General features: G+C 61.1%; 48 protein-coding genes (1 of these 48 only partly in view). 16 read left to right on the top strand and 32 right to left on the bottom strand.

All coding sequences use genetic code 11. The features are described from left to right. On the bottom strand, nucleotides 1-235 hold a 235-nt coding region (locus VK804_RS31250), incomplete at its 3' end, for an ACT domain-containing protein (RefSeq protein ID WP_325752146.1). Between the two features lie 154 nt (nucleotides 236-389). Between VK804_RS31250 and VK804_RS31245 the strand changes: the two genes are divergently transcribed. After that, the gene (locus VK804_RS31245) at nucleotides 390-1232 is read left to right on the top strand and encodes a uroporphyrinogen-III synthase (RefSeq protein ID WP_325752145.1); all 843 of its coding nucleotides are present in this window, start codon (nucleotides 390-392) and stop codon (nucleotides 1230-1232) included. 13 nt (nucleotides 1233-1245) lie between these two features. Continuing rightward, nucleotides 1246-1680 (top strand): hypothetical protein, encoded by a 435-nt coding sequence (locus tag VK804_RS31240; RefSeq protein WP_325752144.1) that lies wholly within the window; start codon nucleotides 1246-1248, stop codon nucleotides 1678-1680. A 178-nt stretch (nucleotides 1681-1858) separates the two neighbouring features. Here the strand turns inward: VK804_RS31240 and fcl are convergent, their stop codons facing one another. Next, a complete protein-coding gene (gene fcl, locus VK804_RS31235; protein WP_325752143.1) occupies nucleotides 1859-2815 on the bottom strand; it encodes a GDP-L-fucose synthase in 957 nt (318 codons plus the stop codon). Next, nucleotides 2796-3881 carry a GDP-mannose 4,6-dehydratase gene (gene gmd, locus VK804_RS31230; RefSeq protein ID WP_325752142.1) on the bottom strand — a complete coding sequence of 362 codons (1086 nt, stop codon included), beginning with the start codon at nucleotides 3879-3881 and terminating at the stop codon, nucleotides 2796-2798. Before gmd ends, fcl begins: the two co-directional genes overlap by 20 nt. Nucleotides 3882-4121: 240 nt before the next feature. Here gmd and VK804_RS31225 point away from each other — a divergent pair, with 240 nt between their 5' ends. The 7 genes from VK804_RS31225 to VK804_RS31195 all read left to right on the top strand — a co-directional run bounded on the left by VK804_RS31225 (nucleotide 4122) and on the right by VK804_RS31195 (nucleotide 12789). Beyond that, complete coding sequence (locus tag VK804_RS31225) at nucleotides 4122-4943, top strand: ABC transporter ATP-binding protein (RefSeq protein WP_325752141.1); 822 nt, start codon at nucleotides 4122-4124, stop codon at nucleotides 4941-4943. Then, the gene (locus VK804_RS31220) at nucleotides 4940-6871 is read left to right on the top strand and encodes a long-chain fatty acid--CoA ligase (protein ID WP_325752140.1); all 1932 of its coding nucleotides are present in this window, start codon (nucleotides 4940-4942) and stop codon (nucleotides 6869-6871) included. Before VK804_RS31225 ends, VK804_RS31220 begins: the two co-directional genes overlap by 4 nt. Before the next feature lie 232 nt (nucleotides 6872-7103). Beyond that, a complete protein-coding gene (locus VK804_RS31215) occupies nucleotides 7104-7997 on the top strand; it encodes a branched-chain amino acid ABC transporter permease (RefSeq protein WP_325752139.1) in 894 nt (297 codons plus the stop codon). Nucleotides 7998-7999: 2 nt separating this feature from the next. Continuing rightward, complete coding sequence (locus tag VK804_RS31210; RefSeq protein WP_325752138.1) at nucleotides 8000-9073, top strand: branched-chain amino acid ABC transporter permease; 1074 nt, start codon at nucleotides 8000-8002, stop codon at nucleotides 9071-9073. Nucleotides 9074-9128: 55 nt separating this feature from the next. Further along, nucleotides 9129-10412: an ABC transporter substrate-binding protein gene (locus tag VK804_RS31205; protein WP_325752137.1), complete on the top strand. Its 1284-nt coding sequence runs from the start codon at nucleotides 9129-9131 to the stop codon at nucleotides 10410-10412. A gap of 154 nt (nucleotides 10413-10566) precedes the next feature. Then, complete coding sequence (locus tag VK804_RS31200) at nucleotides 10567-11403, top strand: ABC transporter ATP-binding protein (protein WP_325752136.1); 837 nt, start codon at nucleotides 10567-10569, stop codon at nucleotides 11401-11403. Nucleotides 11404-11562: 159 nt separating this feature from the next. Then, complete coding sequence (locus VK804_RS31195) at nucleotides 11563-12789, top strand: phenylacetate--CoA ligase family protein (RefSeq protein WP_325752135.1); 1227 nt, start codon at nucleotides 11563-11565, stop codon at nucleotides 12787-12789. A 2-nt stretch (nucleotides 12790-12791) separates the two neighbouring features. Here the strand turns inward: VK804_RS31195 and VK804_RS31190 are convergent, their stop codons facing one another. Further along, the gene (locus VK804_RS31190) at nucleotides 12792-13160 is read right to left on the bottom strand and encodes a 2Fe-2S iron-sulfur cluster binding domain-containing protein (RefSeq protein ID WP_325752134.1); all 369 of its coding nucleotides are present in this window, start codon (nucleotides 13158-13160) and stop codon (nucleotides 12792-12794) included. A 181-nt stretch (nucleotides 13161-13341) separates the two neighbouring features. Between VK804_RS31190 and VK804_RS31185 the strand changes: the two genes are divergently transcribed. From VK804_RS31185 to VK804_RS31175, 3 genes are all read left to right on the top strand, one after another. Further along, entirely contained in the window at nucleotides 13342-13491 is a 150-nt protein-coding gene (locus tag VK804_RS31185) for a DUF5989 family protein (protein ID WP_325752133.1), read from the top strand. Between the two features lie 80 nt (nucleotides 13492-13571). Next, nucleotides 13572-14852 (top strand): hypothetical protein, encoded by a 1281-nt coding sequence (locus VK804_RS31180; RefSeq protein ID WP_325752132.1) that lies wholly within the window; start codon nucleotides 13572-13574, stop codon nucleotides 14850-14852. Nucleotides 14853-14914: 62 nt separating this feature from the next. Then, nucleotides 14915-16957 (top strand): acyltransferase family protein, encoded by a 2043-nt coding sequence (locus VK804_RS31175; RefSeq protein WP_325752131.1) that lies wholly within the window; start codon nucleotides 14915-14917, stop codon nucleotides 16955-16957. Nucleotides 16958-17000: 43 nt separating this feature from the next. On the opposite strand, the gene VK804_RS31170 is transcribed toward VK804_RS31175, so the two are convergent. The 15 genes from VK804_RS31170 to VK804_RS31100 form a co-directional block, all read right to left on the bottom strand. Then, nucleotides 17001-18413, bottom strand: a complete 1413-nt coding sequence (locus VK804_RS31170; protein WP_325752130.1) for an MBOAT family O-acyltransferase — start codon at nucleotides 18411-18413, stop codon at nucleotides 17001-17003. A gap of 12 nt (nucleotides 18414-18425) precedes the next feature. Next, nucleotides 18426-19403 (bottom strand): hypothetical protein, encoded by a 978-nt coding sequence (locus VK804_RS31165; RefSeq protein WP_325752129.1) that lies wholly within the window; start codon nucleotides 19401-19403, stop codon nucleotides 18426-18428. Between the two features lie 150 nt (nucleotides 19404-19553). After that, complete coding sequence (locus VK804_RS31160; RefSeq protein ID WP_325752128.1) at nucleotides 19554-20369, bottom strand: YdcF family protein; 816 nt, start codon at nucleotides 20367-20369, stop codon at nucleotides 19554-19556. A 97-nt stretch (nucleotides 20370-20466) separates the two neighbouring features. Then, nucleotides 20467-21291, bottom strand: a complete 825-nt coding sequence (locus tag VK804_RS31155) for an outer membrane protein (protein ID WP_325752127.1) — start codon at nucleotides 21289-21291, stop codon at nucleotides 20467-20469. A gap of 122 nt (nucleotides 21292-21413) precedes the next feature. Next, nucleotides 21414-22502: a nucleotidyltransferase family protein gene (locus VK804_RS31150; protein WP_325752126.1), complete on the bottom strand. Its 1089-nt coding sequence runs from the start codon at nucleotides 22500-22502 to the stop codon at nucleotides 21414-21416. Beyond that, nucleotides 22499-23410, bottom strand: a complete 912-nt coding sequence (locus tag VK804_RS31145; RefSeq protein WP_325752125.1) for a sterol desaturase family protein — start codon at nucleotides 23408-23410, stop codon at nucleotides 22499-22501. Before VK804_RS31145 ends, VK804_RS31150 begins: the two co-directional genes overlap by 4 nt. Further along, a complete protein-coding gene (locus VK804_RS31140) occupies nucleotides 23407-24480 on the bottom strand; it encodes a hypothetical protein (protein WP_325752124.1) in 1074 nt (357 codons plus the stop codon). Before VK804_RS31140 ends, VK804_RS31145 begins: the two co-directional genes overlap by 4 nt. Before the next feature lie 11 nt (nucleotides 24481-24491). Next, nucleotides 24492-25010, bottom strand: a complete 519-nt coding sequence (locus VK804_RS31135) for a S26 family signal peptidase (RefSeq protein WP_325752123.1) — start codon at nucleotides 25008-25010, stop codon at nucleotides 24492-24494. After that, complete coding sequence (locus tag VK804_RS31130; protein WP_325752122.1) at nucleotides 25007-25741, bottom strand: DUF455 family protein; 735 nt, start codon at nucleotides 25739-25741, stop codon at nucleotides 25007-25009. Before VK804_RS31130 ends, VK804_RS31135 begins: the two co-directional genes overlap by 4 nt. Further along, on the bottom strand, nucleotides 25738-26547 hold the full coding sequence (locus VK804_RS31125; RefSeq protein WP_325752121.1) for a DUF455 family protein: 810 nt from the start codon (nucleotides 26545-26547) through the stop codon (nucleotides 25738-25740). Before VK804_RS31125 ends, VK804_RS31130 begins: the two co-directional genes overlap by 4 nt. After that, nucleotides 26544-27011: a hypothetical protein gene (locus tag VK804_RS31120; protein ID WP_325752120.1), complete on the bottom strand. Its 468-nt coding sequence runs from the start codon at nucleotides 27009-27011 to the stop codon at nucleotides 26544-26546. The genes VK804_RS31125 and VK804_RS31120 overlap by 4 nt, the downstream gene beginning before the upstream one ends. A gap of 62 nt (nucleotides 27012-27073) precedes the next feature. Further along, nucleotides 27074-28189 carry a hypothetical protein gene (locus tag VK804_RS31115; RefSeq protein ID WP_325752119.1) on the bottom strand — a complete coding sequence of 372 codons (1116 nt, stop codon included), beginning with the start codon at nucleotides 28187-28189 and terminating at the stop codon, nucleotides 27074-27076. 122 nt (nucleotides 28190-28311) lie between these two features. Continuing rightward, on the bottom strand, nucleotides 28312-28470 hold the full coding sequence (locus VK804_RS31110) for a hypothetical protein (RefSeq protein WP_325752118.1): 159 nt from the start codon (nucleotides 28468-28470) through the stop codon (nucleotides 28312-28314). A 44-nt stretch (nucleotides 28471-28514) separates the two neighbouring features. Next, entirely contained in the window at nucleotides 28515-28784 is a 270-nt protein-coding gene (locus VK804_RS31105; RefSeq protein ID WP_325752117.1) for a PqqD family protein, read from the bottom strand. 351 nt (nucleotides 28785-29135) lie between these two features. Continuing rightward, nucleotides 29136-30101, bottom strand: a complete 966-nt coding sequence (locus VK804_RS31100) for a sterol desaturase family protein (RefSeq protein WP_325752116.1) — start codon at nucleotides 30099-30101, stop codon at nucleotides 29136-29138. A gap of 308 nt (nucleotides 30102-30409) precedes the next feature. On the opposite strand from VK804_RS31100, the gene VK804_RS31095 reads away from it, so the two are divergent. Beyond that, nucleotides 30410-30949 (top strand): hypothetical protein, encoded by a 540-nt coding sequence (locus VK804_RS31095; protein WP_325752115.1) that lies wholly within the window; start codon nucleotides 30410-30412, stop codon nucleotides 30947-30949. Nucleotides 30950-30990: 41 nt separating this feature from the next. On the opposite strand, the gene VK804_RS31090 is transcribed toward VK804_RS31095, so the two are convergent. Genes VK804_RS31090 through VK804_RS31080 form a run of 3 tightly spaced genes read right to left on the bottom strand, consistent with a single transcriptional unit; the run spans nucleotide 30991 to nucleotide 32506 of the window. After that, nucleotides 30991-31617 carry a flavoprotein gene (locus VK804_RS31090; RefSeq protein ID WP_325752114.1) on the bottom strand — a complete coding sequence of 209 codons (627 nt, stop codon included), beginning with the start codon at nucleotides 31615-31617 and terminating at the stop codon, nucleotides 30991-30993. Nucleotides 31618-31648: 31 nt separating this feature from the next. Then, on the bottom strand, nucleotides 31649-32299 hold the full coding sequence (locus VK804_RS31085) for a 2OG-Fe(II) oxygenase (protein ID WP_325752113.1): 651 nt from the start codon (nucleotides 32297-32299) through the stop codon (nucleotides 31649-31651). Nucleotides 32300-32329: 30 nt separating this feature from the next. Further along, nucleotides 32330-32506 (bottom strand): hypothetical protein, encoded by a 177-nt coding sequence (locus VK804_RS31080; RefSeq protein WP_325752112.1) that lies wholly within the window; start codon nucleotides 32504-32506, stop codon nucleotides 32330-32332. A 259-nt stretch (nucleotides 32507-32765) separates the two neighbouring features. Between VK804_RS31080 and VK804_RS31075 the strand changes: the two genes are divergently transcribed. After that, nucleotides 32766-33473, top strand: coding sequence for a hypothetical protein (locus VK804_RS31075; protein WP_325752111.1), 708 nt, complete (start codon nucleotides 32766-32768; stop codon nucleotides 33471-33473). A gap of 26 nt (nucleotides 33474-33499) precedes the next feature. Here VK804_RS31075 and asnB read toward each other — a convergent pair whose 3' ends face one another. From asnB to VK804_RS31060, 3 genes are read right to left on the bottom strand one after another with little or no spacing between them, the layout of a single operon-like run. Continuing rightward, a complete protein-coding gene (asnB, locus tag VK804_RS31070) occupies nucleotides 33500-35422 on the bottom strand; it encodes an asparagine synthase (glutamine-hydrolyzing) (protein WP_325752110.1) in 1923 nt (640 codons plus the stop codon). Nucleotides 35423-35443: 21 nt separating this feature from the next. Continuing rightward, nucleotides 35444-36781: an aryl-sulfate sulfotransferase gene (locus VK804_RS31065; protein WP_325752109.1), complete on the bottom strand. Its 1338-nt coding sequence runs from the start codon at nucleotides 36779-36781 to the stop codon at nucleotides 35444-35446. A 36-nt stretch (nucleotides 36782-36817) separates the two neighbouring features. Continuing rightward, complete coding sequence (locus VK804_RS31060) at nucleotides 36818-37696, bottom strand: formyltransferase family protein (protein WP_325752108.1); 879 nt, start codon at nucleotides 37694-37696, stop codon at nucleotides 36818-36820. A 200-nt stretch (nucleotides 37697-37896) separates the two neighbouring features. Here VK804_RS31060 and VK804_RS31055 point away from each other — a divergent pair, with 200 nt between their 5' ends. Continuing rightward, nucleotides 37897-39405: an oligosaccharide flippase family protein gene (locus VK804_RS31055; protein WP_325752107.1), complete on the top strand. Its 1509-nt coding sequence runs from the start codon at nucleotides 37897-37899 to the stop codon at nucleotides 39403-39405. Nucleotides 39406-39410: 5 nt separating this feature from the next. Here VK804_RS31055 and VK804_RS31050 read toward each other — a convergent pair whose 3' ends face one another. Further along, nucleotides 39411-39869 (bottom strand): VOC family protein, encoded by a 459-nt coding sequence (locus VK804_RS31050; protein WP_325752106.1) that lies wholly within the window; start codon nucleotides 39867-39869, stop codon nucleotides 39411-39413. A 170-nt stretch (nucleotides 39870-40039) separates the two neighbouring features. Here VK804_RS31050 and irrA point away from each other — a divergent pair, with 170 nt between their 5' ends. Next, nucleotides 40040-40549, top strand: a complete 510-nt coding sequence (gene irrA, locus VK804_RS31045; RefSeq protein ID WP_325752105.1) for an iron response transcriptional regulator IrrA — start codon at nucleotides 40040-40042, stop codon at nucleotides 40547-40549. 133 nt (nucleotides 40550-40682) lie between these two features. On the opposite strand, the gene VK804_RS31040 is transcribed toward irrA, so the two are convergent. The 6 genes from VK804_RS31040 to VK804_RS31020 all read right to left on the bottom strand — a co-directional run. Then, nucleotides 40683-41759: a sterol desaturase family protein gene (locus tag VK804_RS31040; protein ID WP_325752104.1), complete on the bottom strand. Its 1077-nt coding sequence runs from the start codon at nucleotides 41757-41759 to the stop codon at nucleotides 40683-40685. Nucleotides 41760-42040: 281 nt separating this feature from the next. Continuing rightward, nucleotides 42041-43117, bottom strand: a complete 1077-nt coding sequence (locus tag VK804_RS31035; protein ID WP_325752103.1) for a sterol desaturase family protein — start codon at nucleotides 43115-43117, stop codon at nucleotides 42041-42043. A 185-nt stretch (nucleotides 43118-43302) separates the two neighbouring features. Next, a complete protein-coding gene (locus VK804_RS33065) occupies nucleotides 43303-43737 on the bottom strand; it encodes a PepSY domain-containing protein (protein WP_414642869.1) in 435 nt (144 codons plus the stop codon). Further along, nucleotides 43656-43841, bottom strand: coding sequence for a hypothetical protein (locus tag VK804_RS31030; RefSeq protein WP_325752102.1), 186 nt, complete (start codon nucleotides 43839-43841; stop codon nucleotides 43656-43658). Before VK804_RS31030 ends, VK804_RS33065 begins: the two co-directional genes overlap by 82 nt. Nucleotides 43842-43954: 113 nt before the next feature. Continuing rightward, nucleotides 43955-45106 (bottom strand): PepSY-associated TM helix domain-containing protein, encoded by a 1152-nt coding sequence (locus VK804_RS31025; protein WP_325752150.1) that lies wholly within the window; start codon nucleotides 45104-45106, stop codon nucleotides 43955-43957. 289 nt (nucleotides 45107-45395) lie between these two features. Next, on the bottom strand, nucleotides 45396-46478 hold the 3' portion of the coding sequence (locus VK804_RS31020; protein WP_325752101.1) for a hypothetical protein. 669 nt of this gene lie beyond the right edge of the window; 1083 of the gene's 1752 nt are visible here — the last part of the coding sequence; its start codon lies beyond the right edge, outside the window — the gene reads right to left on this strand; the stop codon is at nucleotides 45396-45398.

The raw sequence follows: 46478 nt of genomic DNA, 5'->3' as shown, positions 1-46478 counted from the left end.
CCATGTTGAATCGCTCGGCAATCGCCGCAAATCCGGTCTGCAGCGCCGGGAGATCGACCGCGAGATCGGCGGCCTCGAACACCACGCGCATGAAGAAGTTGCGAGTCTCGACGTCGTTGAACTGCTGGGCGTCGAGAATGTTCTGGCCGTTATGGGCCAGAAACGTCGAGACGGCCGAGACGATGCCGGGACGGTCCGGGCAGGACAGGGTCAGAACGTATTGATGGTCGGGCATGGCGAGGCTTGATTTAAGAGAGGCTTGACTACAACTTGCGCAAAAGAGGAACGGCGATTTCCGCCCTGCTCTATCACCCGCAACGGCCCTGCGACAATCCCGCACCGGGCGTCATGATGAACAAACGACAGGCGATCGGCGTTAGAGCAAAATCATGGTTGATAGATTGAACGGCTATCGCATCCTGATCCTGGAAACGCGCGAGGAAGCGCAGTTTTCCCGCCTGCTCACCGAGCAGGGCGCGGACGTGCTGCAATGTCCGATGTTCACCATCCACGACGTTCCCGACCCCGCGCCGGTCGAGGCCTGGATCCGCCGCTGCATCGACAAGTCTTTCGACGATCTGGTGCTGATGACCGGCGAAGGCCTGCGCCGGCTGATGAAGGTCGTCCGCCGCATGGGCGTGGAACAGCCGTTCATCACGGCGATCGGAAGCGCGCGAAAATTCGCCCGCGGCCCAAAGCCCGGACGCGCCCTGCGCGAGATCGGGCTGGAGCCGCAGATGACGACGGAAAAGCCGACGTCCGAGGGCATCGTCGAGATGCTGGCGCGGCTTGATCTCCGTGGACATCGCATCGGCCTGCAGCTCTATCCGGACAAGGACCACGGCGCGCTGATCGGGGCCATCACGGCGCAGGGCGCCGAGATCGATGCGGTGACGCCTTACGTCTACGACGCGAAAGCCGCCGACGCCAATATCGTCACCGCCATCGACGAAATGGCGAAAGGCCACGTCGATGCGATCGCACTCACCAATCTCGGGCAGATTCGCCGCCTGATCGAGGTAGCGCGGGCGCATGGCGATGAAGCGCGCCTGCGCGAAGGCCTGGCGAAAACCCCGATCGCCTCGGTGGGGCCGGCCGTGTCCGACGAGCTCAAATCGCACGGCCTGCGCACCGACATCTATCCGGCCAATGACGCCTTCTTCATGAAGCCGCTGATCTCGGCGATGGCCTCCGCACTCGGCAAGTCGCCGCCGCGCGGCGCGGCAAGGTAAGGAGACGGGCCCCATGAGATCGATCGTCGCCGCGCTGCTGATCCTGATCGCTGCGTCGCTATCGCCGGCCCGCGCCGCCGAGATTCCGTCCGACGACGAACAGGACGTGCTGATCCGTAGCACCCTGATGACGTTCAACGATGCCAACATGACCGGGAACTATGCCGTGCTAGCCGCCAAGGCGTCGAAGCAATTTCAGGCGCAATTGCCGGTCGATAAACTGGCCAGCGCATTCGAGTCGTTTCGCAAGAACGAGCTGTTCTTCGAAGGCGTCGTTTCGGCGGATTACGATTCCTACGAAAAGGCCAGTTTCGATTCCGACGGCGCGCTGGTTCTGGCCGGGGTGTTCAAGACCGGCGACATCCAGGTGAAATACCGGCTGCGTTTCGTTCAGGACGGCAACGCCTGGAAAATCCTCGGCATCAACGTCGACGCCAACAAGCTGTAGCAATGGATGTTGACGGCTTTCGTAGCCCGGATGGAGCCGGCGGGTCGGCGCGACTCAGCGCCGCCCGATGGCGCAATCCGGGAACGCTGGTGAGGGCGGCCCCGGATTTCGCAAGGGCTCCATCCGGGCTACGGAGACACTAAACCAAGCAAGCGATTGCGACCGCCGCCAGTAGCGATCACTCCGCCGCTTGCTTCTGCTCGTCCAGATACGCCCGGTAGGCCAGCCCGATTCCGTCCTCGAGCGAGGTGCGCGCGCGCCAGCCGAGTTTCGCGAGCCGGCTGACATCGAGCAGTTTGCGCGGCGTGCCGTCGGGCCGCGACGGATCGAAGCTGAGTTCGCCGGTGTAGCCGACGGTTTTCGCGACCACGCGGGCGAATTCGGCGATCGTGATGTCCTCACCGGTTCCGATGTTGACCAGTTCGTCACCGGAATAGGTCTTCATCAGGTGGACGCAGGCGTCCGCCATGTCGTCGACATAGAGGAATTCCCGCCGCGGCGTGCCGGTGCCCCAGACCACGACATTGGCGACGCCGGAAATCCTGGCCTCGTGAAACCTGCGGATCAGCGCTGCGACGACGTGGCTGTATTCGGGATGATAATTGTCGCCGGGCCCATAGAGATTGGTCGGCATCACATTGATGAAATCTGAGCCATACTGCCTGCGATAGGCTTCCACCATCTTGATCCCGGCGATTTTCGCGATCGCATAGGGCTCATTCGTAGGCTCCAGCGGTCCCGTCAGCATCGAATCCTCGCGCAGCGGCTGGGCGGCGAGTTTCGGATAGATGCAGGAGGAGCCCAAAAACATCAGCTTCTCGGCGCCGTTGACATGGGCGGCATGGATCACATTGGTCGCGATGATCAGATTGTCGTAGATGAATTCGGCGCGCAGCGTGTTGTTGGCGACGATGCCGCCGACCTTGGCGGCCGCCAGGAACACGGCTTGCGGGCGCCTGTCGGCAAACCATTTGAACACCGCGGCCTGGTCGCGCAGGTCGACGTCGCGCCGGCCGACCGTCAAGAGTTCGACATCCTCCTGCGCCAATCGGCGCATCAGCGCGGAGCCGACCATGCCGCGATGGCCGGCGACGAAGACGGTCTTGCCCTTCAGTTCAAACGGGGTCTTTGCCATTGGCCACCTCACGCCGCGCGATAGCAAGATCGCCCGCCACCATTTCACTGACCATCTGCGAAAAGCTCGTCTTCGGTTTCCAGCCGAGTTTCTGGTGCGCCTTGCTGGCGTCGCCGATCAGGAGATCGACTTCGGTCGGGCGGAAATAGGTCGGATCGATACGGACCAGTGTCTTGCCGGATTTGCCGTCGATGCCGGTCTCATCGACCCCTTTGCCGCGCCATTCGATGCTGCGGCCGACCTCGGCGAACGCCAGCTCGACGAATTCGCGCACCGAGCGGGTCTCCCCGGTCGCCAGCACGAAATCCTCGGGCTCGTCGGCCTGCAGGATCATGTGCATGCCCTCGACATAGTCCCGCGCATGGCCCCAATCGCGCTTGGCCGAGAGATTGCCGAGATAGAGCGTATCTTCCAGCCCGTTCTCGATCCGGGCGATGGCGCGGGTGATCTTGCGGGTGACAAAGGTCTCGCCGCGGATCGGGCTTTCATGATTGAACAGGATGCCGTTGCAGGCGAACATGCCGTAGGCCTCGCGGTAGTTCACCGTGATCCAGTAGCCGTAGAGCTTGGCGACGCCATAGGGCGAGCGCGGATAGAACGGCGTGGTTTCCCGCTGCGGGACCTGCTGGACCAGCCCGTACAGTTCCGAGGTGGAGGCCTGATAGAACCGCGTCTCCTTCTCCATGCCGAGGATCCGAACCGCTTCCAACAGCCTGAGCACGCCGATGGCGTCGGCATTGGCGGTATATTCCGGGCTCTCGAAGCTGACGCCGACATGGCTCTGGGCGGCGAGGTTGTAGATCTCGGTGGGGCGGATCTGCTGCATCAGTCGGATCAAATTGGTCGAATCCGTCATGTCGCCATAGTGCAGCAGGAACCGCAGATTGGCGGCATGCGGATCCTCGTAGAGATGATCGATGCGCGCGGTGTTGAACGAGGACGAGCGCCGCTTGACGCCGTGCACGGTGTAGCCGAGGCCAAGCAGGTATTCGGCAAGATACGCCCCGTCCTGCCCGGTGACACCGGTGATGAGCGCCACCCGCCGCTTCGAATCCTGAACCGCCATAAAGACTCCAATAACGCCTCGGCAACCGCCCCAAAAACAGGCCAACGACACCGGCTGGCCCCTGTCTACTGGACCAGGAGAGGGGCTGGCCATAGCATTCGACCCGGGCCAAGTCTAATACGAAAGTCGGTTAATCCGACCGTCCCGGGCGGCTGCGACAAGGGCGGCCGTTGACGCACTGAGCCCGGTGAAACAGGGTGGCCCAATGGCGCGGAAAGCGCGCCTCGAGGGAGGGACTGCGTGGAACACGCTTTGGAAGTGCGCGGGGTGTCACTGCGCTTTGGCGGCGTTCGCGCGCTCACTGATGTCAGCTTCGGCGTCAGCGCCGGCGAACTGTTCTCGATCATCGGCCCCAACGGCGCCGGCAAGACCTCAATCATCAACTGCATCTCGGGGCGCTACCGGCCGACCGAGGGGAAACTGTTCTATCGCGGGCAGGACATCACCGCGCTCAATCCCAACGCCCGGCCCGGGCTCGGCATCGGCCGCACCTTCCAGAACCTGGCGTTGTTTGCGCATATGAGCGTGCTCGACAATATCATGGTCGGGCGGCATCACCTCTTGAAGAATAATTTCATCACGGGATCGCTGTACTGGTTCACCGGCGCGCGGCGCGAGGAACTCGAGCATCGCCGCAAGGTCGAGGAGATCATCGACTTCCTCGACCTGCAGTCGGTGCGCAAGGCCACCGCCGGCACGCTGCCCTACGGCCTGCGCAAGCGCGTCGAACTGGCGCGCGCGATGGCGCTGGAGCCGCAACTCATTTTGCTCGACGAGCCGATGGCCGGCATGAATTTCGAGGAAAAGGAGGACATGGCGCGTTACATCGTCGACCTCAACGAGGAGTTCGGCATGACCGTCGTGATGATCGAGCACGACATGGGCGTGGTGATGGACATTTCCCACCGCGTCATGGTGCTGGATTTCGGCCGCAAGATCGCCGAAGGCGATCCGGCCGCGGTGCTGGCCGATCCCCATGTCAAGCGCGCCTATCTCGGTGAGGAGGACGAGGTGCTGGTCGATCCCGACGATACGCCGGCGCCCGCGGAGACCGCCGCATGATGGACTATGCCGGCCGGGTCGCTGCGGCCGATACCTATCCAAAACTGTTGCGCCTCAATGCCCGCGAGCACGGCGAAGAGATCGCGTTGCGCGAAAAGGATTTTGGCCTCTGGAAGCCTTTCACCTGGAATGAATACCAGGCGCGGGTGCACGATTTTGCGCTCGGCATGGTCGAACTTGGCCTTGCCCGCGGCGACGTCGTCGGCATCATCGGCGACAACCGGCCGGACTGGGTCGCGGCGGAAATTGCCAGCCATGCGATCGGCGCGATGAGCCTCGGCCTCTACCGCGACGTGCTGGACGAGGAAGCGGCCTATCTCCTGAAATACGGCGAAGCCAAACTGGTGTTCGCCGAGGACGAAGAGCAGGTCGACAAACTGCTGACGCTCGCCGACCGCGTGCCCAACCTCAGGCACATCGTCTATTCCGACCCGCGCGGCATGCGGAAATATGACGATGTCAGGCTGATGGCCGCCGACAAGCTCGCAGGCCTGGGCCGCGAGCGCGCCGCCCGCGAGCCCGGCCTCTACGACAGATTGGTCGACATGACCCGCGGCGAGGATGTCGCGACCCTCTGCACCACCTCGGGCACCACGGCGCACCCGAAACTGGCGATGCTTGCCTCAGGCCGCGTGCTCCGGCATTGCGCGGCCTACCTCGCGTTCGACCCGAAGGGACCGGACGACGAATATGTTTCGGTGCTGCCGCTGCCCTGGATCATGGAGCAGGTCTATGTGCTGGGCAAAGGCCTGCTGTGCCGGATGAAGATCAATTTCGTCGAACAGCCCGACACCATGATGAACGATTTCCGCGAGATCGCGCCGACTTTTGTGCTGTTTGCCCCGCGGGTCTGGGAGGCGATCGCCGCCGACGTGCGCGCGGGCGTGATGGACTCCTCCCCGCTCAAGCAACGTCTCTATGCGCTCGGCATGAAGACGGGTCTTGCGGCGCTTGCCGAAGGCAGGCATTCGGCGCTGGCGGACCGGCTGCTGTTCCGGGCGCTGCGCGACCGCCTCGGCTTTTCGAGGTTGCGCTCGGCCGCAACCGGCGGCGCGGCGCTCGGCCCCGACACCTTCAAATTCTTCCAGGCCATGGGTGTGCCGCTGCGCACGCTGTACGGTCAGACCGAACTATTGGGCGCCTACACGCTGCATCCCCCAGGCAAGGTCGACCCCGACACCACGGGCGTGCCGATGGCTGCCAGCATCGAAATCCGCGTCGAGAACCCCGACATCCACGGCGTCGGCGAAATCGTGGTGCGACACCCCAACATGTTCCTCGGTTACTACAAGAACGAGGAAGCCTCAGCCGCCGACGTGAAGGACGGCTGGATGCATTCGGGCGACGCCGGCTATTTCAACGATCGTGGGCAGCTCGTGGTGATCGACCGCATCAAGGATCTGGCGGAGACCTCGCGCGGCGAACGCTTCTCGCCGCAATATCTCGAAAACAAGCTGAAGTTTTCGCCCTATATCGCCGAGACGGTGGTGCTCGGCGCCGGCCGTGACGCGCTGGCGGCAATGATCTGCATCCGCTTCTCGATCATCTCGAAATGGGCGGAGAAAAGCCGGATCGCGTTCACCACCTACACCGATCTTGCCTCGCGCCCCGAGGTCTACGCGCTGCTGCAAAAAGAGGTCGAAGCCGTCAACGCCACGCTGCCGCCGGCGCAGCGCATTTCCCGCTTTCTCCTGCTCTACAAGGAGCTCGACGCCGACGACGGCGAATTGACCCGCACCCGAAAAGTCCGCCGCAGCGTGATCAACGAAAAATACGCCGGAATCATCGACGCCATCTATGGCGGCAAGCGCAACATCCCCGTCGACACCGTGATCCGCTTCCAGGACGGCACCACCCAGCGCATCCGCACCACGCTGCGGGTGGTCGACCTGACGCCGGGCGCGGCGATGGCGGAGGCCGCGGAATGAGGGACGAGCATTTCACCGAACCGTCATGGCCGGGCTTGACCCGGCCATCCACGTCTTTCTTGTGGCCATCAAGCAAATCGTGGATGCCCGGGACAAGCCCGGGCATGACGAAGGAGAGTTCATCATGCCCGGTTGTCATGCGCGGGCTTGACCCGCGCATCCATCCACTTCGTGAAAAGAGCTTCTTTGAAGGATGGATTGCCGGGTCAAGCCCGGCAATGACGGTCTGCTCATGAACCTGCAATTCCTCATCCAGCTGCTCGTCAACGGCCTCGTGGTCGGCACGCTCTATGGCGTGGTGGCGATGTCGTTCGTGCTGATCTACAAGGCCACGCAGGTCGTGAATTTCGCGCAAGGTGAATTGCTGCTGATCGGCGCCTGGGTGTGCTGGGCGCTGCTGACCAAATATCAGGTGCCGTTCTGGGTCGGCATGCCGCTGACGCTGGTATTCATGTTCGCATTCGGCATCGCGATCCAGATCGTGATCCTGCGGCCGATGATCGGCGAGCCGATCATTTCGGTGATTATGGTGACGATCGGGCTGTCGACGGTGTTTCAGGCCGCGCTGAAATGGATTTTCGGCGTCAATCCGCAGCCGTTCCCGCGGGTGTTTCAAAGCGAATCCGTGAGCCTGTTCGGCCTGCAGATCCAGACCGTCTATGTCATGAGCCTCGTCGTCTCGGTGGCGATGATGATCGGCATGGCCTGGTTCTTCCGGGCCTCGAAATATGGGCTCGCCATGCGCGCCACCGCCTACAACCAGCAGGTGGCGCAGTCGCTCGGCATTTCCGTCAAAAGCGTGTTCGCGATGGCCTGGGCGATTTCGGCGACGGTGTCGGCGGTCGCGGGCATCGTGGTGGCCGTGGTCAACGGCGTATCGTCGGGCCTGTCGGACTACGGCATCAAGGTGTTCCCGGCGGCGATCCTCGGCGGGCTCGACTCGATCGGCGGCGCGGTGCTCGGCGGCATCATCATCGGGCTGCTCGAAAACATCGCGCAATATGTCGACAGCGAATATCTGCACTGGGGCAATCTCTACGAAATCGCGCCATTCTACGTGCTGATCATCATCCTGATGATAAAACCCTACGGCCTGTTCGGCACCCAGGACATCGAGCGGGTATAGCCATGGCAGCCCCTTCCCTGATCCCGGCCGGCGACTTCCGCACTTCCTACGCGGCCGACACCACGATCTTTCCGACCACGACCAGCCGCAACATGGCGATCCTCGGCGTCGTGCTGATGTGTTTTGCGCCGCTGCTATTTTCCGCATACTGGCTCTCGATCCTGATCCAGATCGGGATCTTCGCCATCGCAGCCCTTGGCCTCAACATCCTGGTCGGCTTCACCGGACAGATCTCGATCGGGCATGCCGCGTTCTTCTTGTTCGGCGCCTTCACCTCGGCCTACATCTCGAACAATTCGCCGATTCCGGTGTTTTTCGCCATTCCGCTGGCGGGTGTGATCACCGCGCTGGTCGGCCTGATCTTCGGCCTGCCGGCGGCAAGGCTGAAGGGGCTCTATCTCGTCATCGCGACGCTGGCGGCGCAATATATCCTGTTGGATTTCTTTTCCCGCGCCGACTGGTTTTCAGGCGGCTCGGTGCCGGCCAGCGCCAATCCATTCTCGATCTTCGGTTATGCGTTCCGCGGCGACCGGCAATATTTCTACATCGTGCTGGCATATCTGGTCGTCAGCTACCTGCTTGTGACCAATCTGATGCGCACCCGCGACGGCCGCGCGCTGGTGGCGATCCGCGACCATTATCTGTCCGCGGAAATCATGGGCATCAATCTCACAAAATACCGCACGCTGTCGTTTGGCCTGGCGGCATTCTTCGCCGGCATCGCCGGTGCGCTGTACGCGCATTACCAGCTCGTGGTCTCCAACGAGGGTTTTGGCATCGAGCGCTCGATCCTGTTCCTCGCCATGATCATCATCGGCGGCACCGGCTCGATCATGGGTACCCTGATGGGCACCGCCTTCGTGGTGCTGCTGCCGGAATCGATCGAGTGGATCAGCAACGGACTGAAGGGTTCGGCGATCGACAAGGCGCTGTCGCTCAATAACAACATCACCTTCCTGCGCGAGATCACGATCGGGCTGATCATCATCGGCTTCCTGATGTTTGAACCCGACGGGCTCGCCCATCGCTGGCGGCAGATCAAGACTTACTGGAAACTCTACCCGTTTTCGCATTGAGGTTGGAACGAGACGGGCTACAATCGCAGCCAAGAACCAAATGGAGGAAACCAAAATGACCATGAAATCCCTATTAAGCAGCGTTTCGCTGGCGCTGCTGCTCGGCGGCGCGGCCTCAGTGGCGCAGGCGCAGATCGCGATCGGCCACTTGACGGATTATTCCGGCCCCACATCGGATGTCGGCACGCCCTATGGGCAGGCCGTTGCCGACACCCTGGCCTGGGTCAACAAGAACGGCGGCGTCGGCGGCAAGCAGCTCAATGTCGACAGCAACGACTACGGCTATCAGGTGCCGCGCGCGATCGCGCTCTACAAGAAATGGTCCGCCCCCGACAACAAGGTCGCCGCGATCATGGGCTGGGGCACCGCCGACACCGAGGCGCTGACCGGCTTCCTCGCGCAGGACAAGATTCCGGATATTTCCGGCTCCTATGCCGCGGCCCTGACCGATCCGGAAGGCAGCAGCGGCAAGGCCAAGCCTGCGCCGTATAATTTCTTCTACGGCCCGAGCTATTCGGATGCGCTGCGCGCCGAATTAACCTGGGCGGCCGACGACTGGAAAGCCAAGGGCAAGCCGGGCAAGCCGAAATTCGTCCACATGGGCGCCAACCACCCCTACCCCAACGCGCCGAAGGCGGCCGGCGAAGCGCTCGCCGCCGAGCTCGGCTTCGAGGTGCTGCCGCCGCTGGTGTTCGCGCTGGCGCCCGGCGACTACAGCGCCCAGTGCCTGAGCCTGAAGAGCTCCGGCGCCAACTATGCTTATCTCGGCAATACGGCTGCCTCCAACATCTCCGTGCTGAAGGCCTGCAAGACCGCCGGCGTCGACGTCCAGTTCCTCAGTAACGTCTGGGGCATGGACGAGAACGCCGCCAAGGCGGCCGGCGACGCCGCCGACGGCGTGGTCTTCCCGCTGCGCACCGCGGTCGCCTGGGGCGGCAACGCGCCCGGCATGAAGACGGTAATGGAAATTTCGAAAATGTCGGACCCGACCGGCAAGGTCTATCGTCCCGTGCATTATATCGCCGCCGTCTGCTCCGCGCTGTACCTGAAGGAAGCGCTCGACTGGGCCGTCAAAAACGGCGGCCCCACCGGCGAGTACGTCGCCAAGGGATTCTATCAGAAGGCCGACTGGGTGCCGGCGGGCATGGACGGCGTCTGCAATCCCTCGACCTGGACCGACAAGGATCATCGCGGCTCGATGAAGGTCGATCTCTATCGCGCGAAAATCTCAGGGCCCACCGACGGCGACCTCAACGACCTGATGGCCAAGGGCACCATCAAGCTCGAAAAGGTCAAGACCGTGGAACTGGCGCGCAAGCCGGATTGGTTCGGGTGGTGATCAATCGGTAGAAAGACGTCATGGCCGGGCAAAAGCGCGAAGCGCGTCTTCGCGCTAGATGTCCCGGCTATCCACGTCTTGCTTCGTGCGCACGACCAAAGACGTGGATGCCCGGGACAAGCCCGGGCATGACGAGTGATAAAGCACCCCCCACATGACCGAAGCCACCGACACAGTCCGCGCTCCACCAACAGCCGTTCCCACCCCGCTGCTTGCCGTGCGCAACATCGAGGTGGTCTATGACGACGTCATCCTGGTGCTGCGGGGCCTCAGCCTCGCGGTGCCGAAAGGCGCAATCGTGGCGCTGCTGGGGGCCAACGGCGCCGGCAAGTCGACCACGTTGAAGGCGATATCGGGACTGCTCAAGACCGAGGACGGCGAAGTCACCCGCGGCGAAATCATCTTCGACGGCGAGCGCATCGACGGCATCGATCCCGACAAGATCGTGCGCCGCGGCATTTTTCAGGTCATGGAAGGCCGACGCATCATCGCCGACATGACGTCGCTGGAGAACTTGAAACTCGGCGCCTTCACCCGCAGCGACAACGGCGTCGGCGCCGATATCGACATGGTGTTCCGCTATTTCCCGCGCCTGAAGGAGCGCACGGGGCTCGCCGGTTATCTCTCCGGCGGCGAGCAGCAGATGCTGGCGATCGGGCGTGCGCTGATGGCGCGTCCAAAGATGATCCTGATGGACGAGCCGTCCATGGGCCTGTCGCCGCTGTTGGTCAAGGAGGTGTTCGCCATCATCCGGGAGATCAACCGCGACCTCGGCGTCACCATCCTCTTGGTCGAGCAGAACGCGCGCGCCGCACTTTCGGTGGCAAGCCACGGCTACATCATGGAACAGGGCAAGGTGGTGCTCGACGGCTCGGCGGACGAATTGCGCGACAACGAGGACGTCAAGGAATTTTATCTCGGCGGCGCCGGCGACCAGCGCCGGAGTTTCAAGAATCTGAAAAGTTTCAAACGGCGGAAGCGGTGGCTGTAGGGTCACCCGTCTCTCGTTCGTCATGCCCGGGCTCGTCCCGGGCATCCACGTCTTTTAACGCCTCGATACAAGAAAGACGTGGATGCCCGGGACATCTAGCGCGAAGACGCGCTTCGCGCTTTTGCCCGGCCATGACGAAGTAAGTCCGAAGGACCGCAGATGACCGACCACTACGACGCCCTCGAGACCCGCGCCCCCGCCGAGCGCGAAGCCGACCTGTTTTCCCGGCTGCCGGAGGTCCTGCGCAAGGCGATGGCCGCGCCCGCCTATGCGGAGCGCCTCAAGGGCATCGATCCCGCTGACATCACCAGCCGCACCGCGCTGGCTCGCCTGCCGGTGCTGCGCAAGGCCGACCTGCCGGCCCTTCATAAGAAAGCCCCACCGTTCGGCGGCTTCGTCACTGAGGCGCCCGGCTCGTTCGGGCGGCTGTTCACCTCGCCCGGTCCGATCTTCGAGCCGGAGCCCACGCACGCCGACCCCTGGCGCGGCGCGCGGGCGCTGTATGCTGCGGGCTTTCGCCCCGGCGACGTGGTGCTCAACACCTTCAGCTATCATCTCACCCCCGGCGGCTTCATTTTCGATACGTCCGCGCGCGCGCTCGGCTGCGCAGTAATCCCGGCCGGCCCCGGCAATACCGAGGCGCAATTCGAATTGATCGAGGCCTATCGTCCGCTCGGCTACAGCGGCACGCCGGATTTCCTGAAGATCCTGCTCGATGCGGCGGCCAGCGCCGGGCGCGACGTCTCCTCGATCAAGCGCGCGCTGGTATCGGGCGCGGCCTTTCCAAAATCGCTGCAGGACGAAATAAAATCGCGCGGCGTCGACGCTTATCAGGCGTTCGGCACCGCCGATCTCGGCCTGATCGCGTTCGAGACCGGGGCCCGCGAAGGCATGGTCGTCAACGAGGGCCTGATCCTGGAAATCGTGCGGCCCGGCACCGGCGAAGCCGTCGCCGACGGCGACGTCGGCGAGATCGTCGTCACGTCGATCGACCTGCATCACCCCTGGATCCGGCTTGCGACCGGCGACCTCTCCGCCGCCCTGCTAGGTGCGAGCCCGTGCGGCCGGACCAACCTGCGCATCAAGGGCTGGATGGGCCGCGCCGACCAGACCACCAAGGTCAAGGGCATGTTCGTGCGCCCCGAGCAGATCGCGGAAATCGCCAGGCGCCATCCCGAGCTCGGACGCTTGCGCCTCGTGGTCACGCGCGAGGGCGAGATGGATGCGATGACGCTGAAGGCGGAAGCGGCCAATCCCGATGCGGGCTTGCGGGAAGCGGTCACATCGACGCTTCGCAGCGTCACCAAATTGTCGGGAACCGTAACTTGGGTCGAACGCGGGTCATTGCCCAACGACGGAAAGATCATCGCCGACGAGCGCGGCTAGCTTCAGAGATCGAGCACCAGAACCGGGGTTTTCGATCGTGAGCAGCAGATCATGATCACGTCGTTGCCGGCCCTTTCCTCATCGCTGAGATAGTTGTCGCGATGGTCGGGGACACCTTCGACAATCCTCGTTTCGCAGGTGCCGCAGCCGCCCATCGCGCAGGAAAAATCGACGTTGACGCCGGCATCGAGCAGCGTGTGTAAAATGGTTTTGTCAGGCGGAACGGAGATCGTCCTGCCGCTGCGATGCAGTCGAACCTCGAAGCCATCATCCATTGCCAACCCATCCGTTTCGCCAATGTCCGATACGATTGATACCCGAAATGATAGCCGGTTTTGTCCGGTAGTCCAATTCGTCGGCAGCCCGCCCAACAAACTATCTCCGGTGCTCGGGTTGATGTCGCAATTTCAGACTGATATCTGTTGCAAATCAAGACTGATCGAGGATGCCGCAAGTCGACGCGACCCCAGGGCCGTAACTTGCTGGCCGGCCATCGGATGCACCGGGGCCCTCTCGACGAGAGCATCGATAATCAGTCTAGCGGAGGAATGAATGTCGTTTCTTTCCGAACTTTGGCGATTCATGTCGACACGAAAGAAATATTGGCTTGTACCGATGATGTTCATGATGATCCTTTTCGGAGGGCTGGTCGCGCTGACCCAGGGCAGCGTCATTGCCCCCTTTATCTACACCTTGTTCTGATCGCGCATGCGAATCTCGGCAATTCAACGCTGTGCCATGACAGCGCGGCCGCAATGGCCTGATGCAGAGAGGCGCCTAGCGTGAGCTTGCTGAAAAAGATCGCACCGTGGATTGTCAGCGCGGCGCTCTGCCTGCTGGCCGCGGAAATACTCGGCGCAGCGCTGTTTTACCGAAATACCGGGTCTCTCGTTTATTTCAACGAGCCCAAAGCAAATCTTGCGGCCGTTGCTCCCAGTATGAAGCGGCACTTTCACCCCTACTTTGGATATACCGGGCCGTATTCCTTCCGGAGCTCCCTCTCCAAGTACAAGACCAACAATCTGGGATTCACACAGGTACAGGGACTGCAGGAAGTTCCTTTCAAACCGCAACCAAACGACTTCGTCGTCTTCGTCTTTGGCGGCTCGATCGCCTCCCGGCTTGTAAATCCGGAATATGACGGCACATCCTTGCAGCAGGCCATGCAGAGGCTCCCACAATTGGCGGGCAGGAATGTGGTGGTCTACAACATGGCGCAGGGTCCCGGAAAGCAGCCGCAGCAGCTGATGGAACTTGCATATCTGGTCGCAGCGGGCCAGCACATCGATCTCGTTCTCAATATCGATGGCGCGCTGGAGTTCGCCTTCGGGTTGATCAATTTCGAGAACGGGGTCGATCCGATATTTCCGCCGATGAACATCATGCTCGCCATTGGCGATGAACTCACGCCAATAGACGATTCATCTCCGGATTATTACGAATTGGCCTATGCTGTAACGCACGCGCGCGCCGAAAGTAGGCGTTACACGTTGCTGCTCGAAAACAGCAGGAGTGGCATTGCATATGTGAAGAATAGATTGCTGAAGGCTATCTACGATCGAAGCCTGCAAAGCAAATTAAGCGCGTACGACCAAACAGTCGCCAAAGCGACAGGCGAAGGTGTACGAAGGCGGCTGGGTCTGGATATGCCGACAAATACTTCGAGCGAGAAGGTCATTGAAGACAGCTTTGAGATATGGCTACGGTCTTCCGATCTAATGAAGGCGATGGCGAATTCCGTGGGAGCCGCATACTTGAACGTGGTGCACCCAAATCCATATCATTCGAAAAAGGTGCTTACGGAAGCCGAGAGGAAAACCCTGAATCTGCCGGAATCGGATCTCATGGTTCGCGGCGACTCCGCAGGTTATGCCCTCATTGAAAGCCACGGCGATCTGCTGAAATCGCGGGGCATCGTTTCCGGAATTGCACTTTTTGACGACATACCGGACACCATCTACGCCGACAACGCGGGTCACTTCGGCAAGCGCGGAGAAACGATGCTGGCCAATTTTGTGGCTGACCAGGCCGGCCTGAGATTGGGATCGCCGCAGAACAGATAGCGCCGACGCGGCCGCGCCTCACCTTGTACGCGGATGGGCCTCAGAGTAGCCTCCGAAGCATGATGTACCGTTTCGACATCGATGGGCTTCGCGCCGTTGCGGTCTTGCTGGTGCTCCTGTTTCATCTGGACCCCAGGTTGCTTTCCGGCGGGTTCGTCGGAGTCGATGTGTTCTTCGTGATCTCCGGCTACCTGATGACGAGGGTCATCGTGGACGAAAGTCGCGCCGGCGCGTTTTCGATTGCCGGCTTCTATGCGCGACGGTGCCGGCGCATCCTGCCTGCGCTTCTGGTGATGTTGTCGTTCACCGTCCCCGCCAACTACGTGATGCTTGCACCCGATGAATACCGGGCGCTCGGCAGCAGCGCGATCGCCGCGGCCTTGTCTTTCGCCAACCTGTTTTTCTACCATAACACCGATTATTTTGATGGCGCAGCCGGTCTGATGCCGCTGTTGCACACCTGGTCGCTCGGCGTCGAAGAGCAATTCTACCTGATCTGGCCCGCTTTGCTCATGGCGGCGTGGTGGCTGTTCCGGCACAGCCGTCACGGCATGGTAATTGCCGTAGCGGCCTGTACCGTCATCGGATTCGCCGTCAGCGTGTGGGCTGTCGGCGTCAACCAGAAGGCGGCGTTCTACCTGCTGCATGCGCGGCTTTGGGAGTTCGCGGCCGGCGGGCTGATCGTGTTCTGGCGCTGGCCCGCGCGATTTCGGCAAGTCCCGTCACTGCTTGGCCTGGTCCTGATTGCGGCTTCTGCCCTGACGCTGGCGAGGCCTTCCGCATTGTCGCCTTCGCCATTTCCCGGCATCAACGCGCTGGCGCCGGTCATCGGCGCGATGCTCATCATCGCGGCGGCACCGTCGAGCGTTGCCAATCAGCTGCTGGCGGTCGCGCCGATGCGGTTCATCGGCAGAATCTCCTACTCGCTCTACCTTTGGCATTGGCCGATCATCACATTCTGGGAGAAATACAACAACACTCAGCCGGACTTGATCGAGGGATCGGTTATCGTCGTCGCAAGCCTGGTGGCGGCAGCGCTCTCCTGGAAATTCGTCGAACAGCCATTTCGCCGCAAGAGCGTTCGGCCCGTGTCGGATATCTTCGTTGGGCTCTTTGCAGCGCTGCTGGTGGCGCTGGGTGGATATGGCATCGTCGCCAATCAGGGATTTCCGTCTCGCATGCCCGCCTCGCTGGCCCGTCTGGGTGACCGGACGGCCATGTGGTTCAGCTTCCATTGTCCGTATTCGGCAACGGCGATCGGCATCAACTGCGTCGTGGGCTCTCCCTGGGATACCGCGGCGGCGCGCGGTCTGATCTGGGGCGACAGCCACGCATCGCATTTAATGCCTTATCTCGACGTGGCCGGAAGGCAGACCAACCGCGCGATCGCCCTGCTGAACGGCTGCACACCTCCGTTGGGAGGTCGGGTGAAATCCGCTGCAGACATGGAGATGCAGCGCCCTGAAGTATGCGCAGCCGACCGGGCAAGGGGCATCGATCTTCTCAAGCGGTCCCCGGAAATCGAATTCGTGATCTTTGCGTCGAGGTGGCCTGGATTTCTGGATATGCTGCAGACCGACAATGATCCCGAGCCGAGAAGCGTCGCGCATGGCCTGGACCTGATCAGAGGGGAAATGCAGGCGACGATCGATGAAATCCGGGCGATGGGCAAACAGATCCTGCTGGTTGAAGGCATTCCGGTTTTCGATTTCGATCCGATCCCGTGCGCCAGCAGCAAGGGCACGCCGCTTTGGCGCAACGCCGGACGGGTCTGCGCCAATCCCGTTGCGAGTCTTCCGCTTTCGTCAGCAGCCAACCAGTTTGCTCTTTCCAGGGTCTATGATGAACTTGCCGGCAAGAACGAAGGCGTATTCAGCATTTCGCTTTCGCGGGCGATGTGTGCCAGCGGCAGCTGCCTGACGTACCTGGACGGCGAATTCCTGTTTCGCGATCCCCATCACTTCCGCCGCGATCTTTCACCTGAATTAACTGCGAAGCTGAGCGGGCTGCTCGGTCTGGATCAGGCATTGGCGCACCTCGGCAGCAATGCCCCAAAGCCGATGGAGATCCCGTCCGGCAAGCTCACCAGGTTGCCCGGACCATGATCCGTCGACGAAGAGACCTGCACGCAGCCCCATGCGAAGTTCGTCAAAATTCAAAATAGATGAACTTTGCCGAACTGCCCTGGCTGACGGTAATTGCAAGAGCGAACATCGCGACGACAACAGGCCAGAGAATTCCCTTATTCCAGGTGCGCACCGCCATGCGGACGCGCGAATGCGCATCGTACCGATGCGTGACCAAAAAGATAAATACCAGGATCAGCTCGAAGGCATATGTAGCAGCAAATGTTCGGAAGCCGTCCCAGGAGGCGGTAAACGGTCCTTGCAGGACACGATGTGCGGTGCCGATGTCCGGAGCCCGAAAATAGACCCACGCAAAAGTCACAAAATAGAACGTGCCGAGAATACCGAGCCACGCCGGCACGACGATGTTCCATCGCGCCAAGCGAGCGCGGAGCAGGTGAACACCGACGAGAGCCGTCCCATGCAAGGCCCCCCAGATCACGAAGGTCCAGGCCGCACCGTGCCACAGCCCGCCCAGGACCATGGTCGTCATCAAATTCAGGAGGCGCCGCCCTTCTCCGTTTCGGTTTCCTCCCAGGGGGATGTACAAGTAGTCACGGAGCCAAGAAGACAGGGTGATGTGCCACCTGCGCCAGAAATCGACGATCGAATGTGCCGCGTAGGGTCGCCGGAAATTGATCGGCAGCCGAATTCCCAGAATGCAGGCTGTCCCGATTGCCATGTCGGTGTAACCGCTAAAATCGCAGTAGATCTGCACGGAAAACCCGTGGATCGCGAGCAGGTATTCCCAAGCGCTGAGCTGTTGCGCAGTTGAAGCGTATACATGATCGACCACGCCGGCGATGATATCCGCAAACACCAGTTTTTTTGTCAGTCCGATGGCGAACAAGCAGACGCCGAGCGTGAATCGGGCATCGATCGCCCGCGTCCAATGCGAAAACTGCGGCAGCAGTTCGTTCGGACGCAGAATCGGTCCGGCGATGAGATGAGGGAAAAACAAAACGTAGGCCAGGAGCTTCTGCAGCTTTTTTTCGACGGGGTACTGCGATCTGTAGGTGTCGACAACGTATGCCGTTATCGTAAAAGTCATGAACGAAATGCCGAGCGGCAGTGCAAACCTGAAGGAAGTCATTTCGTCCGGGGTTACAAATCCGCCAGGCAAGATTGCAACGATATTGGTCAGGAGAAAAAACGCATATTTCACCACCAATAAGGGCGTAAAAAGCGCGAAGACTGCGATGACCAGACGGCGCTTGCGGGCTCTCGCATCAGCCGCAAGATCAATCCATATCGCTCCCGCCCAACCGATGAGAGTCAGCAGGTAGGGCAGCCAGACATCCTCGACGCGCCACCACGCGTAGAACACCGTGCTTCCACCGATAACAAGATAAAGCCGCCACCGAGCCGGCAACAAAAGATGTAGCGTCAGATAGGTGAGGAAAAAAACAAAAAATGGAATTTCGCTGAATAACAATGTACCGGCCGGTTACCGGGACGGAGCGCTTGACGGCAAACGAATGACCGGCAACAGCGCGTCGGCCATCAGTCCATGGGCAATCGCATTTGGATGTGGATCGCCCGGCATTGCCCAGATCTCTTCGGGCGGCCGCTTCCCCAGCGCGGGAAGAAGATCGATGTACCGCATTCCGAGGTCATTGGCGATTGCCTTCATCCGGTCGTGAATGAATCCAAAGCGATAGTTCGCCAGATCGTGGACGTCGGGCGTCATCGCCAAATACAATCGTATGTCATGGACCTTCGCATAATCAGCCAGCATCTTCATTTGGTTCTTCATTTCAATATACCCGGGCTGGTCCTCGCGATAGATGTCCTTGTAGTGATCGACCAGGCTTTGCTCGCCTGACTTGTTTGCGAGCCGCGTAAAGGCGATCCAGATTGTTACAGCGAATTCGCTGTTTCGCAACAGGATGTTGCCGCCGCCGGGGTCCAGTTTCTCCGCATCACGCAGAAAATACTGCACCACAATGTCGGTGGGATTCAGCGCTTTGAGTTGGATGAAAAACCGTTTGATATACCGTTCGGCGTTATAATTTCCGACTCCGCCATTCAGCACCTCGACGTCTTCACCCTCGTCGCGCAACCGCTGTTGCAGTCGGGCCGTGATCGTATCCTGTTCGGGCACTCCCCAGCCAAAAGTGATCGAGTCGCCCAGAAACAGAATTCGGCGTTTGGGCGGGGGCACCATCACGGGGCCACCGCGCAAGCCCCACTCGTTCAACCTGATATTGACGGACTGCAACAGTGCCGAAGCGTTCTTGACGTGCTCATGGCCGAGGTCCGGATCCGGGCTGGGAACCTTCAATTCGTTCGCATACCGCCACATCTCGATATCATAGCTCTTCATCGAGCTGTTCTTGATCCGAAGCAACAGCTCGATCCCGCCGGCCGTAACAGCAATCGAAGCGGCGCACAGCAAGGCGGTATAGAGGAAGTTCTTGTTCATGCTCTTGCTCTGAGAGGATGGAAATCCGCTTCAACATCAACCTATCGCAACGAAATTCAGATCCAGCCTGATAACCGGCATACATACATTAAGTTTGATGAACCGTTCTGGCGAGATTTCGCGGATCGGAATTGGCCCATTTCGATGTCATCACTGCAACCCGCGCGGCTCTGGACCGGGAAAGATCTCGCTGGTTTTGCCACTGATCCAGTAGGCGATCAGACCCATCCATTCGCGTGAAGCGGTGTCGACCCGGCCAAGCCCGCCGATGAAGAAGCGGGAAGGCCGGAGGAGATTGGCGCGGCCGCCCATTCGCCAGTCCACCGGATATGGTTCCACCGCAAATCCAGCCTTGCGAAAGATGCCGACCGCCCTTGGCATATGATAGGCCGACGTCACCAGGAGCCACCGCTCGCCCGGCTTCGGGACGACCAGGGTTTTGGAAAACTCGGCGTTTTCCTGGGTGTTGCGTGAACGGCGCTCCATGATCAGGCGATCTCTGGAAATCCCAAGACTTTCGAAAACCGGCAGGGCAAAATCAGCTTCCCTCGCCGGATCGCTGCTGTCCAGGCTGCCATTGCCGCCGGAAAACAGGATGCGCGCGTTCGGATACCTGTGGGCGAGCTGTGCTGCGGCAATAAGACGATCAATGGAAGGGCCAAACACCGGGGTGCCATGCATCGCCGACAAATCCGGTTCGATCGACCCGCCCAGGACGATGACGCCGTCCGGCGCACCCCGGGTTTCGTCCCACGGCGGAAATCGGGACTCCAGCGGATAGAGCAGCAAATTCCCGATCGGCGTGAAGCCGCAAACCGCAAGCAACAACAGGCTTGCCGCGACCAGCTTCCGGCCGACCGAATAAAACCGGGTGAGCAGCAGGATCAGTCCGGCAACGCCCGCGCCGACCATGAGATTCGACGGTAGCAGCATCACGCCGACCGTCTTGGAGAGGAAAAAGAACACGCTGAAATTCCCGGGGATGCCTGCCGCTTTCAGCGCAAATCATAGCGCCCCGGAGATCGCGATCAAAAGGCAAATTGCTGACAACACCGGCAGCCCGCTACTGAATTCCCCAGCCATGGGTCTTGAAGCTCAGGCGCACCCGCGCGATGTCGCCATTGGCATCGTGCAGAAAACTCTGGTGAGGCACGCCCGGGCAGAGCGTCGGCGTGCACGTGACCGCCTGCATGCGGTCGAGGTTGAAGTGCTGGTACTCGGCGCCGAGCAGAATGTCGCCGAGCGACCCCTTATATACCACATAGTCGAACCCCAAGCCGGCAAACCAGCCGTTATTCCAGGTGGTGCCGCTCAAATTCAGATCCGCAAGCACCCCGAACAGCGGGAAGTTGCAGGGGGCTCGTCCGGGAAATATGAATTGACCGCCGAAGGTACAGGTATAGCGCCCGTCAATATTCGCGCCGGCGTAGCCTCCGGTCCCGTACACCATCAGGCGATCCCAAGTGTAGCCAAGCTTCGGACCGACAGTCACGAGGTCGGTGATGAAGACAGTGGCGTTGAAATTGGAAAACGGCTCCGGCGGCGATACCGATACGTCGGACCTCATATTTCCCCGGCTGCCATTGTAGGCGCCTTCCAGACCGATAACCCACCTGCCCCACTGGCGCTGAACACCGGCGTGGCCGTCGTAGATCCAGTCGCTTGAGTGCGCCCTGAACAAGGTCGGCGGAATTCCGACCAGGGGAAGGTCCGGCATGAAACGCCGCGCCTCATACCACACACCCCCGGTGCCGGCCCCGATATAGAAGCCGGACCAGTCATAGGCAAGATCGGCGGCTACCGGCCGGGCCTTGACCGGCATGTCGGCCGCGAACACCTGTATCGATGTCATCGCGGCGACTGCAACGCCCAAGGCAAGCCTTTTCATCCCAGGCTCCCGCAACCGGAGAAAATCCGAATCGATCGCCCGAGCGTACCAGTATTTTCACACGAGGATGTTGCGTGAGCGCCACACATCGTCGATGAACCGACGGCTTCGGCTGCGACCAACTATCGCAAGTGGACCATCGATCGGGGCGGAATCTTCTGGCCGTTGCGGCGCGCGCGCCACTCGAACACACGGCTAGCCGCGGCTTCATAAATGAAGTACGCGACGAACGCCGCTCTGCGCCATCGTCGATCCATCAGCCCGAATTTGCGGCGCAGCTGTATACGCCGTCCCGACACCCATCCGCTGGGCTCTGTCGTCGGATCGGGCAATATGTGGTCGACCAGAAACTGGCGGGTGGACCGATCGAGCAACGCGTGCATTGCCTGGACGACAGCGGCGGTTTTCAACGAGGGAAACATCGCGGTCGCGATATGCAACGCGCCGAACAAGGGCCGCTCGATCTGCCAGGCCTTGGCGCGAGCCACGCAGGTTTCCAACTCGCCTTCATGGCGTTGCAGCAGCAGATAGAAGTCGACGTAGCGAACGAGTTCGGAGCTGAATTCATCCTTGGCGAGATGGAAGGCGTGAGCAAGGATCGCGTCGGCCGGCGACAGCCGGTAACCCGCGATCCCGTCTCGCTCGAACCATTCCCGGCGCTGCCAGATGCCATCGTAGTCAACGGCTGCACGCACGCGCTGCGAGAAGCCACGATGAATCTCGATCAGGACGCCGCCGATCACCACCGACAGCTCATAATGCTGCGGTGAAAAGGCAACCCAGTAGGTGTATTTGCGTGGATAGCCGGCGGCTTCCAGCTTTTGCATGGCCGCGGGAACCTGAGCCCAGGGAACATAGAGATCGACGTCCATCATCGGACGTTGCTCAGGACGATCATAGACGCGATGTCGGTAGTCGGCGCCCTTGTAGAACACGAAACCGTCCGGACCCAGAACGCGGAGCAACTCCATTACGCTGTCGCGATTGAGCTCGTAACGCTTCCGGTAAAGGGCATCGAGCGCGCGAAAGCGTGACTTCGCCGCGATCACCTGCTGCGGGAGGTCGTCGTCGGCGATCAGGAGCGACAACAACCGTTCGCGGTGGGCGTAGTTGAAAAATGCGGTGATGTCGGCATCGGCTTGCGGTGGCCACTCGCACGAAGTCGCAAGGTGGCAGACGATTGGCCAGATCTCGCGCGGAACCTGTGTCACTCGGCCGGCCCGAGCGGCGGCACGACGGCTCGAGGAGCCGGCCGGCTCCGCCGAAGCTCACGCGCGATCTCGACGAAAGGATAAGCGAGTTGCCCCAGCCATGATTCCGGCACCGGGTCGCCTTCGATGCCGTGCTCGGCAGGCGGCGGCAATACCCGCTCCGCGGTACCGAACCAATCGTCCCAGAACGAGAACAGCATGGAAAAATTGCTGTTGTACAATCGCTCGTCCTTGGCGTGATGCTTGCGATGAAAAACCGGACTGACCAGGACACGGCCCAGGCGACCGTAAGTCCAGTTCCACTCCGAGTGCTGCAAATACAGCACCCACGCCATCAGGAAGTCCAGCCAGAGCCACATCGCAACGCCGGTGCCGAGGATCTGGAACGGAATGAAAAGCCAGAGCCGCAGCAGGGTTTCGTCGACGACATGAAAGCGATGGTTGCTGACGATGGTCAGTTTGGTTTGCGAGTGGTGGATGCTGTGGAACGCCCAGAGAAAGCGGTTGGAGTGTTTCCAGCGGTGATTCCAGTAACCGACGAAATCAGACACCATGATGATGGTGAGCATCTGCAGCACCGGCGGCATCGAAGCCATCAGGTTGAGCTGCATCCACGGCGCGTAGGCGACAACCAGCCCGTGCAGCGCCTTGTACATCCAGACAAACAGGAAAAGATGATAGAACCCGCCATAGTAGAACACGAAATAAAGCAGGTCGATCCGGAAGTTGCGCGAGCCGTAGCGGACCCGCCAGTTCTTGCGGGCGGCGATTTCGAGAACGATCGTCACCGCGAGCACCAGACCCAGCTTGGCGTAGTCGCGTAAAGTCAGCGCCAGATAGGCCTCCGCACGCGAGGCGAACCAGGTCAGCCCGTTCAGAACTGCGGAAGGCAAGAGGTCGGAAATCACGACAGCGCCCGAGCGGGATGGCGGAGCAGGAAAGGCAGCATGGTTTGACGCACATGCGGGCGTCTGAACGACCAGATCAGGCCGTCAAGATAGTAGTGCTCGAACGCAATGAGAATGTAGACCGTTCCGAACCACCACTCCTGGCCGATGCTGACCATGTAGCCCCAGACCCAGTAGATCGGCAGTCCGGTCGCGATCAGCACCGGAATGAGAAAAATGAGTTTTGAGCTGACATAGCGCAAGGGGGCGGGAGCCCCTTCGCTCGCCGTACCGAACTTGCGACGGTGCAGCAGCCACACCAGCGTCAGGTATTGAACGTAGTGCGGCAGCAGCATCGCCACCGTGGCGATGGTGGAATCCTTGATCAGCAGATACGGATAGAAAAAGCCGAGGCTGGCCGCGAGAAACAAGCCTTCGGCCAGACCGAGCTGCTGCTTGCGCCGCACCAGGGCGATGCCGAGCTTGATCATGAAAAACGCGGCAGTGGCGCCGGCCACGATCTTGATGATCCAGTGCAGATCCTTCGAGAACCATCCGAAGAATCCCATGACTTCGTAGTGGGTATTGATATTCCACAGCGCCAGGAAGGCGCTGACTGCGACAATCGCGTTGTTGGCCGCCTTCTTCTGCTCGATGTCGGAGGCGCCGGCGCGGCTGCGATAGATCGACAGGATCCCGCAGTTCTGCCGCGACACGTGCCAGGTATTCCATCCGAACAGCACGACCTGGACCACGTAGGGTATCTCGAAGCCCAGCACCAGGCCGTAAACGACCGCGAGCAGCAGCGGGCCGGCGAAGAACGCCAGCCAGCGCGAGCGGAAATATTCCCTGTTCTCGTCCCAGAAATAAAACACCAGGGTCGAGGCATAATGCGAGACCGCGAGCGCGAAGGCACAACCGATGGCGAGGAAGGGAATTTTCCAATAGATGCCGACAAGGATCGGCAATGTCACGAGCGGCGCGCAGATCAGCAGGAAGAAATCGAAAGACGCCGAATGAATCCAGGCAGCACCTTCGATGCGGGCGCGAATTCCCAGCGACCCGACGCCGGTATCATTGATGCTGGACATTCCGGCCCCCGTTAGCTCGGCAATATGCGGCGAAGGAGCGCCCGCCATGAAGCACCCGCAAACACCAGCGGTCCTTGTCCCCATACGGATCGAACACGATAGACGCGCCGGACGCGCTGCGTCAAGCGTTCGATCGGCTGCCGCGGAGATCGAAGAAACCACAGCAAGAGCCTGCGGCGCAACGATTTTGGCGCCGGCGCCACATCGCGGATGACGCCGATCACGAGGTCAGGCACGATCGGCTCGTCCGGCAAGGGATTGTTGTCACCCCAGGTCAGCAACCAGGCAGTGGTGCGCGCGACGACACGATGGACGCCGACCTGATTGTCATAACGAAAGACGGCGACATCCCCGACCATCGGCTCCATTCCGCATCTGACCGTAACCGGCTGCCCCGGAGCGATCGCCGGCAGCATGCTGATTCCGCCAAACGACGTCGTGAACTCGCGGCGCTCGCGTTTCCACAGCGTCGCAACGCCGTCGATCTGCGCGGTCGACAGCGATTCCAGGCCGCCGGCCGCGCGCATCATTTCTGGTCGGCGAGCACTCGCGCCGACTTGATTTCATCATCGGTGAACCCGGCCTCGCGGCGCAGGTCGTCGGAAACCGGATAGAACACGACGTCGTCGCCGACGATTTCCTTCATCGCCGCGTTGGCGTGGGCGATCGCCCGCGCCAGCGCCATCATGGCCCGCGCACCCTCGCGATCGACGATTTTCTTGATCCACTCGTTGGCAAAGCGGACATGCTGCATTTCATCGGCAAGTTGCTGGTCGAACAGGGCGGTGAATTCGACGTCCTCCTTGCGCCTCGACGAATCGATGCCGTCCTGAATAGCGTCCATGCCGGCCGCCTCGAAGCTGCGGTTGGCAACCGTTAGACGTCCGATCAGCGAGGGAATCATCATCATGATCCGGAACTGGAAATTGATGACGGGGAATTGCCCGAGATAGCCGCCTCTTTGTTCCAGCAGGCGGCGAAACGCGGCGGCGTGCCGTGCCTCGTCCGCGGCCTGGCGCGCGATCGCCATCCGTAATCCCCAATCCGCATCCGGAAAGTCGACGAGATTGCGCGCCGCCATCTCGGTGGCGTTGATCTCCTCGTTCATCTGACGAGTCAGGAACTCGAGGACCGAAAGCGGGTTGTCATGAGGATAGTTGGGCAGTTCGTGCCAGCGATCCTTGGAATCAAACCGAGCATCGCGGACGGGGTTGTCGCCGAACAATTTGGGATCGAGCGGCTTTGCGGTCTCCGGTTTCACGCGGTCTTCTCCCGTGGAACGAGCGTACGGAATCCCGCCTGACGCAGAATCTCGTGGATCTCGTCTTCGGAAAATTCCGCTGCCTGCCGCAGATCGACATTGACCGCCGGGATACGCTTCTCCGGCGAAGCCAGTTTGGCGCCCACCGCGTTCACCTCTCCGCCTTCCTTGATCTGGAAGTTGGCGTTGGCCGCGGTCAGGAAGCGGATCGCCGACGCCATTCTCATAAGTTCCCGCGGATTGCTCTGGGCCAGCTTCTTGATCCAGCGGTTGGCGAAGCGGACATGCTGGATCTCGTCGACGTTGATGCCGTCCAGCATGTCAGCCGTCCGGTCATCGCCGATCGCCCGAAAATTCAGGGCAAGGCCGCCGATCACGTCCATGGCGCCCGCCTCGAGCGTGCGGTTCTGGATCGCGATCCGTCCAACCAGATTGTCGACGGCGCACGTCATGTCGAATTCGAGCGTGCTGACGGGGAACTCGCCCTTGTATCCACCCAGTTCCTTGAGGCGGCGATAGAGCACGCGCACATGGCGGGCCTCGTCCCAGGCCTGCCGCGCCAGCTCCATGCGCAGCCCCCAGGGAGCGTCGGGAAACTCGGCCACGCATATCGCCGCCATGTCGACGCTGGTCATCTCGTTCGCCATATGGCGATGAATCATTTCACGGCGCGCGATCTCGGAATTGTCGCCGTATTCGTGCGCGTCGGCATCGCGGTTGACCACCTTGAAGCAATCATCGCGAGCGGGCGGCTCGCGCAAAACCGTGTCGCCTATCTTGTAGAAGCCGATTTCCTCGATGTTCATGCCGCCACCTTTTCCTCAGCAACGATGTCCGCGATCGATTTCTCGCGCGCCGCGATGGCCGCCGCGGCACCCGAGCTGAGTTTCAATTCGCGCTGCAGTTCGGCCGCATCGATCCGTTGACGCTCGAGATCGACGATATTGCGCTGGAGGGTCACGATTGTGGGCTCATCCAGGATAGGATCGGTCGCCGCGATGTAGTGCTTGAATCGCACGATGACCCCGGGGATCACGCCGTCATACAGGCTTGCGATCCGGTCCGCGGTCGTCGATGCCTTGACCACGTCCTTGAGGAACGCATCGTAGGCGGCAATCGGCGCTATCGAATGCTGTTCCGGGAGCCGCAACTCGAAGGTGCGCTTGCCCAGCGCGTCGGCCATCTGGGCATATTCCCAGATGTGGCGCCCCATCATCACCTTGGCTTCCATCTCGGGCGTGATCGGTGTCCAGCGCGCGGCCGTTTCCATCATCCAGACGCTGATATAGCGGAATGTTGCAACGCTGCGTCCGCGCTCGCTTACAGATGTAATCATTCGCATGCAAAAACCTCTTCGAGATAAAGGGCGGTCTCGTCCGGATCGCCGGGATGGAGCTGATATACCTTGGTAGTCGCCAGCAGCCGGGTCAATTCGAATATCCGGCGGCTGTGCGAGGCGTTCAAAAACGAACTCATAAGTGGCTGAAGTTCCACGATTTCCTCTCGCCCAGGTTTGATACGTTCTAAGGACGGACGCGCCGCAAACCCCCTCAGAAAGACGACGCGGCGAAGCGGAACCGGCTGCGGCGCCCCGGTCGGAAAGATGGTGTCGACGTCAACCCGAAAAAACCCGTCGCGCTCGATCTGCGCCGCAGCCGTGGCAGGCAGGCCGCGCTCGACCGCGGTGGCGCGGGGCCCCGGCTTGATGCCGACAGGCCGGCGAAACGGAATCAATTCGCCGCGCTCGGGAATGTAGCCTGCGACCTCGTCGCTGAGGAAATTGTGTCCGCGGGCCGCAAGCGCCAGCGACGTGGTGGACTTTCCGCCTCCGGACGGACCGACAAAAATGGTGCCTTCGCCAAAGATGCCGAGCGCCGAGGCGTGAAAGAAAATAGCGTCGGATCGCATGCGCAGCAGACGCCAGAACAGAAACCAGACGATGCTGAGACGCCACCGCGGTCCGAGCGCAAAAATGCAGTCGCGATCGCGGAACGCGAACATCGGCACATCCGAGTCACGAAACGCGACGCTCTTCCAACCCGCCTCATCGAGGGCAAGCGCCACGAAATTTCCGCGCGCTTCATTGATGGCGTATTCGAATTCGAGGCCGTCGAACGGAATTTCATTTTGGCCGGACAGCCGAAACCATCCGAAATCCGGGTGGATGCGGGCACGAACATCCAGGTGAATATCGGAAGCAAGTGCGGAAATCGTCGCGGACCGATCAGGCGCCGCGGCGCCCGCGCCTCCGAACATCATGAAAAAATCAGGGAACAGCGACTTATCGTCGCAATCGATCGTGATACGACGGCCAGCCATATCGGCCTGCATGGAGACCATGTCGGCCGGCTCACATTCCCGGAACTGCCGAAGCAACGCCTCAAACGACCGGCGCGGGGCAGAACCCGGTTCTGATCTATGTTGGGCCAAAGCTCGGTGCACGTTCATACCCCAAGCGCGCCCCAAACGAACACGCGGGACGCGCCAAACTCGGATTTCGCACTAGCCCGCCCTGGCCTTCCAAAAGGAAGGCCAACCTCATCGTAAAGACGCCTACGACGACGCTGGGATCAGCAGCTCGCGATGCCCCACCACACACCCATCGACTGGGTGATCTGGAACGAGTTGAGGATATCTTTCTCGCTCATCGCCTGAATCTTCGGCGCTTCATAACGCGGAAGAGTCTGAGCCTTGGCTTCCGTATCCTTGGTATCGATCTGCTTGTTCATCGCAATTCCCTTTTCAGATTAAGTAGATAGGCTACCCCTTCGGCTTACTCCTTGGTGATCATCCCGAGAGCAACCAGCTCGTCGAGACCGGCCTTCATATCCGCGGCAACCGGGGCCCCTTCGGATAAGGCAAATTCCTTGGGAACGGATTTTACAATCCCTTCCATGTCGAATTCACCCTCGCAGTGCCGCCACAGATACGCCATCGTCGAGTTGAGCACGTAAAACTGCGATTTGGCCGGATCGAACAGCATGATATCGCTGCCCAAAGGGGCCTCTTCGATCTTCGAATTACGTACGTAGCGTTCAGTCATTCAGAAAAAAGCCAACATAGAGGGTTCGCGGCAAGGTCGAAAATGACCCTTCACGGCCCCGTGAGAAAACTTACCACAGGGGGGGTCGCATGAGTCAAGGTCTGGGCCGCTCCGACACCGGCGAATTGCAGAATTTCTTGGGGAGTGTGGCAGCTGAGCCTCTGTCAGATATTGGACGGAGCGAATTCTCGGGCCATTTACCGGCCTTTCGCCGGTTCCTGAATTTTGCGTTCGGCCGGATCACCTAGGTGGGGCATTAGGCCGCAACCGCCGGCCTTAAGGCCCATGGTTGGCCCAAGGGGCGGGTTTCGTGGCGCAAGGCGATCCGGCGGTTCCTCTTCCGGCCACGAATCAAGGCGCCGGGGCACCGGGATTTTCGGCCCTGACCTCCCACAACGACATCACCTTGCGGACTGGGTAGGACAGCACAAATCCCAAACTCTTGTAGAAAACCAGGGTGTCGTGCGCGAATTGCCTGAAGGGTTGGCGATCGTATCCGGGATCCCCGATCCCGTACTCGGTCGGCTTCTTTGCTCCGCCATACCAGGTACCGAACACATGATCCCAGAGCGGACAGTTGCTGAAATTCGAGTCGCGGTGTTCCTCATCGGTCGAATGGTGCAACTGATGAACCAGCGGGCTCGCAAAAATCCATCGCCCGATCCAGCCCCAGCTCCACGGCAGCTCGGAATGCTGGCAAAAATTGACGAAGTTGCCGACGAACAGCGCCACCAGCATGGCACTTTCGGAAACGTTGAGAATGATCAACGGCGACAAGAAATTGAAGACCCGCAAAAGAGATTCCAGCGGATGAACGCGGTGCGCCGTCAGGAAGTTCAGCTCGGGCGCCGCATGATGAAATCGATGTACGTTCCAGAACAGCGGCTGGTGGTACATGCGGTGTATCCAATAGCCGAATAAACCGCCCGTGATCCAATAGACCAGGAACGAGAACGCAATTTCGAAGATTCCGTCGGAAGGCAGCGTTATGCGTGCCCAGTGCAGTTGTTCGGCGGCGGCATTGCCAAGCCGGTTGCCGCCGATCGCGATGCCGAACGACAGCACGATCTCGAGCAGGGTTACGACGCCGGTGTATTGCAGGAGATAATAAACCAGATCGATCTTTGCGGAGGTGCTTCGCCGAACAAACAGCCGATATGCGGTCGTCTTGTTCCAGTCGCGAAAGAGGGCCTCACCCGCAATCAGCGAAATCACGACTCCGGTTACGACGGCCGGTGGCCCCAGCAGGTGATGGTCGACAAAAAAGACCCAGAGCCGGTGGTAGATGTATTGGAGCCGGTCAGCATCTATAGGCACCACGGAACCCCACTGGTCCAATACTGGCGGCAACGCGCCAGGGCGAAGTCACCGATCGCTAAGCCCAAGAGCCCCAAAAGACAATATGCGCGCTAATTCATCAAGATACTCGCCGACGCCCTGTTCTGTCAATGTGACGCCGCCGCAGCGATCGTCCTCCGCTGAGCCAAAATCGGCCTTCATTACCGCATTTGGAGGCTCGTGCCGGCTTTGCGGAGGCTTCGCCATCGCGGCGAAAGTTGACGGTATCGGTCATTGGCAGCCGCATGTTTCGAACTAAGATGATCCTCCCGCAGGAGAGCGCAGAGATGACTGAGCGGATCGCAGTCCCTGACGCCTCGCCCGCGGGCGCCGAGCGCGGGGGGCGGCTTGGGCTGCGGACGGTGCTCATCGTCGTCGCCTTGATCGAGTTACTCGAGGCGCTCTTCGACTTGCCCGACTTGTTCTGGGGTGTGCACCATCTGTTTGGCGAGGCATCGGGATCGGGCTACGCCGAGGCGATCACCACGGCGCATCTGGTCTGTCATCCGCTGCTGGCGATGGCAGCCGTGGCATTCGCGGCGACCGGGCGGGTGCGCCACGCGATCATCGCGCTTGGCATCGTCGTGATCATGACCTTGATGAACCACCTGCCGTGGCTGGGACGGCTCGACCTCGCCAAGGCACGGGACCTCCAGTGGGCCGCGAAACAAATTGTCGTCTTCCCGCTGCTGGCAGCCTTTGCGATTGCGCTCGCCGCGCGGGGCAAGTGGCCAGGGCTTGCGACCGCACTCGTCAGCATCCCCACGATCAGCAATCTGGCCAGCCTGACGGCCTACGTTGTCGGTCAAATCATCAATGGGTTCTGATCACAGAGCCGATTCCCCGCCGGGGGCACCGGCCGCAATCGTCAACTTTTCGCGGGATTCCGACGCGCCATTCCGCCCGATTTGGGATCGGCGAGAACGGCTGACATCTGCAACAACAGCGAGGGGATCGGAAAGTTGTCGCCCAATCGTTCCATGTCCTCGCGCGTCGCCACTTCCGGTCCCGCGATCTGCGGCAGGACCAGATAGCCATCCGCGCGCAACCGCTCGATGTTCCGTTGCACGGCCGGATGATGGATCATCGCGGGGTTCGATTCCGGCATGAACAGTACCGGCGCCTCGGTGGCGATGATCAGCGCGGTAATCAGCTCATCGGTGATCCCGTTTGCGACCTTGCTGAGGATGTTCACCGTCGCGGGAAAGACCAGGACGAGGTCGACGTTCCGCCCAAGCTCGATATGCGGGACGAAGACACCATCCCCGGTATCGTCCATCTCGATGAAGACACGGTTGCGGCTCGCGACTTCCACCGCATGCGGCGACACCAGTTTTGCAGCCGCGCGCGAAAGCACGACCTGCACATCGTCGGCGAAGTGATGAAGCAGATGGAGAATGATCCGGGGCAGCGAATAGACGATAAACCCGCCGCTCGCGCAGAGCAGAATGCGGCGTGCGCGCTTGCGGCCGTCCTTGCGATCGCCCTGCATCATCCCACCACGCTTGAACGGCGCATCGGCCGGCTCACGACGCCACGAAGAAGTTCGGATTTGGCAATTCGGCCGCGGCATCCGACAGGAACGTATAGATGATCGTGAAGCGCGTATCGGCCTTGACGCGGCTTACCGCGTGAAACGACTTCGAGTCCAGCCCGAAACAAACGGCGGAGTTGGAAATCTGCCTGAAGACGATCGCCATATCCGCCGGCTTCGATCCCGAAAGCAATACCAGGTTGCCGCCCGAGTCGACCGGGCGTCCACGGTTCAGCGTCACCACGATGCGGTGCGTTTCATGCGGCACCTTGTCGGTGTGAATGTAGGTCTGCTGACCCGGAAACATCTTGTGCGCGGAGATATTGATGCGGCTCGAAACCGGGAAGCCGATCGCCCGCGTCACGCCATCCCGAATCCGGGCAAGCACGCCGCCGTCCCAAAGCCCTTCGATTTCCTTGCAGTGGGTAAACTGGCTGAAGCCCAATTCGTACTGCTCGTAGCGCATCGACTCGTTGAGGGCCCAATTCGATTCGGTTTCGAGCCAGCCAAGCAGGGTTTCCGCGAACTGCTCGGTATAGAACCGTGGTGAAACGATGTGGAGATAAGGATCGGTCCTTCGCACCACGTTGTCGAACGACAGAACGTCGTCGGCAACTTCCATCACCCTTGCCGCGCTGACCATTCCTCGCTCCCCAGGACCGTTGCTGCTGCTCTAGGTCGATTTTTCGTTCGAATTGGGCGTCGCTGCCTGCGATGCTCCCTCGCCCGATGCCGGGCGACGGGCCGCCTGCAGCGCACGACTCATCAGGCGGACATATTCCTGGTTCAAATCCTTTCGAACCTGGTCCAGAATCGCGGGATCGGTTTCGATGAGGTCGTCGGCTTCCAATGCTCGTCTCGCTGACATCGCTGGCAATCCATGGTCGAGCGCAGGGGTAGAGGGTGCAGGTTTAACACAGATGATATGCAAGGCAAATCTTCCGGCCGCCCGGCAATTTCCTTTGACCGGAGAATGCATTATCAGCCAGCATGGTTTGCCGGTCCGGTCGAGTATCGGGAGGCCATCGCCATTGGCGAAGTTCCAGCAACCGCGTGACTAATGGTCACGGCTCGGAGTATGTAGCGAATGCCGTTCGACAGGATCTGGAATGCTGCCGTTTAAAATCTTCGACGACCCGATTATCCGCCGACGAACCGACCACGTTTTTTTCGTCGGCATGGCGCTGACCATCGTCGCGATGGACGTACTTGGCTTCACGATTTCTTTCCTCAAGACCAACATCGCCTCGGAACTGCAATCCGACTGGGTCAAGGCGCACGCGATCGTGTTTACGGCGTGGATCCCCCTGTTTCTGATCCAGACCACGCTGGTTGCCTCCAACAGGACCGATCTTCACCGCAAGGTCGGCATTGCCGGCGTCATCGATTGCGGGCTGATCATATTGATCACGATCGGCGGCGCCATCTCCGCCTTCGTGCACAGTCCACCGCGACCGCCACTCGACCATTTCATGCTCCACGTGGTGGTTCACGTCGACGCAATCGACTTCGCGATACTGGCAGTCGCCGGGATTCTATTTCGCAACAGGGATTCCGAGGTTCACAAGCGCCTGATGTTTTTGGCCACCGTCGTTCTCGCCGCTCGCTTTCCGTTCCTCGGAGGCTTGTTCAAGACCGGATGGAATCACTTCATCGATCAGGACGCTTTCTTTGTGATCGGAGTTTTCTATGACCTGATCACGCGGGGACGCATCAACAAGGCATATATTTGGGGTGGACTGGTCTTCGTGCTGGTGCCGCCATTGGCGCACTATTCGTTCAACACGCTGGTCCCGCATTTGGTGGTAACTCGGTAATCTTGAACAGAGGGAGGCCGTGCGTTTCAGGCCGTGACAGAAAACCTGCGTGCCCATCGGCTCAGTACGAACAATCGCCAGATCGCACGGAAATCGTCGTGCCGGCCGTCGTGGAAATCGCGCAGTAGCCGATCTGCCTCCTCCGGCACGATCCAGCCGGCGGCGCGGAATCCGGGATCGCTCAACGCCTCCGCGATGACTTCCGAAAGCGGCCCGCGGATCATGGCTTCATCCGGGGTGCCGTAGCCCATGCGATCGCCGCGCTCGGTAATTTCCGGCGGCACGTAGCGCCGCGCGATGTCGCGTAGCGCCCGCTTGCGGTCGCCGTTGCCGATCTTGAATGTGTCGGGAAGCGAAAACATCAGTTCGACGAACGCCCTGTCGAAATAAGGCACGCGCGCCTCGATCGAATGCGCCATGGCGTTGCGGTCGCCATAGCCGAGGACGATTTTCACATTGCCCCAGCGCACATCGAAATAGAGCTGCCGGTTGACCAGCGAACGGTCGCGCCCGTAATCGCCGCGTGCCTGCGCAAAGTCCGGATCGCCCGTGCGCGGGCCGGCATCGGCGATCCACGGAAATTGCGGGCGCCGCCTTGTGTAGTGGCGAAGAAAAAAATCGAAGAACACGGCGAACGCCGAGCGTTTTTCGCGCCGCGCGACCGCCCGCAATTCCGACCATGCCGCCGAAAATTGCCGGCGCAGCAACCGCTGCTTGATGAAGGCGCGCTGGTGATAGCCGTAGCCGCCGCTGATTTCGTCGGCCCCCTGCCCGTCCAGGATCACGGTAGCGCCGTGCTCGGCGCAGAATTCGAACATCCGGTACTGCGCGAACGCCGGCATCGCCAGCGGCGGCTCTTCCAGCGTCCAGAGAATGCGGTCGGTATTGTCTGATATCCAGGCCGCGTCGAAGGTGGTCTCGTGGTTCTCGATGCCGTCGCGTCGGGTCATGGCGTCGACATAGGGCAACTCGCAGAAATCAGGCGCGGCATCGCGGTAGCCGATCGAATAGGTCGGCAGCCTCGCAGCGCCGTTGCGATGGGCGAGTCCGACCAGTGTCGATGAATCGAGACCGCCCGACAACAATGCGCCGACCTTGACATCGGCTTGGCGGTGCGAGGTGACGGCAGCCGCCAGCCGCGCTTCGACCTTGGCAACGGCCTCATCGTAGGACAGCTTGTCGTCCGCGGCGGTGTAGTCGGCGAGATTCCAGTAGGATTGGAAGCGCGGCTCCGCGGGAGCCGCGAGATCGATCTCGCAGAAGGTCGCAGGCGGCACCGAGCGGATGCCCTCGAAGAAGGTTTCCTCCAGCGTCGGATATCGGAAGCCGCGCAGGAACGCTGCGATCAGCGGACGGTTCGCCTTCGGCTTCTCTCCATTAGTGGCCGCCAGAATCTGCTTGATTTCCGAGGCGAACAGGATCGCCCCGTCCGCATCGACCTTCCAGTAGACCGGCTTGATGCCGAAGCGGTCGCGCGACACCACCAGCCGCTCGCGATGCAGGTCGAGAATGGCAATGCCCCACATGCCGTCGAGACGATCGAAGCAGCGTTCGCCCCATTGCCGATAGGCGGCCAGCACGACCTCGGTATCGCCGTGGGTGCGGAACACCTGGCCGAGCGATTCAAGCTCCAGCCGGAGTTCGCGGAAATTGTAGATCTCGCCGTTGAACACGACCCAGGTCTTGCGGTCGGCGCTCGCCATCGGCTGATCGGCAAGTTCGCTGAGATCGCAGATCTTCAGCCGCCGGAACGCAAAGCCGACCCGCGGTGCCGCGGTCGAATGCAGAATGTCGGGTGCAGCACCGTACGCGACGCCGCCGTCCCCATCGGCGGCCAAAAAACCCTCACCGTCCGGCCCGCGATGACGGATCACCGCGTGCATCGCGATCAGTCGTTCGACCAGGCGCGCCGGATCGTGGGAATCGAGGATGACACTAATGCCGCACATGAGGCCCGATGATCCGCATCTTCACTGCGCAGCCTTCACGCGATAGCTGATCCAGCCCGGCGCCATATCGATCGAAAACACTTCCTTTCCATCATCCGTGTCGACGATCGACACCGCCCGTTGCGGCGCGCCAAGGTCAGGGTCGTTGACCGCCCCCCATCCGATCAGAAGCTGATGGTTGGCAAGCGGCTGGACCGAGCCGAGGGAATAACGCTGCTTGCCACTGGGCTCCTTGAATTCGAACACCAGGCGGTTGGGCGGATCCGAGTCGAGCTGATAGGCGACCGCCCGCGAGGGAAGATCGGGGAACAGGTTGCCGTTGTCGAACACCCAGAGCCGGTTGCCGACAATGCGGGCATAGTGCTGATGCGAGAAGCCGCCGCGCGGATCGCCGACCGGCCGGTTCGCCGTCGCCCTGGAAAATTTTCCGCCCAGCATCCATTTCACGGCTCCGGTTTTTTCATCGATCGTGAAGATCGTATCCTGATGCCGCGAACTCACCAGAATATCGCCAGACGGCTCCAGCCGCTGGATCGAGTTGATGTGAACGTAATCGTTTTCTTCCAGCGCAAACAGGGCGCCGCCGTTGGGGAAGATCAGCCCCTTCGGCACATCGAACTTGACCAACCGGCGCGCAATCGAGGTGTAGCAGTTGCGCAGCCAGGAAAACGCCCTTCGTTGCCGGCTTTCCCTGGGCGCAAACATGCTGGCGTCGGTCGAAACACGTTGCGCCGTATTGAAGTGACCCTTGGTCGACCACTTCCAGAGAATTTCTCCGTTGAAAGATTTCCTGACGATCTCCACATCGAGCGCGGCGGGAACGCCGCAGCCCGCGGAGTCCCAATCGGGCGCATAGCGGACGAGCGTGGCATCGCGGTCGCCCAGGATCATGTCGTGTATCTTGAGGTCTTCCGGCTGCGGCAGCTCGCGAATTTCCTTGCCGTTTCGATCATAGAAGAAATAGCTGCCGGTCTGGCCGGCTTCGGTGAACCGGATCTGGTGCAGATAATATCCGTCCCTGGTCAGCGTGAGATCGCCGGCGAGGATGAGATTCGGCAGGCTGTTGAGAACCGTAAAGGTTTTCGCCGCGCAGTCATACACCAGCGGATAGGAATAGGTCGTGGCAGTCTGATAGTGCGAGCCGGACGGCGTCAGCGTGAGCTTGCCGCTGCATTCGCCCTTGACGGAAACAATTCCCGGCGTCGGCGACGTATAGACGCCCGGAGCCACAGCCCTGAGGTCCCGCGGTCCCACTGCCGGCATGGCTTTGCTGAAATGCGCATAGACCGCGATCGCAAGGGCAAGAACGACAACGGCAACGCCACCGGCGATGAGTTTCGCCGTCGATTTCAAACGCACAAATGTCGCCTTCTCATTGTGGGGCTCAAGCGCGCATCACCTTGCACGGGGCCGACTGGATCGGCAAGCCGAATTAGATGCGGCTTCGAGGGTGACGATGCCGTCGCTGCAGTGGAGTTCAAAGCCGGCATCTACGGCCGCAATATGACCCGGCTCGACATCGTCGGTGAGGTGATAGTGCGTCGCGCGGCCGTGCATCAGCGGTTCTCCGGCGGCTTCGGCGACAAGCCCGGACCGCTGGTCGCCGAGGCCGCTCAGCACGTGCCACACCCGCTCGGCCGGCCACCGCGCGAACGGAATCCGCGCCTCCGCGATATCGGCGGCGGATCGGTAGGAGGCGCGGCTCTCGTCCTGCCTGCGCCGCGGGAGTTGTCCCGCGGAAACCTGTTCGAGCACGTCCGAAAGCAACTCTACGCCGATCGCCGCGAGCTCGATGTAAAGCTCGCGTGACGGTCGGCCGCGCGCCAGCGGAATCGCTTGCTGCGCGGCGATATCGCCGCCGTCGATGCGGTCGTTGATCCAGTGGATGGTCATGGCCGCGTCGCGGTCGTCGTCAAAATAGGTCCCGAAAATGCCATCGACGCCGCGATGCCGCGGCAGCGCCGAGGCATGCATGTTCAGGGCGCCGATGCGCGCCGCAGCCAGCACATCCGCCGCAATGATCCGCGGAAACGACGCCACCACGATGACGTCGGGCTTGAATCGCCCGACCTCGCCGGCCTCGATCAGGGGAACGCCAAACGCGGCCAGCGGATCTTTCTTGCCCCGCAAGCGGCGCGCGAGCGTGCGCAACACGCCGCCGCGCGATGGAGGTCCGACAATGGCACTGAGGCGATGATCGCTCGCAAGGCGCGCCATGGCCATCTGCGACAGCGGGCTGCCGCTGGCGAAGCCTACGATAGTGAGCGATGCCATGGCCGTGATCGCTGTCTTTCCCGCCGCGATGGCGCCTCGAAACTCGCCCGCGCAAATGATAAAGCCGGCCAGTGCAAGGTCAATCCCGGTGCCCGCTTGCGGGTCTATCCGCCAAGAACCTTGCGCCAGGCGCCTTCTTTGCGCATGAACTGGTGTTTTGCATCGGACCGTCGAGCCGATGGCGCTCCAAGAGACCGGTCATGCTCAACCGTCAGGTCCTCAACATCGTCGCCAATTTTTCCGGCGTCGGCGCCCGGCTGATTTTTTCGCTGGCCTTCAATATCGCCTATTTTCGCCTGCTCGGCAGCGAGGGCTATGGGCTGATCGGCTTTTATGCCTCGCTTGCGGCGCTGTCGTCGTTGTTCGATCTCGGCCTCAACCAAACCACCATGCGCGAGGTGGCGCGGCGCGGCGCCGATGGCGAGCGCGCCGGCGAATTGCGCGTCGTGGTCTTCACGCTGCAATTCGTGCTCGGCGGCATCGGGCTCCTGCTCGGGTTGCTGGTGGCCGTTTTTGCGCGATGGATCGCAGCGTCGTGGTTCTCGGTCAGCCAGCTTGCGGCCGATGACGTTACGGCGTCGGTTGCGCTGATGGGCGCCGCGCTCGCGCTGCTGTTCCCGGCGAATTTCTTCTACGCGACGCTGATCGGCCTGCAGCGGCAGGTGCTGTCCAATGTCGTCATCGTCGCCGCAACCGCGGGCCGCGGCGCGCTGACCCTTGCCGCGCTGTTTGCGTTCGGACCGAGCCCGGTGATTTTCTTTTCCGCGCAAATCGCAGCCTCCGCGATCGAGACCGGCGTTCTCGGCTTGGTCGTCTGGGAATCGCTGCCGGCCTCGCCGCAACGGCCGCGTTTCGACATCGGCCTCCTCAAGACGACCTGGAAATTCACCTCGGGCACCTGGCTCGCCGTGACGTTCGCGCAGGTGGCGATGCTGGGCGACAAGATCATTCTTTCCACCCTGCTCCCGCTGCATCTGTTCGGCCTCTACAGCCTCGCGGTCACCGTGACCTCGACCCTGCAGCGGCTGGCCGCTCCCTTCACCAACAGCTACTTCCCCTACTTCGTCAGGCTCAGGGAAGAGCATCGCGGCGATGTCCTGCTCGGCGCCTACCGGCAGGCCTGCGAATTCGCCTCCGCGATCTTTCTGTCCGCCGGTCTGTCGCTGATCGCCTACGCCGCGCCGATCGCGCAGCTGTTGTCGACCGATCCTGCCGACACAGTGAAGCTCGGATGGCTGCTGGCGCTGCTGGCGGCGGCCAATACGGTGAATGTCGAGATGGCGCTGCCATTCTCGCTGCAATTCGCCCATGGCATCACGGCGATTGCGCTGCGGCTCAATCTGGCGCTGTGCGTGCTGTATCCGGCGGCGCTGGTGCTGCTGGTACCGGGCTACGGGATGGAGGCCGCCGCCGTGCTGTGGCTCGCCGCCAATGCGCTGATGTTTCCCGCTCTCATCGTCATGACCCATCGGATAATCCTGCCCGGGCAGGCGTGGCCCTGGCTGGTTCGTACCATCCTGCTGCCGGGTGTTGGCGCAACGGCGGTGTCGATATCAGGCGCCGCAATCATGCCGGGCCTTTCGCGCCTGCCGACCCTGATCTGGCTCGCTTTCAGCGGCGCGCTCGCGCTCGCGGTCGCGCTGCTCTGTGCCCCCGAGACGCGAGAGATCATTTTCTCGCGGCTGGGCAGGCGCGGCAGCAGGCGATAGCGCGCTCAGTCGAGCCCGCCGCCAAAACGTTCGGTGAACTCGATCAGGATACCGTCGGGATCGGCGACATAGGCCGAGCGGCTCCGCGGCCATTGCACCGGCGCGTCGTTGAACTGCAGCTTGTAGCCAAGATCGTGGATCCGCCGCACCGTCTCCTCCATGTCGTCGACGACAAAGCCGACATGGTTTACATGGACGTCGGCCGGCCGGTAGACGCCGCCCTTCACCTCGAAGAAGCAGACATAGAACTTGTCCCTGGCTCCGAGGATGCACCAGCGCACGCCGTTGTCCTCGCCGCCCTCCTTGCGTTCGACCCCGAGCAGCCGGCAATAGAACTCGACTGACGCATCGAGGTCGCGCACCGAGAGGTTGACGTGGTCGATGCATCGCGCCGCCACGGGCGCCTTGGCTTGCGCCACGCTGCCGGTCGCAGCCGCGCCGCGCGCCTTATCCTGAATGGTCATGGCCATTTTCCTCCCGGCGGGGCCCTGTCGATATTTCGAAGCTTTGTGGCTTTTCGGCAACAGTTGCGAATGAATAGCATGTGTATGCTCGCACAAATATTTGTAGTGTGCCGGCTGCGCTGCTTCAATGCTCCGGGAATATTTGGTCCCACACGGCGATCTAGGGCGGCATGACAGAGACGAACACCACGGCGGCGGGAGTTGCGACCCCGGAAATGCCCGAGCCCGCCATCGGACCCGGCATGCCCGTTGTTTGCGCCGATACCGATCACGCTGCTCCGCGTGACGTCGATGCCATGTTGCGCGACGCCGGCCTACGTCCGACGCGGCAGCGGGTGGTGCTGGCGCAATTGTTGTTCGCGCAAGGCGATCGGCATTTGACCGCCGAGATGCTGCACAACGAGGCGACACAATCGGAGCAGCACGTATCGCTCGCCACCGTCTACAATACGCTCAACCTGTTTGCGAAGATGGGGATGCTGCGCGAGATCGGCGTCGACGGCGCCACCACCTATTTCGACACCAAGACCTGTGATCACCACCACTTCTTCATCGAAGGCGCGGGCGAGATCCGCGACATCCCGACGACCCAGATCCGCATCGGCAAAATGGCCTCCATTCCGGAAGGCTACGAGATTTCCCGGGTCGATCTGATGATCAGGCTGAGAGCCAAGCGCTGAACGAACCGGCGGGAAATCCCGACGCATTTGCGACCAGACATTACTCTCTCGCTCGTTCCAACTAGGCTACGCGCTCGCTGAAGGTTCGACGGCAGCTGCCGCGACCTTTACGAGCGAACACCCCTCTTGAATGCTACTCAGCCGGAATTGAGCCGGACGCATCGCGCGCGTCTTGCGATGATGACCGCCGCGGCCTGACATGCGCCAGAGCAGACCGAGCGACACCGGCCAGCGAGCACGCAACATCCCGGTAGAAAATCCAGATGTCGCCGACCCACTGCGTAAAGGGCCGCTCGACATGTGCCCGATCTGCGATGCCATAGCCGGATGGCCGATTCGCCCCGGCATACCAGGTGCCGAACAGATGATCCCAAAGCGGGCAGACGGAGAAATTCAGGTCGCGATGCTCCTCGTCGACCGAATGATGGATTTGATGATTTTGCGGCGACACGATGATCCAGCGGCCGATCCACCCGAAGCTCCAGGGCAACTGGCTGTGCTGGAGCGAGGCGATCATCTGATAGACAATGAAAAACGCTGCAAACAGGCCTGTCGTGGGCACCTTCATCAGAATGAGGGGTGAAAGCGCCGGAAGCACATTGATGAAGCCGGCCGCGGGATTTTCGCGAAACCCGGTGAAAATGTTGAATTCGGAAGCCGAGTGATGGTAGCGATGCAGGTACCAGAACCATCGCCAGTGCAGCAGGCGGTGATGCCAGTAAGCGACGAACGTCGTCAACGCATAGTAGACAGAAAAAGCCGCAATGACCTGAAGCGCCCCATCTGACGGCAGCTCCCAGCGGACCCAGTCAAGTCGAGCGGTGAGCGCATCCATGAGTTTCGCGATCCCGAATGCCAGCCCGAACGAGAGGGTGTACTCCGAGATCCATTTGAGGGGCGTGAAATAGACGACGGTAAAGCCGAGATCGGATAGCGCCGACCACCCGCGCTGGACGAACACGACATTTACGGTGGTGTTTCTCCAGTTGAGAACGAACAGCTCCAGGATTATCAGCGCCACGGTAAACAGGATTACTCTGCCGCCCGGCCCCAGCGCGCGCTGCCAGTTTGCCTCCACGAAGCCAACGGCCCAGGACCACACCTCCGACGCGTTCTGCGGGTCGAATACCACGAACAAAGCGAGAGATGCGGCGACAACGCCGATCGCCGTGGCGTAGGGCAAAAGCCTGACGAGGCGCGCGCGTTCCACCGTTTCCAAGCCTCAAGGAATGATCCTGCGGGCAGGGATATACCCTAAAATGGCTTCGCCAACCAGTAGAGCCAGCTTTATTGGCGTCGAGGCGATCCGCTCTGCCAAGGCCATCCAGCCCAATATTCCCCCAATATTCCAAAGACTCGCGGAACATTGGTGAGCCGGGCTTGGCAGCGAAGGTTACCGGCCGTCGTCAGCGCCTCTGGTATCGGCCAGTTGCAACGACCATCCGGGGCCGCCGCGACTGGACGCGCACTTGCCGCGGCAGGCCGTCAAGCTTACTCGGCCGGAATGGAGGCCGGCGTATCGGCGGCTGGCGATGTCGGTCGCGTCCGTGCGATGCACGCCCAGATCCGCCGCGCCGCTGCGGCCAGCGCGAGCGCGACATCCCGGTAGAAGATCCAGACGTCGATCAGCCACTGGGTGCGCGGCCTCTCGACATGCGCCTGATCCGGGATGCCGTAGGCGGACGGCCGGTTGGGTCCGCCGTACCAGGTGCCGAACAGCTGGTCCCAGAGCGGATAATTGCTGAAATTCTTGTCGCGGTGCTCTTCGTCGATCGAATGGTGGATCTGGTGCATTTGTGGCGGTGTCACGACCCATCGGCCGAGCCAGCCGAAGCTCCAGGGCAGTTCGCTGTGCTGGAGCGACGCGATCGCCAGATTGACGAAGACGAAAGCCGCGAAGAGGCCGCTATCGGGTATCTTCAACAAGGCCAGCGGCGAGAGCGCTGGGATCAGGTTGCTGATCATTTCTGCCGGATTGGCGCGAAAGTTGGTAAGGATATTAAAGTCTGTCGCCGAGTGATGGAACCGGTGCAGTTGCCAGAACCAGCGCCAGTGCATCAACCGGTGCTGCCAGTAGCCGACAAATGTCGACAGGAGATAATAGACGGCGAAGGCGCCGGCGACCTGCAGGATTCCGTCTGTCGGCAGCTCCCACCGCATCCAGCCAAGACGGGTCGCGAGCGCGTCCCCGAGTTTTACCGCAGCGAATGCCAAGCCAAAGGTGAGGACATAGTCCATCAGCCATTTGAAGCTGGAAAAGGTGACGATCGCGAAGCCCAGGTCCGTCATCGCCGACGCCTTGCGCCGGACGAAAACCCGGAAGACCGTCGTCTTTTCCCAGTGGAGGAAAAATAACTCCAGAACGATCGCGAGCACGGTAACGATCAACGCCTGGCCGGCCGGTCCCAACAACACGCGCCGCCATTTGGTTTCGACGAGACCGACGGCCCAGGCACACCAGTCCAGCGCGGCCTGACGTTCGAACGCCATCAGTACGACGACAGCCACAATAAGGCCGCCGATCGCGGCTGTATGACGCCACAGTCTGAAGGTGCGCGCGCGATTCACCGTTCCGGAAATCCCCGACAATACCGGGGCGAAGATAGCCCAAGGCCGGTTTGCCCGCCAGTACCGCCGGTCCGCATTTCACCTCGGGCCGGTCGCAGTCCAAGGTGAATTGTTGCCGAAATGACGCAGCTGCCGAGCCTCGTCCGGATAGCGCCGTCAGCATGTCGCGAGAACGGACGCGCCGCTCAGCGGGCAGATCTCCGTGCCTTTCGCCTATCGAGCCAAAGCAGCAGGCCGGTCACAAACGAAACCGGAAGAAGAAGGCTTGAGGGGAACACTATGGCTGATCCGAAGGGGCCCAGCATGAGATTCCGATGCAACGGATATACTACCGCCCTGAAGACTTCGCTCGCCACGCGAATCTCGCCGTCAATTGACGTCAAAATAATTGGGCATTTGCGGTCGACAAAGACTTGCGTTTCCCCCTTGTCGTTGAGGTTGTTGGGGGCTGCCAGCCGCGCGAGGTACGGCTGCTGTTCCGGTTTGGGAATATCAATCGCCACAAATCTTGATGTGGGATAGCGCGCTTGCGCAAGATCTACGGCCTGACCAGGCGTCGTCCGCGCATTGCGAACGCGCGACGCCAATGCGCTTCGACAAAGCCAACCGCCCAGGACCACAGGTCCAGAAACTGGCGCTCGAACGCAACGACGGCGAGCGAGAGCAGCAGCAGGCCCGACAGCGCCGCGTAAGGCAACAGTTTCATCAGGCGCGTGCGATTCACTATCCCCAGGCCTCGTCAGATGCTGCAGCAGTATAGCCCAACACCGTTTCGGTCGCCAAGGGTTACAAACCCATGGGCGCAAAGCGCTTTTCCCAAGCGATCGACGGCAGGCATTACGCGCTGCGTTTGCGATTTTTCCTCTTGTCGAGCCAAAGCAACAACCCGGTCACCCATGAAAGTGGAAGTATCAGCCCGGCCAGAAATACGATTGCCTGACCCAACCGGCCCAGCATCAGGTTGAAGTGCAGAGGGTGTACGATGGCCTTGAACGTTTCAGCCGCCACGGCGGCCTCGCGGTCGAGCACGGTCAGAATGATCGGGCATACGGGGTCAATGTATACCTGGGTCTGCCCCTTGAGTCCGAAATTGTCGGGCGGCGCGAGTTGCACCACAAGCGGCTGATCTTGCGCGCTGGGAATGACGACCGCCGCAAGCCGTGACGACGGATAGCGCGCCAGCGCGAGCGCCGCGGCCTGGCCAGGCGTTGTTCGCGCCGGGCATGCACCCGGTTTGGACACTTGAGCGAGCGCACCGGGGTCGGGAGTGCGCTCGACGGACACCAGCGAAATCGTCGGGTCGATCCAGTCGGGCCTGAGGAAATAGACGCCGGTTGCTGCGAGAATGAATAGCGGTACGTATAGATAGACAGTGAACAGGTTATGGAGATCGAGCAACCGTCTGCGACCGCGTGCACCCCGCTTGAGGGTCAGCGCGATATACCAATTGCGGTTGCGTGGCCACCAGAGGTACAGCCCGGTCGCCATCAATACCATCATGGCAACACCAAGCCAGGCAAGGGCATCTCGACCCCAGGACAACCAGCCGCCGGAGGCCCCCAGGCTGGCATGGAGTCGCAAGACAAAGGTGGCGAACCTGTCTTCCCAGATGTAATTCCCTAGCGGAAGTCCGCTATTGGAGTCGATGGTTATGAGCCAATGGGTATTGCCCGCGCCAACCGCACCCAGCACCGCCGCGTTCCCGGTGGGACCAAACCCGGGTCCAAGGACAAAGCCGAGTTCGAGGTCGCCGTAGGCGCGACGCGCATTCGCGATCCATTGATCGACAGCGGGTTGCGAAGGAATCGGACCGGCAACATCAAAGATGTCGCCAACCTCGATCCTCAATAACTGATCGTTCAAAACGAGCACGGATCCGGTCAACCCGATCAGCGCCAGGAGGAATCCAGCGGTCAACCCGAGCCACAGGTGCGTCTGAAGCCAGATCTTCCTGGCTGAGGGAAGCCTATGCCTGAGAGTGGGGGCCATAGTGTTCATTTCAGCTCAATCGGGTGTTGCAATGAAAGCGGGCTTTGAACGTCAACATAGTTACAAACATTGTCGTACGGATGAGCTAGCGCCGCCAATCTTTCGCGTAATATCACAGCTTCGGGAGCCTTTTTGAGCAATATTTCAGACCCCAATCGAGCATTCGTGAATGCTCTGGTGAGTGCAGCACAAGCCGGCTTCGCGATCCGTGCTCGTTCGGTCCCTTCCATTGTCAAGCCAGGGCAGATGTTGGCTTGCGCCTTTGGCGCCACTGCACTCGCTGCGCCGACTACGACGCGCTGACTTGTCCGGAACGGGTCGTCTCAGGTTCCAGCTCGGCACGCCGTTTCCGAAACGTCAGGCTCGCGAAATCGATCGCAATCCCGACGATGGCCATCGACGCCAATACCAATGCCGAGTTCGCGATCCCCAACGGCCCCTGAACCGGACTGAGCAGGAGGCTGGCGAGAATGAACGTCAGCAGCAAAGGTGGCGTCGCCAGGCTCGAGTGCCTGGCTCCAAAGGCGCTCCAGCCCGCGGCAAATCCCCAGATCAAGACATAGATGACCGCCCCGGCGGCACCGAAGTCGATATAGGCGGCCGCCCAGGCGGTTGGGAAAAGGCCGTCAATCTTCGCAGCCTTCAACTCCGTATTCATCGACAGCAGCTGCTGGTTTTGCGGAAGAAAGGATCGGAGAATTGGCGAGAGAACGCCGATTTCGTAGATGCCCCAATGCAGCGTGAACTGCGCCCGAGCTTGCCAGGCCAGATCGAGGACGTAGACGCCGTGGGTGATGTAGAAATACGTGTTCAGCAGATTGGAGGCGGTGCTCACCGAAAGCCAACCGGATTCGACCGCCGACAGCACATAGCCTCGCGGGCTGGTATGCCAGGCCTCCCGCTTCAGCCCCAGCAGTTGCAGTAGCGCGCTGACATCCGGCGAATATCGGAGTTCAGCATGACCCGGCGACGCTCTTGTCGCATCGATCATCTTGCTCAAATCGGTGGCGCTGATCGCGTCCGTGGACTGCGGTTGGCGGGGCTGCGCCAGTTCCTGCTGGACGTCCACCAGCTGCTGCTCAACCTCGCGGATCTGCCCCCGATATTCAGCATCACGAGCAGGGCTATTACTCGACCCGGCGGGATTGTTGTCCGGCGCCGGATTCTGCTCGGGCGCGGCAGACTGCCTCTCTGCGGCCAGCTTTTGTTCCAGCGCCGCCCGCTTCATTTTAAGAGCCCGAAACCGTTCGGCTTCCTGCTCTCTTCCCTTTGACAGTAACTCCTGTGCCAGCCCGCTCATCTCGGTGCAGAAATTGCGCCTGCTCGCCCACATGGCGTTGGTGTAAATACCAAACAGCACAAGGAGGGCGAC

The organism is Bradyrhizobium sp., from assembly GCF_035484855.1.
Taxonomy (GTDB): Bacteria; Pseudomonadota; Alphaproteobacteria; order Rhizobiales; family Xanthobacteraceae; genus Bradyrhizobium.
Note: the sequence above shows the minus strand (reverse complement) of the source record. Positions and strands in the feature narration are given on the sequence as shown.

What these genes read in the sequence shown, in the direction of transcription:
- VK804_RS31245 (WP_325752145.1), top strand. Translation starts at nt 390, where the DNA reads ATGGTTGATAGATTGAACGGCTATCGCATCCTGATCCTGGAAACGCGC.
- VK804_RS31240 (WP_325752144.1), top strand. Translation starts at nt 1,246, where the DNA reads ATGAGATCGATCGTCGCCGCGCTGCTGATCCTGATCGCTGCGTCGCTA.
- fcl (WP_325752143.1), bottom strand. Translation starts at nt 2,815, where the DNA reads ATGGCAAAGACCCCGTTTGAACTGAAGGGCAAGACCGTCTTCGTCGCC.
- gmd (WP_325752142.1), bottom strand. Translation starts at nt 3,881, where the DNA reads ATGGCGGTTCAGGATTCGAAGCGGCGGGTGGCGCTCATCACCGGTGTC.
- VK804_RS31220 (WP_325752140.1), top strand. Translation starts at nt 4,940, where the DNA reads ATGATGGACTATGCCGGCCGGGTCGCTGCGGCCGATACCTATCCAAAA.
- VK804_RS31215 (WP_325752139.1), top strand. Translation starts at nt 7,104, where the DNA reads ATGAACCTGCAATTCCTCATCCAGCTGCTCGTCAACGGCCTCGTGGTC.
- VK804_RS31210 (WP_325752138.1), top strand. Translation starts at nt 8,000, where the DNA reads ATGGCAGCCCCTTCCCTGATCCCGGCCGGCGACTTCCGCACTTCCTAC.
- VK804_RS31205 (WP_325752137.1), top strand. Translation starts at nt 9,129, where the DNA reads ATGACCATGAAATCCCTATTAAGCAGCGTTTCGCTGGCGCTGCTGCTC.
- VK804_RS31200 (WP_325752136.1), top strand. Translation starts at nt 10,567, where the DNA reads ATGACCGAAGCCACCGACACAGTCCGCGCTCCACCAACAGCCGTTCCC.
- VK804_RS31195 (WP_325752135.1), top strand. Translation starts at nt 11,563, where the DNA reads ATGACCGACCACTACGACGCCCTCGAGACCCGCGCCCCCGCCGAGCGC.
- VK804_RS31185 (WP_325752133.1), top strand. Translation starts at nt 13,342, where the DNA reads ATGTCGTTTCTTTCCGAACTTTGGCGATTCATGTCGACACGAAAGAAA.
- VK804_RS31175 (WP_325752131.1), top strand. Translation starts at nt 14,915, where the DNA reads ATGTACCGTTTCGACATCGATGGGCTTCGCGCCGTTGCGGTCTTGCTG.
- VK804_RS31165 (WP_325752129.1), bottom strand. Translation starts at nt 19,403, where the DNA reads ATGAACAAGAACTTCCTCTATACCGCCTTGCTGTGCGCCGCTTCGATT.
- VK804_RS31155 (WP_325752127.1), bottom strand. Translation starts at nt 21,291, where the DNA reads ATGAAAAGGCTTGCCTTGGGCGTTGCAGTCGCCGCGATGACATCGATA.
- VK804_RS31140 (WP_325752124.1), bottom strand. Translation starts at nt 24,480, where the DNA reads ATGTCCAGCATCAATGATACCGGCGTCGGGTCGCTGGGAATTCGCGCC.
- VK804_RS31135 (WP_325752123.1), bottom strand. Translation starts at nt 25,010, where the DNA reads ATGATGCGCGCGGCCGGCGGCCTGGAATCGCTGTCGACCGCGCAGATC.
- VK804_RS31125 (WP_325752121.1), bottom strand. Translation starts at nt 26,547, where the DNA reads ATGAACATCGAGGAAATCGGCTTCTACAAGATAGGCGACACGGTTTTG.
- VK804_RS31120 (WP_325752120.1), bottom strand. Translation starts at nt 27,011, where the DNA reads ATGGAAACGGCCGCGCGCTGGACACCGATCACGCCCGAGATGGAAGCC.
- VK804_RS31115 (WP_325752119.1), bottom strand. Translation starts at nt 28,189, where the DNA reads ATGAACGTGCACCGAGCTTTGGCCCAACATAGATCAGAACCGGGTTCT.
- VK804_RS31110 (WP_325752118.1), bottom strand. Translation starts at nt 28,470, where the DNA reads ATGAACAAGCAGATCGATACCAAGGATACGGAAGCCAAGGCTCAGACT.
- VK804_RS31105 (WP_325752117.1), bottom strand. Translation starts at nt 28,784, where the DNA reads ATGACTGAACGCTACGTACGTAATTCGAAGATCGAAGAGGCCCCTTTG.
- VK804_RS31095 (WP_325752115.1), top strand. Translation starts at nt 30,410, where the DNA reads ATGACTGAGCGGATCGCAGTCCCTGACGCCTCGCCCGCGGGCGCCGAG.
- VK804_RS31090 (WP_325752114.1), bottom strand. Translation starts at nt 31,617, where the DNA reads ATGATGCAGGGCGATCGCAAGGACGGCCGCAAGCGCGCACGCCGCATT.
- VK804_RS31085 (WP_325752113.1), bottom strand. Translation starts at nt 32,299, where the DNA reads ATGGTCAGCGCGGCAAGGGTGATGGAAGTTGCCGACGACGTTCTGTCG.
- VK804_RS31075 (WP_325752111.1), top strand. Translation starts at nt 32,766, where the DNA reads ATGCTGCCGTTTAAAATCTTCGACGACCCGATTATCCGCCGACGAACC.
- asnB (WP_325752110.1), bottom strand. Translation starts at nt 35,422, where the DNA reads ATGTGCGGCATTAGTGTCATCCTCGATTCCCACGATCCGGCGCGCCTG.
- VK804_RS31060 (WP_325752108.1), bottom strand. Translation starts at nt 37,696, where the DNA reads ATGGCATCGCTCACTATCGTAGGCTTCGCCAGCGGCAGCCCGCTGTCG.
- VK804_RS31055 (WP_325752107.1), top strand. Translation starts at nt 37,897, where the DNA reads ATGCTCAACCGTCAGGTCCTCAACATCGTCGCCAATTTTTCCGGCGTC.
- VK804_RS31050 (WP_325752106.1), bottom strand. Translation starts at nt 39,869, where the DNA reads ATGACCATTCAGGATAAGGCGCGCGGCGCGGCTGCGACCGGCAGCGTG.
- irrA (WP_325752105.1), top strand. Translation starts at nt 40,040, where the DNA reads ATGACAGAGACGAACACCACGGCGGCGGGAGTTGCGACCCCGGAAATG.
- VK804_RS31025 (WP_325752150.1), bottom strand. Translation starts at nt 45,106, where the DNA reads ATGGCCCCCACTCTCAGGCATAGGCTTCCCTCAGCCAGGAAGATCTGG.